This is a genomic window from Billgrantia bachuensis (genome assembly GCF_011742165.1).
Classification (GTDB): domain Bacteria; phylum Pseudomonadota; class Gammaproteobacteria; order Pseudomonadales; family Halomonadaceae; genus Halomonas; species Halomonas bachuensis.
The window spans coordinates 1-57191 of the sequence record NZ_JAAQTO010000023.1 but is presented as its reverse complement, the minus strand read 5'-3'; the positions used below and the strand labels follow the sequence as shown (position 1 = coordinate 57191).

Genomic DNA, 57191 nt, shown 5'->3' with positions numbered 1-57191 from the left:
AGGTCAGCATTCTGCCGGCTGTCATGTACTTCGCCACCGTCTACCTGTTCGTGCACATCATCGCGCTCAAGCAAGGTATGCAGGGCATGGCCAGAAGCGAGCTGCCGCAGATGCGCGACGTGATGCGCGAGGGCTGGCATTTCCTGCTGCCGCTGGCGGTGCTGGTGTGGCTGTTGGTGATGCACATGTCCCCAATGCGCGTGGGCTTCTATGCCGTGGTCACCATGGTCGCCGTGGCGGTGCTGCGCTATGCGTTCTGGTTCCTGTTCCTCGCGCCGCGCCAAGGCGAGAAGGTGACTGCCGCCAGCATTCAGCGCGTGATCCGGGCCGGCCTGGTGAAGCTGGTCGAAGGTCTCGAACTCGGCGCGCGCAACGCCGTGGCCGTCTCCATGGCCTGCGCCGTGGCCGGTATCATCGTCGGCGTGGTGGGACTGACCGGCCTGGGCCTGAAATTCTCTTCCATGATGATGGCCTTCTCGGGTGGCAATCTGCTGCTGGCCCTGGTGATGATATTGCTGGCTAGCCTGATACTGGGCATGGGGCTGCCGGTCACCGCCAGCTACATTGTCCTGATCGTGCTGGTGGGCCCGGCGCTGTCCAACGAGTTCGGCGTGCCGCTGTTGATCGCTCACCTGGTAGTGTTCTGGTACTCGCAGGATTCCAACGTCACGCCACCGATCGCCCTGGCGGGCTTCGCGGGGGCGGCGATCGCCGGCAGCAAGCCGATGGAGACGAGTTTCCAGGCGTGGAAGTTCGCCAAGGGCCTCTATCTGATTCCGCTGTTCATGGTCTACAACCCGCAGATCATTCTTGGCGGTCCCATCCTGCTGGTGCTCTGGAATGTACTTATCGCATTTGCCGCCTTGCTGGCCTTCGCCGCCAGCCTCGAAGGCTACCTGTTCACGCGGATGAACGCCGTTCTGCGCCTGGTGTTGGTCGCGGGCACGGTGGGAAGCTTCTACCCGAGCCTCTACACCGAGGTGGCTGGCTTCGTGTGCATTCTCGTGGTCCTGGCGATCAACTGGATGCGTTATCGCCGCTACGGCAGTGAGGTGACCCAGCCAATGTAGCCATCGGTACGAGAGGGCTGCCTGAGTGGCGATGTCTGCCCAACTGGTCAAGATGACGGCGCCTGCGGGCGCCGTTAGAATACCTGCCCTTCAATTTGCGCGTCGTGTCTTTGCGCCGCCTTTCCAGCGTTACTACGGGAGCCTACATGCAGTCCTCCAACCAGCAGCCGCGCGTCGGCGTGATCATGGGATCGAAGTCCGACTGGCCGGTCATGGAGCATGCCGTGGCAATGCTCGAACGCCTGGGGGTGGCCCACGAGACGCGCGTAGTCTCGGCTCATCGCACGCCGGATCTGCTGTTCGATTACGCCAAGTCCGCCGCCGGGCGCGGCCTGCAGGTGATCGTCGCCGGTGCCGGCGGTGCCGCCCACCTACCTGGTATGGTGGCGTCGCAAACGGCGCTGCCGGTACTCGGCGTGCCGGTGGAGTCCAAGGCGCTCAAGGGGCTCGACTCGCTGCTCTCCATCGTGCAGATGCCGGGCGGCATCGCCGTGGGCACGCTGGCCATCGGCAAGGCCGGAGCGACCAATGCCGGCCTGCTGGCGGCGCAGATCGTCGGTCTGCAGGACGAGAAGGTGCGCGCCGCCGTCGAGGCTTTTCGTGCCGAGCAGACCCAGACGGTGCTCGACAACCCCGACCCACGCCCCCCGACCGAATGAGCGAGAGCCGAATGAGCCAGCGAGAGGAGAAAACGACATGAACATCGGCGTGCTCGGTGCCGGCCAGCTCGGACGCATGCTGGCCCTGGCCGGCTATCCGTTGGCCAACCGCTTTACCTTCCTCGATACCACCGGCCACCCCAGTGCGGGAATCGGCGAGGTGATGATCGACACCGATCAGAAGCACCTCGAGGCGTTCCTGGCCAAGGTCGATCTGGTCACCTACGAGTTCGAGCATCTGCCCGTGGCGCTGGTGCAGGCCATCGAGGAGGTCAAGCCGGTCTATCCCTCGAGCGAGGCGATTCGTGTCTGCCAGAACCGCGCCGAGGAGAAGGCACTGTTCGATCGACTGGGCATCCCCACTCCGGCCTACCGCCTGGTGGAGCATGCCGACGAGCTAGAGGCCGCGGCCCGAGAGCTCGGTTGCCCGGTGGTGGCCAAGTCGGTCACCGAGGGTTACGACGGCAAGGGACAGGCGGTGCTGCGCGACCCCAGCGAGGCGGCCGAGGCCTGGCGCAGCATCAACCACCCCCGGCTGATCGTCGAAGCCTTCGTCGACTTCGTGCGCGAGGTGTCGATCATCGCCGTGCGTGGGCGTGAGGGCGAAGTAGTCTTCTACCCCATGGCCGAGAACCTGCACGTCGACGGCATCCTGCGCTACTCGCTGGCGCCGATGCCGGACCTCGACGACGCTGTGCAGCAGACCGCCGATGGCTACATTCGTGCGCTGCTCGACGAGCTCGACTACGTTGGCGTGCTGACTCTCGAGCTGTTCCAGACCCGTGACGGCAGGCTGCTGGCCAACGAGATGGCGCCTCGGGTACATAACTCCGGCCACTGGACCATGGACGGCGCCGTCACCAGTCAGTTCGAGAACCACCTGCGCGCCATCCAGGGCCTGCCGCTGGGCGATACCTCGGCGCGCATGCCGACCTGCATGGTCAACGTGATCGGCCAGGAGGGCGACCCGGCGGCGATACTCGCCATGGGTGACGCCCACCTGCACCGCTACGACAAGAGCGAACGGCCCGGGCGCAAGCTCGCCCATGTCAATCTGCTGGCGCCGACCCACGGCGAGCTGCTCGAGAAGGTGCATGCCTGCGCCTGGCTGTTGCCCGAGGCGCCGGAGCCGCGCTTCAGCTTCGAGGATGCATTCCGCCCGGGCAACTGAGCCGGCCGACTGCAAGACAACGCAGCGGGCCCCGCAATGGCGGGGCCCGCTTTTTTCTGCGCTGCGATTCGCTTGCGCAGGTGTTTGCGCTCAGGCGCCGATGATGCCGCCGTCCTCGCGTGTGATCACCAGCGTCGCCGAGCGGGGAAGGGCATTGCCGCCCTCCGGCCAGTGACTCACCAGCCGGCCCTCGGCGAAATCCTCGGCCGAGGTGTTGGCTCCGGGGTGCTGCACGTTGACGAACAGCGTGCGCTGGTCGGGCGTCATGGCAATGCCGGTGATCTCCTGGCCGACGGGCCCGGTGAGGAAGCGCTTGATCTCGCCGGTCTCGGGATTGGCCACCAGCATCTGGTTGTTGCCGAACGGCGCGTAGACGCCTGCGTTCACCGCCGATTCGCTGATGTCGGTCTGGATCCACACACGGCGATCGGGATCGATCCACAGCCCGTCGGGCGACGCCAGGATGGCGTCCTGGTCGAGGGGCTCGCCGTTCATGTCACGCCCGCTTTCCCGATCACCCGCCAGCAGGAAGATATCCCACTGAAAGCGTTCCGCGGCGTGTGTGCCTTCCTCCTGCCAGCGGATGATATGACCGAAGTGATTCTCGGCGCGTGGATTGGCAGCATCGCGCTGCTCCTCGCTGCGACGAGTGTTGTTGGTCAGAGTAAAGTAGACCTGGCCGGTGGCAGGATCCACCGCGCCCCACTCGGGGCGGTCCATTTTCGTCGCCCCGGCGTGGTCGGCAGCACTGCGGGTATTGACCAGGATGTCGGCCAGGTCGGCGAAGCCGTTCTCGGGTGTGAGGCCGTTCTCGCCCGGTGCCAGCGCCAGCCATTCGCCGCTGCCGTCGTCGTTGAACTTGGCCACATAGAGCGTGCCCTCGTCGAGCAGCGAGCCATCGGCAGTGGCGGCCTGGTAGGGCCGGGCCGAGACGAACTTGTAGATATACTCGAAGCGGGCGTCATCGCCGGAGTAGCAGACCACCGGCTGGCCCTCCACGGCCGGGGCAAAGATTACGCCCTCATGGGCGAAGCGGCCCAGGTGGGTGCGTTTGACCGGCGTACTTTCGGGGTCGTAAGGGTCGATCTCCGTCATGTAGCCGAAAGTGTGGGGCTCGTTGCGGTAGTCCTCACTGGGCGAGGCGCCGCGAGAGGTAGCATCGAAGCGTACGAACTCGTCGGCGCCGCCTTCGGCACGATGCCATTGATAGCGCCCCTCGCTGCGCGTCTGGATGCCGAAGCGCGCCTGGCGCCGGTCGATCTCGGCGTCCTCGTTGGCGAAATAACCCGACCAGTTCTCCTCGGCCGCCAAGTAGGTATTCCACGGCGTGACGCCGTTGGAGCAGTTGTTGAGGGTGCCGCGGGTCATGCTGCCGTCGGGGCTGTATTTGGTCACCACGTGCTCGGTGCCGGCCACGGGACCCGCCAGGCGCATCGGTGTCAGGCCGGTGATACGCCGATTGTGCTCGTCCTCGATCACCTGCCACTGGCCGGCCTCGCCTGCTTGGACGCGTACGACGGTGACACCATGGGCGTTGAGTTCCTTGCGTACCTGGTCGGCATCGCGCGTGCCGTCCTCATGCTGCGGGAAGCCCTCGGAATCGAGTGCCAGACCCTGGGCGGCAGCGTGCATGAAGCGCGGCTCGACGTACTCATGGTTGAGCACCAGCAGGCCGTCGCGGGAACTGTCTCCGAGCGGGAAGAAATGCATGCCGTCGTGGTGGCTGCCCACCTGGTGGCCTTGGTCCTCGCCGCTGGCTTCCAGGGAAGAGGCCGGCATGCTGCCGCTGATCGGCGTGCCCCAGGGAATGAAGGCCTGCACCCGGTAGCCTTCCGGCACCACCACACTGTCGGCGGTGCTGACCGGGATCGCCTGGAAGCCGATGTGAGGCGAAGCCAATGGCGCACCGGCGGCCAGGGCGCGGCCGAAGGGCAGGCTGGTGGCCATGGCGCTCGCTACCGCTACGGCCAGGCTGCCACGCAGCAGCGTGCGGCGGTTCATGCGCGCCTCCAGGATGTCACCGAAGTAGGCATTGTGGGATTCGTTGCTGGCCGGCTCGTCGCCTGCGGCGAGGATCGGATTGACGTGGCCAGGCTCGTGCGGCTGGTTCATGATCTGCCTCGTGCTGAAAGGGGGGAGCGTGGCCAGATCTTGGTGGTGTCATGTTGCATCAGCGTTAACGAATAAAGTCAGTTTCATGGCAACGCTGAAGGGTGGGGTGTGGCGTGACAGCAGCAGCGGGGCAGCCGAACTGCGTTGAGAGGCTGCCTCGCCAAGCATAGGCATATCAAGTAAATATAGAGCAGTCATAACAATAACCGACTCGGACCCCAGCATGGCCCTTGCGCTTCAGGATAAGCAACGCGAGCTAGACGCGGCACTGTCAACGGACGTTTCCCGTCGTCGCCAGTTGGCCCATGAACAGGTGCGCCTGCTCTACGAGCGGCTGTGGCAGCCGGTACTGGCCAGCGTTCTGGCGGCGTGTCTGCTGGTAGGCGCCATGTGGCCGATCATGCCGCCGAGCTACCTGATGGGCTGGCTGGGCGCTCTGGTCGCCGTGTCGGGCGGGCGCCTGTGGCTGGCCTGGTACTATCATCGTCAACCGGCAAAGCGGCGTGGTCAACGGCGTTGGTTGTATCGGTTTGCCTGGGGCACCGGTATCGCAGGGGGGTTGTGGGGAGTGGCTGGCCTGACGATGTTCACCATGGAGCATCATGGCCAACTGGCGGCGCTGGCGATCGTGCTGACGGGCATTGCCGCAGGCGGGGTCACCACGCTTTCTCCGGTGGCGTGGATGGCACCGCTGTTCGTCCTGCCCACCATGCTGCCACTGCTGGGCCAACTGTTGCTGCAGAACACCTCCCTCGCCCTGCTGCTGGCCGCCATGATCGTGCTGTTCCTGGGGCTGGTGCTCATCATCAATCGTCGCTTGCATCGCACCATTTCCGACAATATCGCCCTGCGCCTGGTCGTCTCTTCGCGCGAGCGGCAATTGCGCGTCAGCGAGGCGCGCTACCGCGCCATCTTCCGACATACGCCGCTGGGTGTGATGCATTTCGACCGCGAAGGTCGTGTGGTCGACTGCAACGAGATGTGCCTCGACATCCTCGGCACCAGCCGTCAGCGCCTGCTGGGCATGAACCTGTTGACGCAACTGCACGACGAGCGAGTGACCGGGGCGATACGCGATGCTCTGGAGAGCGGTACCGGCTACTTCGAAGGTACCTACCGTACCGTGGTCAGCGGCAAGCAGACGCCGCTGCGCGCGTTCTACAGTGCCCTGCGCAACGAGTCTGGCGAGGTGGTGGGGGGCGTGGCGGTCATCGAGGACTTCACCGAACGCAAGCTAGCCGAAGAGACCATCCATCGCCAGGCCTACTACGACCCGCTCACCGAGCTGCCCAATCGGCGCCTGCTGATCGAGACGCTGGCCTCGACCATCCGCGATCGGCGCGACGACGGGCGCGTCGGGCTGGTGATGTTCCTCGACCTGGATCGTTTCAAGATCATCAACGACACCCTGGGACATGCGGTGGGCGACGAGCTGTTACGCCAGGTCAGCAAGCGCTTGCTGCTGAGCCTCGACAAGGATGCCATGGCGGCGCGGCTCAGCGGCGACGAGTTCGTCGTGATGATGCCGGCCCTGAGCGCCGATCGCCAGGCCGAGCTGCAGAGGGCCGAACACCGCGCCGAGCGGCTGCTCTCGACCCTGCGCCGGGCCTATGATCTGGGTGGGCAGCGCATCAGCGTGACCCCGAGCATCGGCTACACCCTGTTTCCACTGGGCGACGAGGACGTGGGAGACGTGCTGCGCCACGCCGACACCGCCATGTACCAGGCCAAGCTGAAGGGGCGGGCTCAGATCTGCGGCTACGAGCCTTCCATGCAAACCCAGATGAGCTGGCGGCTGGAGATGGAACAGGCGCTGCGACTCGCTCTGGCCGAGGATCAGTTGAGCATCGCCTTCCAGCCCCAGCTCGACGAAGATGAGCATGTCATCGGCGGCGAGGCCCTGATGCGCTGGCAGCATCCCCGCCATGGTTGGGTTTCGCCCGAGGTGTTCATCGCCATCGCCGAGGAGAGCGATCTCATCGTTGAGCTCGAGACATGGATGCTGGATCGCTGCTGCGGGCTGCTTTCACGCCTGCCGGTCGAGATCCTGCCGCGACTGTCGGTCAACATCAGCGTGCGACACTTCACTCAGCCCGGTTTCGTCGAAGGGCTCACCTGGGTGACCGGTACCCATGGCATCGATCCGGCGCGGCTCGTCGTGGAACTGACCGAGAGCATCATGATCGATGGGCTGGCCGATGCCGTCGAGCGCATGCAGGCGCTCAAGCGGCTGGGAGTGCATCTGGCCCTGGACGATTTCGGCACCGGCTTTTCATCGCTCTCCTATCTCAAGTCGCTGCCGCTGGATGAACTCAAGATCGACCGCAGCTTCGTCAGTAACCTCGATACCGACGGTAATGACGCCGCCATCGTCGAGACGGTACTGGCCATGGCCCAACACCTGGGCATCGACGTGGTCGCGGAGGGAGTGGAGAGCCAGGCCCAGCAGGAGTTTCTACTGGCACGTAGCTGCCGGCTGTTTCAAGGGTTTCATTTCTACCGGCCCATGCCCGCCGCGGCGTTCGAAGCGCTGCTGACCGGTAGTCGGGTGGAGGCGGGCGGGGGCTAGGTCCGATTCAGCCCAGCCCTCCGCTGACCCACAGCCATAGCGCAATCACGGCGAAGTGGGCCGGGTACCATGCCAGCCACAGCCGGCGCGGCATGGGGGCGGGCACGCCGGGTGTCAGCCGATGCGCACCAGCGGCCAGCCACAGCACCGCGAGACAGGTGGCGACGGTGAACGACTTGGCCATGTCGGAGCTGTTCATCAGCCCGGCCACGACCAGCAGCGGCACGGCCATGGCGACGGCAGCGAGTCGCTCGGCTAGAGTGACCCCGGCCTGGTGCAAATGGTGCATCGCGAGCATGAACAGCGGAATCAGTAGCAGCCCGCGGTGGCCGTACTCGACCCAGTCGCCGAGCAGATACCAGACTGCCAGTGTGGTCGCCAGGCCCAGCCCTGCCCAGGCACTGCCCAGGTTGCCATCGCGATGGCGCGCAAGCAGTTCGCGCAGCCAGGCACCCCAGGCCAGACCCAGCGCCAGGGTGAAGCAGACGTTGAGGATGAAGGCGTCGGAGGCCCTTGGCATCAGCATGTAGGGCAGCTGCGCGGCGAGCCCGATGACCAGGATACGGCGGGCGTAGCGCAGCGGGTTGCGCGTATTGAACAGGCCGTGCCAGGCGACCATCGCGGCGAACAGCGGAAAGGCGATGCGGCCCAGCGACGACCCCGCCCAGCCGAGTTCCCAGCCGGCAGGCAGCACGTAGCGGGTCAGATGGTCGATGGTCATGGTGGCAAGCGCCAGCCACTGTCCCCAGCCGGTCCAGGTGGAAACGGGGCGCTCTGGCACTGCCGGGGCGACGGCCTCTCCGGTCATCGGAACCTCCCTGTTAATGACGACAGTGTGACCGGTGCGCTGTGAAAGGAGTTCCAGCGCCCGGCGGGATGAAACGAGGGCATACAGATGCGCAGCGGCTTCGGTTTCGATCTTCGCAGCATGGAAATCTTCGTCGAGACATTGGAGCAGGGCAGCCAGAGCGCGGCGGCCAGGCGACTGGGGCTCAAGCAGTCCTCGGTTTCGCAGAGCCTGGCCAACCTGGAGGAGAGCATGGGCGTGACCCTGTTCAAGCGTCACTCCCGCCCGCTGGAGCCGACCAGCGCAGGACGATTCTTCTACGACCGTGCCCGTCGCCTGCTCGACGACGCGCGCAACACCCGGCGCGAGCTGGTCAGCGGCGGCTTCGGCCAGCTCCATCAGGTGCGCCTGGCGCTGGTCGACTCGCTGGCCACGGCGGTGGGGCAGCCGTTGATCGAGCTGATCCGACGCCATACCCGCGACTATACCCTGACCACCGGGCTGTCGCACATGCACGGCCACTCCCTGCTGACACGGCACGTGGATATCATCGTTTCCGATGATCGCCTGGAGAACTACGATGGCCTGGAGCGTCACGCCTTGCTGCGTGAGCCCTTCGTGCTGGTGATGCCGCTCTCCTGGAACGGCCCGCTGGATAACCTGCGCTGGCTGGCGCGCCATCTTGACTTCGTGCGCTATACGCCGCAGTCGCTGATCGGCCAGGCCATCGAGCGCCACCTGCGCTTGAACCAGCTCGAGCTGCCGGCCCGGCTGCATCTCGACAATACCTTCGCCGTGCTGCGCCTGGTCAGTGCCGGTGCCGGATGGACCATCACCACCCCGCTGTGTCTCTATCAGGCCGGCCTCGACGATCTCCAGGTCGCGGTGGCGCCGTTGCCGCTGGCGCCACTCACTCGGGAACTGACGCTGGTGGCCCGGCGCGACGAACTGGGCGAGCTGCCAGCATTGCTGGCCCGTGACAGCCGACGCCTGCTCGAGCAGCACTTCCGCGCCCAACTGGAGCGGGCGCTGCCCTGGCTCTCCGCCGAGGTCGTCACCCAGACCTGAACTCTCCATCGCTGACATAGCCTCTTCACCATGCACCCTGTGGGAGCGTCGATCGGTCCAGGCGTTCCTCTCCTGAGCACTATCGATTTCATCGATACTCAACGCGTCGCCGATACCGATGCTTGTTGCGCATTTCCTGGTCCCGTCCGAAGACTGAGCGAAACCCAAGCGATCGGTGCTGGAAGATGCCAAGAATAATAACGCTCTACGTGCGTTGGGTGGATGCATTCAACCGGGTGGTGGGACGCATCGTCATGTTCCTGATCTTCGTGATGATCGGTGTCCTGCTCTACGCCTCGGTAGCGCGTACGGCCTTCAACAGCCCGCTGATCTGGAGCATTGAGGTCTCGCAGTTCATGATGGCCGCCTACTACATGCTGGGCGGCGCCTACGCCATGCAGATGGGCGCGCATGTGCGCATGGACCTGTTCTATTCGCGCTGGTCGGACCGCACCCGAGCCATCGTCGACGCCCTTACCATCGTGCTGCTGCTGGTCTTCCTCGGTGCGCTGTTTGCCGGCGGTATCTCCAGCACGGAGTACGCTCTGCGCTACGGCGAGAAGAGCTATACCTCCTGGGCGCCGCCCCTGGCGCCGATCAAGATCACCATGACCTTCGGCGTGCTCCTCATGCTGCTGCAGAGTGTCTCGACCCTGTTCAAGGACATTGCCCGGGCGCGTGGCGTGATGCTGGAAGGGGAGCGTCTCGAATGAGCTACGAGATGATCGCCCTGTTGATGTTCTCGACCATGATGCTGCTGCTGCTCACCGGGCAGCGGGTATTCGGCGTGATCGGCTTCGTCGGTGCCGCTTCGGCGCTGCTGCTGTGGGGACACGGCGGCGTGGAGATGCCGTTCAATTCCGCCATCCAACTGATGAACTGGTATCCGCTGCTGACCCTGCCGCTGTTCATCTATATGGGGTACATGCTCTCCGAGTCTGGTATTGCCAGCGAACTCTACGAGATGTTCCACGTCTGGATGGGCTCGCTCAGGGGCGGCCTGGCGGTGGGCACCATCGGCCTGATGGTGGTGGTCTCGGCGATGAACGGATTGAGCGTGGCCGGCATGGCGATAGGCGCGACCATCGCCCTGCCGGAACTGCTGCGCCGCGGTTACGACAAGATCATGGTCACCGGCGTGATCCAGGCCGGCAGCTCGCTGGGTATCCTGGTGCCGCCCAGCGTGGTGCTGGTGCTCTACGGCATGATCGCGCGCCAGCCGGTCAGCCAGCTGTGGCTGGCCGGGGCCATTCCCGGCCTGATCCTGGCCGCGCTGTTCGTGATCTACATCGTCATCCGCTGCCGTCTGCAGCCGCATCTCGGCCCGGCGCTGCCCGCCGAGGAGCGCCAGATGAGCCTGGGCGAGAAGCTCAAGCTGCTGCGTGCCGGCATCCTGCCGCTGCTGATCTTCTTCTTCATGACCGGGCTGTTCCTGATGGGCGTCACCAGCCTGGTGGAGAGTTCGGCGGTGGGGGCGGTATCGGCCACCCTGGCGGCGTTGGTCAAGCGCCGCCTGACCTGGGCGGTGATCGAGAGCACCGTGCACAAGACGCTCGGCATCAGCTGCATGTTCATGTGGATCATCCTCGCGGCGCTGTGTTTCGGTGCGGTATTCGACGGCCTCGGCGCGGTACGTGCCATCGAGAACATCTTCCTCGACCGCATCGGCATGAGCCCTTGGCAGATACTGGTGATGATGCAGCTCTCCTACATCCTGCTGGGGATGTTTCTGGACGACACTGCCATGCTGGTTATCGTCGCGCCGCTCTACGTGCCGCTGGTGATCAGCCTGGGCTTCGACCCGATCTGGTACGGCGTGCTCTACACCATCACCGTTCAGATCGCCTACATGACCCCGCCGTTCGGCTACAACCTGTTCCTGATGCGCGCCATGGCGCCGCCGGAGATCTCGCTGGGCGACATCTACCGCAGCGTCTGGCCCTTCGTCGGCATCATGCTGATCGGGTTGGCGCTGATCACGATCTTCCCGCAGCTGGCGCTGTGGCTGCCGCAGCTCTATCGCGGCTACTGACTTCCAGGAGGTGAACCACGGCACGACGATCGAATACCGCGAATCTTCCGACAACAAGCAAAACAGCAGGAGAAGACCCATGACCAATCGTCGCGATTTTCTCAAGAAGGCGGGCCTGGCCACCGCCGCCACTGTCGGGGCCACGACTCTCTCGGCGCCCTACGTGCATGCCCAGTCGCGCAGCCCGATTCGCTGGCGGCTGCAAACCTACGCCGGGCCGGCACTCGCCGAGCACGTGATCAAGCCCTCCATCGACGCCTTCAACAAGGCCGCCAACGGCGAGATGGAGATCGAGCTTTACTACGCCGACCAGCTGGTGCCCACCGGCGAGCTGTTCCGTGCCATGCAGCGCGGCACCATCGATGCCGTACAGAGCGATGACGACTCGATCAACGCACCCGTCGACGTCTCGGTGTTCGGCGGCTATTTCCCGTTTGCCTCGCGCTACAGCCTCGACGTGCCGGCGCTGTTCCATCACTACGGGCTCAAGGAGATCTGGGAGGAGGCGTACGGTGAGGTCGAGGGCGTTACCTGGCTGGGTTCGGGCGCCTGGGACCCGTGCAACTTCGTTACCCGCGAGCCGATCCGAAGCCTCGACGACCTCGAGGGCAAGCGCGTCTTCACCTTCCCCACCGCGGGGCGCTTCCTCAGCCGCTTCGGCGTGGTACCGGTGACGTTGCCGTGGGAGGACATCGAGGTCGCCATGCAGACCCGTGAGCTCGACGGCATCGCCTGGGCCGGCATCACCGAGGCCTATACCGTGGGCTGGGCCGACGTCAGCAGCTACTACCTGACCAACAACATCTCCGGTGCCTGGGCGGGATCGTACTTTGCCAATACCGAGCGTTGGAACGAGGTTCCCGAGCATTTGCAGACCCTATTCAAGCTATGCATGGACAGCTCGCATTACTACCGCCAGCACTGGTACTGGTGGGGCGAGGCGCACTACCGCACCACCGGCGGCAAGCTGGAGCTGACCTCGATACCCGAGGAGGAGTGGCAGCGGCTCGAGGACGAGGCCTTGGCCTTCTGGGACGAGATCGCCCAGGAGAGCGACCGCAGCGCCCGCGTCGTGCAGATCCTCAAGGACTATCGGCAGACCATGCAGCAGGCAGGGCCTCCCTACCGCTACGGTTGAGGGAAGGGCGGGAGTGCCGGGCCCGGCTCGGTGCTCTCGCCGGCTCTCATCGAACGGTTTCGAAGCACTGTTTTGACGAACAATGACAACGAAGGGTGTACGAGGAAGCAGCGATGAGCCGACTCCAGGCAAGAGAGATCAAGAACGCCGACGACGCCCGGCGGATCGTCGAGCAGCGTGGCCTCAGCCACGTCAAGGTCGGCATGTTCGACATCGACGGCGTGATGGTCGGCAAGTACATGCGCCGCGACAAGTTCTTCCACGCACTCGGTGAGGGTTTCGCCTTCTGCGACGTGGTGCTGGGCTGGGACAGCAAGGACGAGCTCTACGACAACGTGAAGTACACCGGCTGGCACACCGGCTACCCCGATGCCGCACTGCGGGTCATTCCCGAGAGTTGCCGCGAGCTGCCCTGCGAAGGCGACATGCTGCTGTTCCTGGCCGAGTTCACCGGCGCGGCCGAGACGATCTGCCCACGCGGGCTGCTGCGCCGCGTGCTGGCGAAGGCCGAGGGGATGGGCTTTGCCGCCTGCGGTGCACTGGAGTACGAGTTCTTCCTGTTCCAGGAGACCCCGGAGTCGGTGCGCGAGAAGGGGTTCCGCAACCTCAAGCCGCTGACCCCCGACATGATGGGCTATTCGATGCTCAGGAGTTCGGTGCATGGCGAGCTCTACCACGAACTGCTGGGCATGGCCGAGACGATGGACTTTCCCATCGAGGGGCTGCATACCGAGACCGGCCCCGGCGTGCTGGAGGCAGCGATACGCGTCGACGAGGCGCTGGCCGCCGGCGACAAGGGCGCCCTGTTCAAGACCTTCACCAAGGTATGGGCCCAGCGCCGCGGGCTGATGGCCACCTTCATGGCCAAATGGTCGCCGGACTACCCCGGCCAGAGCGGCCACATCCATCTCTCGCTCAATCACTTCGACAGCGGTGAGTCGGCCTTCTTCGACGCCGACCAACCCCACGGCATGAGCGACATCCAGCGCCACTTCGTCGCCGGGCAGCAGAAGCTGATGCCGGAGTTCCTGGCCATGTTCTCCCCCACGGTAAACAGCTATACCCGCCTGATTCCCGGTTTCTGGGCGCCCACCGATGCTACCTGGGGCGTGGAGAACCGCACCACGGCACTGCGGGTAATTCCCGGCAGTCCCAAGTCGCAGCGCGTCGAGTATCGCCTGGGCAGCGCCGACGCCAACCCCTACCTGGCGCTGGCCGCTGCCATTGGCTCCGGCCTCTACGGCATCGAGCATCAGCTCGAGCCGGATGAGGCGGTGACCGGCAACGCCTACGAATTGGTTCACCCCGAGCATCAGGCGCTGTCGCGTACGCTGTGGGAGGCCGCCCAGCGGCTCAAGGCCTCCGAGGCGGCACGCAGCCTGTTCGGTGACGCCTTCGTCGAGCACTTCGCGGCGACACGGGAGTGGGAAGAACGCCAGTTCCGGCGTCACATTACGGATTGGGAGTTGGACCGCTATTTCGAAATTATCTGATCCGCACTGGCTGCGCGATCCGCAGGGCTGTGTTGGAGCGAAAACCCGCGATGCTCATTGACTGGAGTCAACTCCGCTCGCTCCTTTCCGCTCCGCCTTGCCTGCGAACCGCTCGCTCAGTGCTCACCTTGGCTAAGCCTTCAGGCACTAACCGCCAAGATGGACAAGGTTCAAGCACTCTCTGTTTCTCTGCGAAACGGACTTGATAGCAGGAGAACGCCAAGTGGCCATACAGAAGACAATTTCTCCGGTCGACGGGTCGGTCTACGTCGAGCGGGAGCTGGCCGACCCGGCACGGGTCGAGGCGGCGCTGGATAAAGCGGTGGCGGCGCAGCGTACGTGGCGCGAGACGAGCCTCGCCGAGCGGGCACGGCTGTGCTCGAAGATGGTCGATGCCTTCGTCGCCCGCCGCGACGAGCTGGCCCGCGAGCTGACCTGGCAGATGGGGCGACCGATCGCCGTGGCCGGCGGCGAGATCGGCGGCTTCGAGGATCGCGCGCGGACCATGATCTCGTTGGCCGAGGATGCCCTGGCGCCGATTCGCCTGGTCGACAAGCCCGGCTTCACCCGCTACATCACCCGCGAACCGCTGGGCGTGTCGTTCATCGTCGCGCCGTGGAATTTCCCCTTCATGACCGCGGTGAATGCCGTGGTGCCGGCGATCATGGCGGGCAACACGGTGATCCTCAAGCACTCCGCCCAGACCCCGCTGTGCGCCGAGCGCTTCCAGCAGGCCTTCGACGAGGCCGGGTTGCCCGAGGGTGTGTTCCAGCACCTGCATCTTTCCCATGACGCTGCGGAAACCGTGATTCGCGACCCCCGCATCGCCCATATCTCCTTCACCGGATCGGTGGCGGGCGGGGCGATGGTCGAGCGCAACGCCGCCGGGCACTTCATTGCCACGGGCCTTGAGCTCGGCGGCAAGGACCCGGCTTATATCCGCGCCGATGTGAACCTCGACGAGGCGGTACCAGGAGTGATGGACGGTGCCTTCTTCAACTCGGGGCAGAGCTGCTGCGGCATCGAGCGCATCTACGTGCATGAGTCGATCTTCGACGACTTCGTCGAGCGCGCCGTGGCCTGGGTGCGCCAGCTGCGGCTGGGCAACCCCACCGATCCGGCGACAACCCTGGGGCCGCTGGTGCGCCCCGCGGCGGCGGACTTCGTGCGCGGCCAGGTCGAGGAGGCGGTCGCCGCCGGCGCCAGGGCGTGGATCGATCCCGGCGACTATCCGCACTCGGTGCCGGGCAGCGCCTACCTGGCGCCGCAGGTGCTGACCGGTGTCGACCACTCGATGCGGGTGATGACCGAGGAGAGCTTCGGCCCGGTGGTCGGCATCATGCCGGTAGCGGACGACGACGAGGCCGTGCGGTTGATGAACGACAGCGATTTCGGCCTCACCGCCGCGGTATTCACCCGCGATATCGCCACCGGCGAAGCCATCGCCCGGCGCCTCGAGGCCGGCACCGTATTCACCAACCGCTGCGACTACCTCGACCCGGAGCTGGCCTGGACCGGGGTCAAGCAGTCGGGGCGGGGCTGTTCGCTGTCACGCATCGGCTACGAGACATTGACCCGGCCCAAGTCATTCCACCTCAAACACGCCTGAGCTGGCCCAGGAGAACGCCATGAGCCACGACATGAACCACTACACCATGGGCTGGAACTATCCCTCGAACATCCTCACCGGGGCCGGGCGCATTCGCGACCTGCCCGAGGCATGCCGGGCGCTTGGCATGGGCGCGCCGCTGCTGATCACCGACCCTGGGCTTGCGGCACTGCCGATGGTGCAGGCATGCGTGCAGGCGTGCCAGGAAGCCGGCCTGCGCATCGCCGTGTTCAGCCAGGTCAAGGGCAACCCCACCGGGCGCAACGTGCTCGACGGCATGGCCGCTTTCCGCAACGGCAGCCACGACGGCGTTATCGCCTTCGGCGGCGGCTCGGGGCTCGACGCCGCCAAGGCGGTGGCGCTGATGGCCAACCAGCGCGAGGGGCTGTCGCTGTGGTCGCTGGAGGACATCGGCGACAACTGGAAGAATGCCGACGCCCAGGCCATCGCCCCCATCGTCGCCGTGCCCACCACCGCGGGAACCGGCTCGGAGGTGGGGCGCGCCTCGGTAATCACCGACGAGGCGGAGCACGTCAAGCGCATCATCTTCCACCCCGGCATGGTGCCTGCAACGGTGATCCTCGACCCCGAGCTCACCGTGGGGCTGCCGCCGGCGATTACCGCCGCCACCGGCATGGATGCGCTGTCGCACTGCATGGAGGCGTGGTGCTCGTCGCTCTACCACCCCATGGCCGAGGGTATCGCCGTGGAGGGCATGCGTCGCATCGACCTCTACCTGCAGCGCGCCTACAGCAATGGTGGCGACCTCGAGGCACGCATGAACATGCTGGTGGCATCGAGCATGGGGGCCACCGCCTTCCAGCGCGGCCTGGGCGCCATGCACGCCCTGGCGCATCCGCTAGGGGCGCTCTACGACGCCCACCATGGAACCTTGAACGCGGTGCTGATGCCCTACGTGCTGCGTGCCAACGAGCGCGCCATCGGCGAGCCGATGGTACGCCTGGGACGCTATCTCAACCTGGATCAGCCGGGTACGGCGGCGGTGATCGAATGGGTGCTGGGCCTGCGCGAGCGGCTCGGCATTCCACACAGCCTGGCCGAACTCGGCATCGATACGCGCCAGGCCGACAAGGTCGGGCGCATGGCGGTGGCGGATCCGTCGTCGGGCACCAACCCGGTCGCCTTCGACGCCGACGAGTACCGTGGTATTTTCGTGGCCGCCGTGGAGGGCCGTCTCTAGGCTTCGTCGGAAGTCTTCGGACGAAGCCAAGGGGTTATGCTGGCGATGCCGTGGCTGGCAGGCCGGAGTCCAGGGAAGGTTCAATGAAAGGAGATTCACCGATGCGCATCGGGCTATTGCAGTGCGATGACGTGGCGCCGGAACTGCGCGAGGCCCACGGCAACTATCCGGAAATGTTCGCCGCCCTGTTCCGGCGGGTCGACCCCACGCTGGAGTTCCAGGTCTGGCGTTGCCTGGACGGCGAGATACCCGACGACATCGAAGCCGTTGACGCCTGGATGACCACCGGCTCGAAGTACGGCGTCAACGACGGGCTGCCCTGGGTCGACGCGCTGTGTGCCTTCGTGCGTGAACTATGGGAGGCCGGCAAGCCGCTGGTGGGTATCTGCTTCGGTCATCAGCTGATGGCCAAGGCGTTGGGAGGTGAAGTCGTCAAGAGTGATCGGGGTTGGGGCGTAGGCATGTCGTTCAACCGCATCCAGACACGCGCCGAGTGGATGGAGCCTTGGCAGCCGGGCCTCGACCTGTTGGTCAGCCACCAGGACCAGATCGAGGCGCTGCCGCCCGAGGCCACCGTTGTCGGCGGCAGTGATTTCTGCCCCCACTACCTGATGCAGATCGGCGAGCACTTCCTCGGCGTGCAGGGCCACCCAGAATTCACCAAGGAATACTCGCGCGACCTCATGGCCCTGCGCCGCGAGCTGGTCGGCGACGAGCGCGTGCGAGAAGGGCAGAGCTCGCTCTCCACCGAAGTCGACGACACGCTGATGGCGCGCTGGATTCTGAATTTCCTGCAGAGGGCGATAAAAATGCACGCCTGAGCGTTGCCGGACGAGGCCCCGCTGCCGGGCAGCTCTGGGTCCATCAGGGTGTGACCTCAAAGTCCTGCTGCTGCAGGTGCCAGCGCAGGCCAGGCCTACGATGTCGGCACCGACGACCATGACCTCGGCATGCTGCGGCGATTCCATGGGGGCTCCTTATTGAGCCGTTTCCTCATCGAAGGGCTTACGCCTTAGATCATGCTGCTGCTTGTCAACGCCTGACCGCCTGTCCTGGCGCAGCAACCTCAGGCCGTTGGCCACCACCAGCAGGCTGGCGCCCATGTCGGCGAACACGGCCATCCACAGGGTGGCGTGGCCGCTGAAGGCCAGCGCCATGAAGACCACCTTGAAACCCAGAGCAATGGCGATGTTCTGCATCAAGATGCTGCGTGTGCGACGCGACAGGCGCAGGAAGTCGGCCAGCCGGCGTGGGTCGTCGTCCATCAGCGCCACGTCGGCGGTCTCGATGGCGGCATCACTGCCCAAAGCCCCCATGGCGAAGCCGATGTCGGCGCGGGCCAGTGCCGGGGCGTCGTTGATGCCGTCGCCCACCATGCCCACCGAACCTTGCTGAGTGCGGGCCTCGATCATGGCCAGTTTGTCTTCCGGCAGCAGCGAGCCGTGGGCCTCGTCGATGCCGGCCTTGGCGGCCACCGCGGATACGCTCGCGGGGTTGTCGCCGCTCAGCATCAGCGTGGTCACGCCCAGGCGATGCAGCGCTTCGACCGCCTCGCGGCTCTCTTCTCGCAGCGGGTCGCCGACGGCAAACAGCGCCAACGGGCGGGTTTCCTCGCCCAGGATCACCAAGGTCTCGCCGCGGGCCTCGTGCTCGGCCAGGTGGGCTTCGAGCGTGCCGCCTACCGTCGCGAACTGCTGCATCAACCGGCGATTTCCGAGCCAGACAGTATGTTCGTCCAGCCTTGCAACGACGCCTCGGCCGGGCAGTTCCTGCACGCCGTTCACTTCCAGCGGAACGATGCCATCTGCCTCGGCGGCACGCGCCAGGGCCGCTGACACCGGGTGCGAGGAACGGCCGGCGAGCCCTGCTGCCAGGCCGCGCAGCCTGACCTGGGTGGGTTCGTCCTGCGTTGGATCGAGCGGGTGCCAGTCACGCTGGGAGGGGCGACCCTGGGTCAGGGTGCCGGTCTTGTCGAAGGCCAGCGTAACTAGCCGATAGCCCTGCTCGAGCACATTGCCGCCCTTGATCAGGATGCCCGAGCGTGCGGCGGCCGCCAAGCCACTGACGATGGTCACCGGGGTGGAGATCACCAGCGCGCAGGGGCAGGCGATCACAAGCAGGACCAGCGCGCGGTAGACACCCTCGAACCAGCCGATGCCGAACAGCCACGGCCAGGTGAGCGCCACCAGCAGGGCGATGGCGAACACCGCCGGGGTATAGACGGCGGCGAAGCGGTCGATGAAGCTCTGGGTAGGGGCGCGGCTGGCCTGGGCCTGCTCGACGGTATGAATGATGCGGGCCAGTGTGGTGTCGCTGGCTGCTCGGGTGGTTCGATAGAGGAACTCGCTACCCTGGTTGACGCTGCCGGCGAACACGGCCTCGCCCGGTGCCTTGTCCACCGGCAGGCTCTCGCCGGTGATGGGCGATTCGTCCAGCGCCGGGTGGCCTTCGGCGACGCTGCCGTCCAGCGCCAGGCGCTCGCCGGGACGCACGCGAACCAGGCTGTCGACGGCGACCTCACCGGCCGGGAAGGAACGGAAGCTGCCATCCGGCTGCTGCACGCTGGCGCTCTCCGGTGCCAGGTCGAGCAGTTCGCGAATGGCGTTGCGAGCCCGGCCCAGCGAGCGCGCCTCGATTCGCTCGGCCAGGGTGAACAGCACCAGCACCATGGCCGCCTCGGCCCACTGGCCGATCAGCAGCGCGCCGGTCACCGCCACGCTCATCAGCGCGTTGATGTTGAGGGTGCGGTGGCGCAGGGCGATAAAGCCCTTCTTCCAGGTGGGCAGGCCGACCAGGGCGATGGCCGCCAGCGCCAGCGCGGCGGCTAGCCAGGGCTCGGCCAGCTCCAGCCAGTGGCTGGCCTCGGCCGCCAGGGCTAAAGTGGCGGCTACGCCGATCTTCCACCATGGCTCCTCGTCGCTCGCAGCCGGCGCCGTGCGCTGGGCCGGGTCATCGCGCTCGGCGGTCATGCCGGTGGCGGCAATGCGGCGCCGAATGGCCTCCTCGCCCACATTCCGATGATGCACGGTGAGTTTGCGGCCGATCAGGTCGAAATCGAGCCGCTCGATGCCCGGCATGTCCTCCAGCGCCCGGCGCAGCAAGCCCTCCTCGGTGGGGCAGCACATCGCCTCGATGCGCAGGCGCAGCGAATCGACGCCTGGCTGAGGGGCCTTCGGCCGCGTCGGGGGCGGGGACGTATCGACGCTGCAGGCGCCGCCGGAGCAGCAGGATCGTTCGGCCATGGTAGAACTCCGTGTCATTGGTCTACCATGATGGAACACCCTGTAGCCACTACAGGGTCAAGCGACTTGTGAGGTGCTCATGAAGATCGGTGAACTAGCCACTCGCACGGGCTGCCCGGTGGAAACCATCCGTTACTACGAACGCGAAGGGCTCTTGCCCGAGCCGGCCCGCAGCAGCGCCAACTACCGGCTGTATGCCGAGCCCCACGCCGAGCGGCTGCGCTTCATCCGCCACTGCCGCACGCTGGACATGACGCTGGGCGAGATCCGCACCTTGCTCGACTACCACGACCACCCGCGCCAGCCGTGCAATGCCGTCAATGGCCTGATCGACGACCACTTGGCCCACGTGGAGGCCCGCATCGAGCAATTGCAGGCTCTGCGCCAGGCGCTGGCCACGCTGCGCTCGCGCTGCAACGGCGAGGCCGACTCCAGCCACTGCGGCATCCTGCAGGAGCTGGCTCAGCCTGCATCGCGTGACCTCCCGGTCGAGGCTTTCGAACCCAGCCATGTACCGGGACCACATGGTCATTGATACATTGACGAGTCAGTTCAGGCCGACCAGGGTGCGTGAAGATGCGAAGAATCGGAGAGAAATGCAGAATGAGGAACGGCAACCCTTCCCCGGGCATGCCGGGGAAGGGCGAGGCGTAGCTTACTCTTCGAAATAACGCTGGTAGATTTCGTCGTAGGTGCCATCTTCCTTCAGCGTGGCCAAGGCCTCGTTGAAGCGCTCGGCCAGTGCCTCGTCGCGCGGACGGAAGGCAATGCCGAAGCCGTCGCCGAAGTACTCCTTGGGCTCGGTGATCATTTCACCCACGACCTTGTAGGCCCGCTCGTCACTTTCGAGCAGGGTGGACTTGCCCACCGGAAAGTCGAGGAACACGATGTCCAGGCGCTCGGCTTCCATGTCCAGCACCATGTCGTCGGCGGTGGAGTAGCGGCTGATGTCGGCCACGTCGCCGTAGTGGTCGGTGACATAGTTGTCCTGCAGTGTGCCGCGCTGCACACCGATGGTCATGCCATCGAGGGCTTCGGTGCTGGGCTCGCCGATGTCGGCTTCCTCCGGGGCGAACCAGGCGGAAGGGGGCGTGATGTAGGGATCGGAGAACAGCACGGTGGCGCGGCGCTCGTCGTTGATGGTCATCGACGACATGATGGCATCGTACTTGCGCGACAGCAGGCCGGGGATGATGCCGTCCCACTCCTGCTCGATCCATTCGCAGGTCACGCCGATCTCTTCGCACAGGGCGTTGCCCAGTTCGATATCGAAACCGGTCAGTTCGCCTTCGGGTGTGCGGTACTCCATCGGCTCGTAGGGTACATCGACGCCGAAGCGGACGTGATCGTAGTCACGGGCCTGGGCGGTTCCGGCGGCGATGGCGACGCCCAGCAGGGATACAGTCAGCAGTTTTTTCATCATTCGGTTCCTTGTTTTCGTTCGTGCACCGATCAGGTGACGTCGCGCCTGAATTTAGCGCAGCCACGCCGGGGCCGAAAGTCCCCGAGCGCGGTTTTTCCAACGCCTGTTTGACGTTGATCAGTTCCCGCTCAGCGGCTTCAGGTGTGCCAGAAGCCGCTTCTCGAGATAGCGGAAGAGATAAAGAATCATGAAGGTCAGGCAGAGATAGATCAGCGCGGCAAAGATGAACGCCTCGAAGGGTGCGTAGTAGCGCGCATAAACGAAGCGAGCCGCCCCGGTAATGTCCATCAGAGTGACCACGCTGGCAATGGCGCTGGCGTGCAGCATGAAGATCACCTCGTTGCCGTAGGCCGGCAGGGCGCGGCGGAAGGCGCTGGGCAGGATGATGCGTCGCATCGTCAGCCCCGGCGACATGCCGTAGGCACGCGCCGCCTCGATCTCGCCGCGTGAGGTGGCCTTGATCGCGCCGTGGAAGATCTCGGTGGTGTAGGCGGCGGTATTGAGCGTGAAGGCGATCAGCGCCGGATAGAAGGCTTCCTTCAAAACGGGCCACAGGAAGCTCTCCTGGATGCCGTCCACGAACACCACGCCGTAGTAGATGATATAGAGCTGGACCAGCAGCGGCGTGCCGCGAAACACGTAGGTGTAGAAGTAGACCGGCAGCTTGATCCAGCGATGCTTCGAGCCGCGCAGGATCGCCAGCGGTACCGCCAGAATCAGCCCGATCAGCAACGACACGAATACCAGTTGTGCAGTGGTGACCAGTCCGGTCCAGTAGTAACCGAGGGTCTGCGGGGTAAAGATGACGTTGCCTTCCAGCAGGGTGGCGAGCCATTGGTTCAACTGTTCCATCTCATTGCTCCCCGAAGCCGACGTTGTAGCGCTTCTGCAGGCGGGCGAAGATCCACTCCGACACGCTGGCGATCAGCAGGTAGATGGCTGCCACGGGAATCAAGAAGGTAAACGGCTCGTGGGTGGCGCGGGAGGCCTCGGCGGCGACGCGCACCATGTCGGTGAGACCGATCACCGAGACCAGGGCGGTGGTCTTGAGCAGCACCATCCAGTTGTTGGACAGCCCCGGCAGCGCGTGACGCATCATCAGCGGGAAACGGATGCGCCGGAATACCAGCCACGAACCCATGCCGTAGGCCTTGGCCGCTTCTACCTGACCTTCATCCACCGCCATGAAGGCGCCGCGGAAGGTCTCGCCCATGTAGGCGCCGAAGATGAAGCCGATGGTGATCACGCCGGCAACGAAGGCGTTGAGATCGATGTACCAGTCCACGCCGAACTGGTCATAGAGCTTGTCGGTGATCAGATTCAGCCCCATCTGGCCGCCGAAGAACAACAGCATCATCAGCACCAGGTCGGGTACCCCGCGAATCAGCGTGGTGTAGAGCGTGGCCGTACGATGCAGCAACCAGCTGCGCGACATCTTGGCGCTGGCGGTCAGAAGGCCGAGCAGGACGGCCAGCGTCAGCGACAGCACCGCCAGTTGCAGGGTGACGCCAGCGCCTTCGAGCAGGCGGGGGCCGTAACCGTGAAGATCGAGCATGGTGTCTCCCTCAGTACTTCGGCGCCAGGAACTGCTGAAGCCGCGGCGAGGTGGGGTTGACCAGTACATCCTGGGGCGGCCCGGCCTCCTCTATTACGCCCTGATGCAGATAGATGACCTGGCTGGAGACGTCCCGGGCGAAGCCCATTTCATGGGTCACCACGACCATGGTGCGGCCCTCTTCGGCCAGGTCACGCATGACCTTCAGCACATCGCCGACCAGCTCCGGATCGAGCGCCGAGGTGGGCTCGTCGAACAGCATGACTTCGGGGTCCATGGCCAGCGCCCGGGCAATGGCGCCGCGCTGCTGCTGGCCGCCCGACATCTGCGCCGGGTAGGCGTCGGCGCGTGCGGTCAGGCCGACTCGCTCTAGCAGTGCACGGGCATGCTCGACGGCTTCCTTCTTCGACTTGCCGAGCACGTGAATCGGCGCCTCGATGATGTTCTCCAACAGCGTCATGTGTGCCCAAAGGTTGAAGCTCTGGAACACCATCGACAGCTTGGCGCGCATGCTGACCACCTGCTTCCAGTCCGCCGGCTCGCGGCCGTGTCGGGTCTGCTTGAAGCGGATCTCCTCGCCGTGAACGATCAGGTCGCCCTCGTCGGGCTGCTCGAGCAGGTTCATGCAGCGCAGGAATGTGCTCTTACCGGAGCCGGAGGCTCCGATCAGGGTGATGACGTCGCCCTTGTGAGCCTTTAGTGAAAGGCCCTTTAGGACTTCGGTATCCCCGAAGCGCTTCTTGATGTTGCGTACTTCGAGGGGAATCGGGGTATCGGCCATGGGTCGGGCTCCAGATCGGGACGAGTCGCCAGGGCGACGGCCGGTTAAGCGGGCAGGCGCGAAAAAGGGGCGATTCTAACAGGCCTTGACGCTTTGGTCAGAGCGAACTGAGGCTCGTGCCATGGGACGATGGTCGATGAGGCGGAAGGGAAACATCATGAAAAAGGCTCCTGATTATTATTTTAAAGCGAGATTTTTTTGCTGTAACCAAAGACTTATCTGGGCTTTTCTGTTGCAGGCTTCAATCAGGCGGTGCTGTGGGCCGGGCCAGCAGCGCGGCGCGCGCGCCGAGTTCGACAGCGGCGTTGGGGAATACAACGCTGAGCGGTTGGCCTTCGACGATGAAAGGGCCGGCTTCGGCGTCTTCGGCGAGCCGTGCGCCGGGCTCGAATTCGGTGAAGTTCGGCGTGTCGTCGGCGAAGCACAGGCGGAAGTCGTGCGAACGCCGCATCAGCTCATGAGCGACACGAAAGAATACCATCTGCTCGGGAGCCGCCCCGGCGGGCTCGCGACCTTCGAGCAGTGCCTCCAGCAGGCGTGCCATGGGCGCCAGTTCAGCGAGGTCGTTGTGGCCGAAGGGCAGGGCGCGTCCCAGCTCCAGGGTGAAAGCCTGCGTTTGATGATAATGCTTGGAGTAGTGGGAGAAGGTCCAGCTGTGCTGATGCTGGTGCAGCACCGCCTGGATACCCGCCGCCGCCAGCCAGCGCCACTGTTCGTGATGTGTCGCGGCATCGGCGTAGGGTTCGACCACGAAGCGCGGATAGCGGCTGTCTCGGATCGCCGTGTGCAGGTCGTAGTGAAGGCGCTCGCGCTCGGGGTAGCGGGCGAAGAAGGTATCCACGGCGTGCATCAGCAGGCGGGCGCGATCCGGCTCCATGCCGGTTTCGACGAGATCGCGGCGGAACAGGCGGTTGAGATTGGTGTTCACGTAGCGCTCGGCACGCCGGATCGCCTCGAGGTTGCCCAGGATCACCAGTACCGGTGCGCCCAGCGTCAGCAGCCCCGCTTCGAGGCGTGCCAAACACTCGCCGAGCAGCTCGATGGGAGCGGTCTCGTTGCCGTGGATGCCCACCGAGAGCACGCTGGCATGCGCATCGTAACGGCGTACGGCAGGGCTCAGCTCGAGAATGCCTGCTGCGTGCAGGGTGTAGGTGCCGCCGGGAAGCTTGCCGCTACGTGACTTGGGCGTGGCGTCTTCCAGGCTGAGTTCGATCCATTCCGACAGCATGGGGTGTCCGGGTCGGTTGTGAGTACGATGGTGAGTCCATGGCCACCATCCTGCGCACGGGCTCATATCGCAAGATCGTGCGTCGGGCTGGTGAAAGCCCGGGTGCGATATTGAAACTGGGCGAGCCGACCTTTGGTCAATGGGGGCGGGGCCGGGCGGAGGCTAAGCTGGCTCCTTTCCTACCGTGGCGAGGATCCATCATGCCCAACTATCGAGTCGAGACGGCATTAGACGATTACACCGGCCGGCTCAATGCGCACTACGATGCCGCTGATGCAAGCGGGGGCCAGACTCTGCTGACGAGGTTGCAAGAGGCGTTCAGGGCAGCGGGGTGCGACCCATGTCGACTGAGCCTCGACGACGTGGCGGGAATCGATCAGTTGCATCTCGGCGGGCGCAGCGCCAGCCGTGCCTTGGCGGCACAGGGCGAGCTGAGAGGCGATGAGCGCGTTCTCGATGTCGGCTGCGGTACCGGTGGCACCAGTCGGCTGCTGGCCGCCGAGTATGGCTGTGACGTGGTCGGGATCGACATCACTCCCGCCTTCATCGAAGCGGCGCGCTGGCTCAGCGCGGCCACCGGGCTGACCGAGCGTACGCGCTTTGCGTGCGCCGATGCCGCCAAGGTGCCGCTGCCGGCGGGCAGCGTCGAGGTGGTGTGGTGCCAGCATGCGTTGATGAACATGCCGCACGTGCCGCGGGTGTTGGCCGAGTGGCAACGCCTGCTGACGCCAGGAGGCCGCGTGCTGCTGCACGAACTGGTAGCCGGCGACAACCCCGGGCCATTGGCGTTGCCGGTACCCTGGGCGCGTACCCAGGCCACCAGCCACCTGCGAAGCCGGGAGCAGCTAGAGCGCGCCATGGCGCTGGCCGGGTTCGAACCGCTCGGGGTGGAGGACGTCACCGATGCGGCCCTGGCCTGGCGGCAGGAGCACAGCCGGAGAGAGAGCGGCCCTGACGAAGCGATGCGGGAGGCCGCCTCGCTGCCGGGGCCGGGGTTGATCTTCGGCAGCGAGTTTGCCCGCATGGGGTGCAATCTGCGCGACAATCTGATGGCAGATAAGGTGCGGGTACTTGCCGGCAGTTGGCAGCGCGGGCAGCGATAAATTCGAATCGGTTCGACGAAATGCTTCGCTTTTTTTCACCCCGTTCCTTTCTATGCTGTAGACACTCGCCGGCCAAACCGGCGTTTGAATGGCAATCAAGAAAGGAGGCGCAAGATGACCAAGGTACTCGTGCTCTACCACTCCATGCATGGCCATATCGACACCATGGCCAAGGCCGTGGCCGAAGGCGTACGGCAGGTGGAGGGAGCAGAAGTCGAAGTCAAGCGCGTACCCGAGACCATGGATCCGGAGGCCTTTGCCAAGGCCGGCGGCAAGACCTTCGATACCCCCGAGGCCAAACCCCAGGAATTGGCCGACTACGATGCGATAATCTTCGGTACGCCGACCCGCTTCGGCAACATGACCGGGCAGATGCGCACCTTCCTCGACCAGACCGGCAGCCTGTGGGCCAAGGGAGCGCTGCGCGGCAAGGTCGGCAGCGTGTTCACCTCGACCGGCACCGGCGGCGGCAACGAGACTACCATCCTGACCTCGTGGACCACGCTGGCGCATCACGGCATGCTGATCCTGCCGATCGGCTATGGCCTCGAATCCCAGTTCGATATATCGAGTGTGCAGGGTGGCTCGCCCTATGGGGCCTCGACCCTTGCCGGGCCCGACGGCTCGCGCCAGCCGACCGAACATGAACTGGAGCTGGCCAGGATGCAGGGCAGGAGCGTGGCCGAGGTGGCTCGGAAGCTGGCTGCCTGAAGCAGGCGAGACTGGTGCAGTCCATACCCCTGCAATAAGAAGGAAGGCGCGGCAGAGCCGCGCCTTCCTGGCATGACCGTTCGAGTCATGCGCCAGACCTGCCAGCCAGTGCTTAGTTGCTCTGCATGGCCTCGCGCAGGGTCTGGTTGCCGTCGATTTCCTCGTACTGGTCGCTACCATAGTCGCCGGATTCACCGCTGTCGCCAGATTGAACAACCAGCTCGTTCTCGTTGCGGATCTCCAGTTCGTCGACCGGATAGCCCATCTCGTCCTCACCGAAACCGAGGAAGCCGCCTTCGGAAATGACAACGAATGCCTCGTTGCTCTCGGTGTCGCGAACGACGCGCTCGACGTCACCGATTTCCTTTTCATCCTCTTGGCTATAGACGGTCTTACCTTGGAGCTCGCTGACCTCCATGCTCATCAGGTCATTTTCCTGTGAGGCTTGTTCGGAGTTCTGCTGCTCCTGGGACTGCTGGTCCTGCTGCTGCTGTTCCTCGTCGGAGTCTTTCAGCTTGGCCTCGGCGTCTTCAGCCTCCTGAACCTCCACGTTGGGCTCGCCCTCCTTCTCGACCGTGACCTCGGGCTCGGCCTGATCCACGCTGACGTTGGGGTCCTGCTGCTCGATGGTGACCTCCGGCGGATTCTGTTCGACGGTCACATCGGGCGGCTCCTGCTGAACTTGAACCTCGGCCGGCTCCTGATCGACGTTTACGTCGGCAGGTTCTTCCTCGACATTAATCTCTGCAGAACCACTACCAGACTGAGTCTGGCTGCTCTGATCCTGCATCTGCTGCTGTTCATTCAGCGGCTGGGTCTCCTCATCCTGGGTCTCCTGTGCCAGAAGCCCATGACTCAGACCGGCGCTCAGCGCACCTACCGCAATGGCAATTGCTGTCCTTTTCATGCCGTTCCTCCTTACTCCATTGGCTTGCCTTGTGTGCTTGCAATGATCAGGCTAGACGACGAATCGGCTGAGCTGTCGCTCTCTTACGAGAATGCAACGAAATCCAACCTTTTTTTACATTGGAGCTTCTGGTTGCCTTTGGGCGTGTCAGCGACACGGCGTGGCTCCAGCACGCCATGCCGCCAGAACCAGGCCTGCCGTCAGGTCTCGATCCGCCGCGCGATTGCCTCTCCCAGCGTCTTGGTAGAGCCCTGGCCGCCCACGTCGGGCGTGAGCACGGCCGGGTCGGCCTCTGTCAGCACCGCTTCGAAGGCGTCGACGATCGCCTTGGCGGCGTCGGCGTGGCCCAAGTGCTCGAGCATCATGGCGCCGGACCAGATCTGGCCGATGGGGTTGGCGATGCTCTTGCCGGCGATGTCCGGGGCGCTGCCGTGAACCGGTTCGAACAGGCTGGGGAACGTGCCCTCAGGGTTGATGTTGGCCGAAGGGGCAACACCGATGGTGCCCGTACAGGCCGGACCCAGGTCGGAGAGAATGTCGCCGAACAGGTTGCTTGCCACCACTACGTCGAACCAGTCGGGGTGCATGACGAAGTTGGCGGTGAGGATGTCGATGTGGAACTTGTCGACGCTGACCTCGGGGTAGTGGCCCGTCATGGCCACGACCCGCTCGTCCCACCACGGCATGGTAATGGCAATGCCATTGGACTTGGTGGCCGAGGTGAGCTTCTTTCGCGGCCGGCTCTGGGCCAGGTCGAAGGCGAACTTCAGCACTCGGTCGGTGCCGTAGCGAGTCATCACCGTTTCCTGGATGACCACCTCGCGCTCGGTGCCCTCGAACATCTTGCCGCCGACACTCGAGTACTCGCCCTCGGTGTTCTCGCGCACCACGTAGAAGTCGATGTCGCCGGGCTTGCGATCAGCCAGCGGGCTCTTGATGCCGGGCAGCAGCTTGCACGGCCGCAAATTGATGTACTGGTCGAACTGACGGCGGAACTGCAGCAGCGAACCCCACAGGGAGATGTGGTCCGGCACCTTCTCCGGCCAGCCCACGGCGCCGTAGAAGATGGCATCGAAATCCTTGAGCTGCTCGAACCAGTCGTCGGGCATCATCTTGCCGTGCTTTTCGTAATAGTCGCAGCAGGCGAAGTCGAAGTGGGTCAGCTCCAGGTCGATATCGAAGCGCTTGGCGGCGGCTTCTAGAGCGCGCAGGCCTTCCGGCATCACTTCGTTGCCGATGCCGTCGCCGGGAATGACAGCGATACGATGGGTCATGGTCGGTTCCTCGAGTGGTTGAGGTCAGGTGTCGAGCTGCCACCAGTCTAGCCCTTGGCTTTATCGAGATAATCGGGCTGAATGGAAAGGTATTGTTGAACGAGAGTGGAGAGTGGCATGGCTCAGCTCGACGATCTTGGCTTCTTCCAACAGTTGGCCCGTGCCGGGAGCCTGACGGCCACGGCGCGTGAGCTGGGCCTGTCGCTGTCGGCGGTGAGCAAGCGCCTCAAGCAGCTCGAGGCGCGCCTGGGCGTGGAGTTGGCCAGCCGTACCACGCGACGGCTGTCGTTGACTGCCGAGGGCGAGCGCTACCTGGCGCGGGGCGCGGCCATTCTCGAGGAACTTGCCGAGCTGGAGGAGGCGCTGGGCGAGCAGCAGGCGGCGCTATCGGGTCCGCTCAGGGTAAATGCCACCTTCGGCTTCGGCCGGCGCCACGTGGCGCCGCTGCTCTCGGCGTTCTGTGCCCGACATCCCGGCGTCGAGGCCGTGCTCGAGCTTTCCAATTACCCGCTGAGCCTTGGTGAGCAGGGCTTCGATGTCGGTGTACGCGTGGGGGAACCGCCTGATTCGCGTCTGGTGGCCCGGCGCATCCTCGCCAACCGTCGGGTGCTGTGCGCCTCGCCCGATTACGTGGCGAACATGGCGCCGCTCACTGAGCCGGCCGATCTGGCCGCTCACGCCTGCCTGATGCTGCGCGAGAACGAGAGCGACTACGCCGTGTGGCGCCTGTGTCGGCGTGACGGCAGGGAGGCCGAACAGGCGATGAAAGTGGCCGGCCCGCTGACCAGCAACGACGGCGAGGCGATCGTGCAGTGGGCGCTCGACGGCCATGGTATCGTGCTGCGCTCCTGGTGGGACATCCACCGGCAACTGGAATGCGGGAAACTGGTCGAATTGCTGCCCGAGTGGCAGGGCGTGCGTGCCGATTTCCATGCCGTCTACCAGCAGCGGCGCCACGTACCGGCACGCATCCGCGCTTTCGTTGCCTATCTTGAGCAGGAGATGCCTCGGCGGGTACCTGCGCCGGGTCGTACGGAACTGGCCAATCGGCCCCCAGATGGAGGAGACCGTCTCCCTTGAACGTTCTCATGTTCACCAATACCTATGCGCCCATCGTGGGCGGGGTCAGTGAATCCGTGCAGCGTCTCAAGACGCAGTTGCAGTTGGCGGGGCATGACGTCCTGGTGGTGGCGCCACGTCTCGAAGGGCAGCCGCACAGGGAAGACAATGTCGTGCGGGTGGCGGCGGTGCAGCATTTCAACGGCAGCGACTTTTCGCTACCGGTGCCGATTCCTGGCCAACTGATCGAGGCGGTCGAGGCGTTCGACCCCGATGTGGTGCATTCCCACCACCCCTTCCTGCTGGGCGATACTGCGGCTCGAGTGGCCGATACCTACGGCCTGCCGTTGGTCTTTACCCACCATACCCTCTACGAGCACTACACCCATTACGTGCCGGGGGACTCACCGATGATGCAGCGCTTCGCCAAGGCGCTGGCCACGCAGTACTCGCACATGTGCGACGAGGTGATCGCACCCAGCGAAAGCATTCGCCAGCTGCTGCTCGAGCGCGGTGCCAATACTTCGATCTCGGTGGTGCCCAGCGGCGTCGATGTCGCACGCTTCGCTTCGGGAAACGCGGAGGCCTGGCGCAAACGGCTCGGCATCCCGCTCGACGCCTATGTGGTCGGTCACCTGGGGCGGCTGGCTCGGGAGAAGAACCTGCTGTTTTTGACAGAGGCGGTAACAAGCGCTCTGAGGCAACTGCCCCAGGCGCATTTCCTGGTGGTCGGTAGTGGCGATGCCCGCGCGGCCATGTACGACCTTGCCAGGCAGCAGGACGTAGCGGACCGGGTACATTTCACTGGCAACCTACAGGGGCCGGCACTGGTCGACGCCTACCACGCCATGGACATCTTTGCTTTCGCTTCGCACAGCGAGACGCAGGGTATGGTCATTGCCGAAGCGATGGCCACCGGGCTGCCCGTGGTCGCCGTCGATGCGCCCGGCATCCGCGAGATGGTCGGCGACGAACGCAACGGCCGCCTGCTGGCCCGGGACGACGCCGAGATCATGTCGCAGGCACTGGTGGCGCTGAGCGATGCCGAGCGGCGCCGGACCATGTCAGTCGCGGCACGCAGGACAGCGGAGCAGGTGGACGAAGCGCGCTGCGCCGAGCGCTGCCTGGCTGTCTATCGCCGTGCCATCGCCGCGGGCGGTCCCTACACGCATGCCGACGAGGGAGGTTGGGAGCGGGTACGGGCTCGGCTCGGTGCCGAGTGGCGAATGCTGCGTCACCGTGGCCGGCTGCTCAAGCACCTCGTGCAGGGGGAGTGGGACCAGGAGCGCCCGAGCTGGTGGCCGGGGCGTCGCGAAGGGGAGTCGGAATTGCCGCCCAAGTGAGCTATCAGCTGCGGTGCTTGCGGCGCTTGCGGCGCCAGTCGGCCCAACGCTTGAGGCCGTAGAGCAGGGCGATTCCGGCGGCGATACCACCCGCGGACCAGGCCAGCTCTTGGCGATTCTCGGCGGTCAACAACGAGCCGAGCTGACTGCCGAGCAGGATGATGGCCGCAAGTCCCGGTGTCAGCCCGATGACCGTTCCCAGCATGTAGTCGCGAAAGCGTATGTGAAAGGCACCGGCCATCATATTGGTCAGCGTGAAGGGCGCAAGCGGCAGCAGGCTGACCAGCGTCATGGTGCGAATGCCGCGTCCGGCCAGGTAGCGCGACAGGCCTTGAAGGCGAGTGCCGCCATGGCGCATCAGGGCGTCACGCCCCAGCCGTCGTCCCAGCCAATAGGTCACGACGGAGCCGGCCAGGGTCCCGGCGAAGGAATAGATGAAGCCCCATACGGGACCGAACAGCAGGCCAGCGAGAACCACCAGCACGCTCATCGGGAACAGGGTCAGTGAAGCGACAAGATAGGCCCCGACCACTATCGCGCCCGCCCAGGGCGAGTCGCGCCATGACAGCGAGCCCTGCATCAGCGCGTACAACGTAGTGGCATCGAGCAGGTCGCGCGCAGCCAGCCATTGCCACAGCAGGCCGAGGGAAGCCAGCAAGGCGAGGGCGATCAGCAACAGGGCGATCTTGCGCGACATAGATGGATTCCGCAGCCTCGAAAAGCTTCATCATAGAACAAAGCGCTCGCTGACCGATGGCCCTTGGGCGCATTTCCAACTGCTGCGTTTAGAGGTCTTGTCGCCCGGGCAGGCGCTGTAGTGGCTGCTGGCCGAAATAACGTGTGAGCAGCGCGTAGAGATCCGGATAGGCGGCATCGAGCGCGTCGGGGGCGGTGAAGAAGTACTCGCAGCAAACGGCGAAGCATTCGCCGGGGTGGGTGGCGGCGTAGTCGTCGATGGGGGGCGTGTCGCCGCGTTCCAGGTGCGCCTGCAGGTCGTCCCACACCGCGGTGAATACGCGATGCCACTCCTTGGGATCGATATCGCGCGGCAGTGGCGGAAAACCGTCGACATCGAGTGAGTTGCCCATGTCGAGCTTGTGGGCGAGCTCGTGTATCACCACGTTGAAGCCGCTGAAATCGCCGCTCTCCATCAGGTCGGGAAAGGCCACCACCACCGGGCCCTGGTGCGAGGTCTCGCCGGCACGTTCGTCCTCGTAGGCGTGCACCACGCCGAACTCATCCATCTCCTCCACTTGACGATGAAAGGCATCCGGCAGGATCAGGATCTCGTGGAAGCCCGAGAAGGCTTCATCGTGGTCGTCATCGGACCAGCCCAGCGTCAGCAGGCAGGCCTGGGCGGCCAGGGCCAGTTGGGCGGGTTGGTCGAAGGGCGTGCTCTGGATCAGCTCCGGGTGCAGGCTCATGCGCTTGGCATGCAGGAAGCGCCAGGCGCGCCGCCCCAATCGCTGCGCATCCTGATCGTCGAGAGAGGCCAGCAGCGGCAGCCTCGAGCGTGCCTCGGCCCAGGCCGATTCGGGAAAGGGATGGCGGGCCTCGAAGCGCTCGGCCCGCCAGCGGCGCAGGCGGTCAAGCATGCTTCAACTCTCTTCCTGCCGGGCGCCGGACTTCCACGACCAGTCGCGCCAGCGCAGGTCGAACAGATCCTTGCGACGATCCTTGAGGTTGGTCACCGAGCCCTCGGCGCGCACCACGGTGAGGCGGGTGAGGTCGAGGTCGGAGAAGATCACCATCTCGGTGTTGGGCGTGGTCTCGGAGAGCACCGCATCGTGGGGGAAGGCGAAATCCGAAGGCGAGAACACCGCCGACTGGGCGTACTGGATGTCAAGGTTGCGAATCGACGGCACGTTACCCACGCTGCCGCACAACACCACGTAGCATTCGTTCTCGATGGCCCGCGCCTGGGCGCAGTGGCGCACCCGCAGGTAACCGTTCTTGGTATCGGTCCAGAACGGCACGAAGAGAATGTCCATGTCCTGATCGGCCAGCAGCCGGCCGAGCTCGGGGAACTCCACGTCGTAGCAGATCAGGATGCCGACACGCCCTGCGTCGGTGTCGAACACGCGCAACTCGTCGCCACCTTCGATCACCCATTCGCGACGCTCCTGGGGCGTGATGTGCAGCTTCGACTGGTGCTCCACGTCGCCGTCGCGGTGGCACAGGTAGCTGACGTTGTAGAGTCGGTCGTCCTCGCCCATCTCGATCATCGAGCCGGCGATGATGTTGATGTTGTAGGACACCGCCATGCGTGACAGCTCGTTCTTGAACTGCTCGGTAAAGCCCGCCAGGTAGCGGATGGCGGCGATCTGGTCCTGCTGGGTGGCGCGGTCCTGCAGCCCCATCAGCGGTGCGTTGAACAGCTCCGGGAAGACGGCGAAATCGCTCTGGTAGCTGGAGATGGCGTCGACGAAGTACTCAACCTGCTGCAGTACCGACTCCACCGAGGCGCATTCGCGCATCTGCCACTGCACGGCGCCGATGCGTACCTGGGTGGGGCGGTTCTCCAGCACCCGCTCGGCGGGTTCATAGAGAATATTGTTCCACTCCAGCAGGGTGGCATAGCCCTGGGATTTCTCGTCCTCCGGCAGGTATTTGCGCAGCAGCCGTTTGACCTGGAAGTCGTTGGCCAACTGGAACGAGAGGATCGGGTCGTGGACCTCCTTGCGCGCCACCCGCTCGATGTACTCGGTGGGGCTGAGATCCGGGTATTCGTGATAGTTGGGGATGCGTCCGCCGGCGAGTATCGCCCGCAGGTTGAGCGAGCGGCACAGTTCCTTGCGCGCCTCGTAGAGACGCCGGCCCAGGCGGTAGCCGCGATAGTCGGGGTGGATCAGCACGTCCAGCCCGTACATGGCGTCGCCTTCGGGGTCGTTGAGGATAATCTCGCGATTACCCACCAGGTCGTCGTACTTGTGCGGATTGGAGAATTCGTCGTAGTCGACCCGCACGGTCAGCGCCACGCCTACCAGCCGCTCGTCGTCCTCGATGGCGATCTGGCCGTCGGGGAACTCCTGGATCAGCCGATCGATGGTGTGCTGCGGCCAGGCGCCGCCGATGTCGTCATAGACGGCATCCATCAGCTTCTTGAGCTGCGGGTAATCGTCCTGCGTCAGGTTGCGGAGGTTGAGGTGCAGGTCGTCAAGGGACATTGCGCTCGGTTCCTGATCAGGGTGGAAGGCGCATTCTAACACGGCGTATGCGCCTGCCCGACCGTAGCCGGACAGTGGCCGTGTGTCACCGCTCTGTCACCGAAACGCTTCACCATGGCCGCAAAACGACGCATAAGCGGCTACGCTGAGTTCGGGAGAGTCGATGACAGCCATGCCACGCCTTCACGGGCAACGCGGACGCAGCATGAACCCAGACAACAATCATCAGGCCCAGAATCCGCCCAGCCAGCCAACCATCTCGCAGCCCGGCTCGAGGGAGCGCCAGCGCATTCGGCTCGAGGCCGTGAGCAAGCGCTGGGGCGATACCACCGCCGTCGATGGCATCGGCTTCGACGTGGCGCCGGGCGAGTTCGTCATCCTGCTCGGCCCCTCGGGCTGCGGCAAGTCGACCACGCTGCGCATGATTGCCGGCCTCGAGCAGGCCAGCGCCGGGCGCATTCATATCGGCGAGCGCGACGTCACTCACCTGCCGCCGGGCGACCGGGGGCTGAGCATGGTGTTCCAGTCCTACGCGCTGTTCCCTCACTTGAGCGTGGCCGACAATATCGTCTTCGGGTTGCGCAGCCGCAAGGTACCCAAGGCCGAGCGCCAAGAACGGCTGGCGCGGGTTGCCGAGCTGGTCGATCTCGGAGCCTATCTCGAACGCAAGCCTGCCCAGCTGTCGGGTGGCCAGCGCCAGCGGGTTGCCCTGGCCCGGTCGATCATTTCCGAACACCCCATCTGCCTGATGGACGAACCGCTGTCCAACCTCGATGCCCGCCTGCGCGGCGAGATGCGACGCGAAATCAAGGCGCTGCAGCGGCGTCTCGGCATGACGGTGATCTATGTCACCCACGATCAGGTCGAGGCGATGAGCATGGGCGACCGAGTGATCCTGATGCAGGACGGGCGCATCGTACAGGATGGCACCCCCGACGAACTCTATGACCGCCCGGCAACGGCCTTTGCCGCCGGCTTCATCGGCAGCCCGGCGATGAATCTGGTGCCGCTTGCCGCCGCCGCCGACGGCGCGGTCATTGCAGGCGAGCCGCACTGCAGCGTGGCGGCTCACGAGGCCAAGGGCCACTGGTTCGGCGTTCGTCCCGAGGACATCCGCCTGCTGCCGGCCGACGCCCCTGGCGTGCCCGCCACGGTGATCGATGCCGAGTACCTGGGAGCCGACAGCATCGTGCGGCTGCAGGTCGGCAGCCAGCAGCTGCGCGCGCGCCCCGAAGGCAAGCCGGAGATGGCCACCGGCACTGCCTGTCGGCTGCAGTGGCGGCGCGAGGCGGCCCACTTCTTCGCCGCGGACGATGGCCGGCGACTGGCGATCGCAGGGCACGATCTCTCCGCGCCGCCTGGCCGGCATCGCTTCGAGCCGCACTCTCCTGGCTTAACGGGTGCGGCGGTTTCCACAGTGCAAGACAACGAGGCTCAGGCCTCGTCCAACCACGCAGGGAACGACTCTCCAGGAGTGAACCGATGAACGCACGCTTTTCGCTCGCAAAAGACAGCCTCGCAAAGCGCAGCCGAATGGGGGCCGCGGCCGTGGCCGGCCTGCTGGCCGCCGGCTCCCTGAACGCCCAGGCCCAGGCCCAGACCGAGCTGACCATGTACTACCCGGTAGCGGTGGGCGGTGCCCTGACCGATGTGATCGATGGCCTGGTGGCCGAGTTCGAGAATGAACACCCGGACATCGCGGTGAATGCCATCTACGCCGGCAACTATGACGACACCCGGGTGCGGGCAATGTCGGCCATCGAGGCGAACGAGGCGCCCCAGCTCTCGGTGCTGTTCTCCATCGATCTGTTCGATCTGCTTGAGCAGGACGTCATCCTCGCCTTCGACGAGGTGGTCGAGACCGACGAGGAGCGCGAATGGCTCGACAGCTTCTACCCGGGACTGATGGAGAACGGCCAGATCGACGGCCAGACCTACGGCATCCCCTTCCAGCGTTCGACTATCGTGCTCTACTGGAACAAGGACGCCTTCGAAGCCGCCGGGCTCGACCCCGAAACTCCCCCCGAAACCTGGCAGGAGATGGCCGAGATGGCCGCTGCAGTGCGCGAGGCCAGCGGCGGCGAGCAGTGGGGCGTGATGGTACCCTCCACTGGCTATCCCTACTGGATGTTCCAGGCTTTCGCCTTTCAGAACGGCCACCGGCTGATGAACGAGGAGGGCACCGAGGTCTACTTCGACGACCCCGCCGCCATCGAGGCGCTGGAGTACTGGGTGGCGCTTGCTGACGAGCACGAGGCCATGCCCGACGGCACCATCGAATGGGGCACCCTGCGCCAGAACTTCCTCGAAGAGTCTACCGCCATGATGTGGCACAGCACCGGTAACCTCACCGCGGTACGCAACGAGGCCTCCTTCGACTTCGGCGTGGCCATGCTGCCGATGAAGGAACAGCGCGGCAGCCCCACCGGTGGCGGCAACTTCTACTTGTTCAAGGGCAGCAGCGAGGAGGAGCAGCACGCCGCGATGACCTTCATCCGCTGGATGACCGATCCCGAGCGTGCCGCGGCCTGGTCGATCGAGACCGGCTACATGGGGGTGAGTCCGGCGGCCTACGAGACCGAGGCGCTGCGCAACTACGTCGAAGAGTTCCCGCCGGCCGCGGTGGCCCGCGACCAGCTCGAGCACGCCACCGCGGAACTGGCCACCTATCAGGGTGGGCGCGTGCGCCGGGCGCTGGACAACGCCGTGCAGGCGGCGCTGACCGGGCAGATGTCGCCCGAGGAGGCGCTCAAGCAGGCCCAGGCCGAAGCTGACGCGGCGCTGCGCCGCTACGCACGTTCCCGTTGAGGGCAGGCTGAAGCAGACGCAGAAGAGGACGCCGGAAGCAAAGGACAATGAGGAGGCGCTGTGAATCCCTCCTTGGACGCTACATTTGCCATCCAGGGCGGGACCTCCTCATTGACCTATCCCCGGCGCCACGCGGCGCAGGAGGCAAGCCATGCTGATCCGACACGCTGACCGACGCATGCAGATCTATGGCGCGCTATTGCTGCTGCCGGCGGCGGTACTGCTCGGCACCTTCGCCTACCTGCCTACCGTGGCCACGCTGATCAATAGCTTCTTCCTGCCCGGTTTCCGCGGCGCACCGCCGGAGTTCGTCGGGCTGGAGAACTACGCCATGCTGGTCGAGGACGCCACCTTCTGGAAGGTGGCGCGCAACAACCTGATCTATGCGCTGGGCACGATCCCCACCTCCATCGCCCTGGCGCTGGGCATGGCGCTGTTCGTCAATGCCCGCCTGCCGGGGCGCGGCTTCGTGCGCATGGCCTACTTCACGCCGACCATCCTGCCGATGATCGCCGCGGCCAACATCTGGATGTTCTTCTACGCCCCGCAGATCGGCCTGTTCAACAAGCTGCTCGGCGCGCTGGGGCTCTCCGGCGTCAACTGGCTGGGCGACCCCAGCATGGCGCTGACTTCGGTGATCGTGATGACCGTGTGGAAGGAGGCCGGCTTCTTCATGATCTTCTACCTGGCGGCGCTGCAGAGCATCCCGCCGGAACTCGAGGAGGCCTCGGATCTCGAGGGCACCAGTCGCTGGAGCTTCTTCTGGCGTGTGACCTTCCCGCTGCTGATGCCGACCACACTGTTCGTGCTGATCAATGCGCTGATCAATGCCGTGCGCGTGGTCGACCATCTGTTCATCCTGACCAAGGGCGGGCCCAACAACGCCACCAACCTGCTGCTCTACTACGTCTACGAGAATGCCTTCTCGTTCTTCGACCGCACCTACGCCGCCACCATTACGGTGGTGATCCTGCTGGTGCTGGCCGTGGTGGCGACGCTCAAGTTCACCGTGCTCGACCACCGGACGCACTATCAATGAAGGGCCGCGAGACAATGAACCAGACCGCGATAACAGCGAGCTCTCGCAAGCTACTCAACTTGGGGGTGCCGAGCCTCGAGACCACGGCCGCCTGGCTGCTGGCCATCGTCTGGATCTTCCCGTTGCTCTACGCGATCTGGGCAGCCTTTCATCCATCGGCCTTCATGGTGCGCTTCGACCTGCTCGCCCCGCTGACGCTGGAAAACTTCGCCAACGCCTGGGCCCAGGCGCCGTTTGCGCGCTATTACGTCAACACCTTCCTGCTGGTCACCGGGGTGGTATTGGCGCAGTTCGTGGTCTGCACCCTGGCCGGCTTCGCCTTCGCGCGTTTCCCCATCCCCGGCAAGGACATCCTGTTCATGCTGGTGCTGATCCAGTTGTTCGTCTTTCCCGAGGTGCTGATCGTCGAGAACTACCGTATCGCCAGCGGCCTGGGGCTGGTCGACACCATCACCGGCATCGGGCTGCCGTACGTCGCCAGCGCCTTCGGCATCTTCCTGTTGCGACAGACCTTCAAGACCATCCCCCGCGAGCTGGAGGAAGCCGCTCGGGTGGAGGGCTGCGGCTGGATGGCGATCCTGCTCAAGGTCTACGTGCCCTTGGCCAAGCCCACCTACCTGGCCTACGGGCTGGTCTCGATCAGCCACCACTGGAACAACTTCCTGTGGCCGCTGGTGGTGACCAACTCGGTGGAGAGCCGCCCGCTCACCGTGGGGCTGGGAATCTTCTCGGCGCCGGAAACCGGCGTCAACTGGGCCACCGTCAGCGCCGCTACCCTGCTCAGTATCGCGCCGCTGCTGGTCGCCTTCCTGCTCTTCCAGCGCCAGTTCGTGCAGTCGTTCCTCAGGGCGGGGATTCGCTGATAAAAGTCGATTGACTACCCTTGGGGGGAATGCATGACCCAAGGAGAGATGTCATGGCTCATGGACAGACGGCGGAGCAGGGCAAGCAGGCCCAGCTATATCGCATGGTCATGGAAGAGCATCTGTGCCCCTTCGGCCTGAAGAGCAAGGATCTGCTGGAGCGCAAGGGCTTCGATGTCGAAGATCATCACCTGACCACGCGGGATGAGACGGAAGCCTTCATGAGCGAACAGGGGGTGGATACGACGCCCCAGACCTTCATCGATGGCCGACGTATCGGCGGCTATGACGAGCTGCGCGAGTATTTCGGACTGGATTCGCCGGACGAGGACGAGACCACCTACCAGCCGGTGATCGCGCTGTTTGCCACGGCGCTGCTGATGGGGCTTGCCGTGAGCTGGACCGCGACCGGCTCGCTGATAAGCGCGAGGATGCCGGAGTATTTCGTGGCCATCGCCATGGCCCTGCTGGGGTTGCAGAAGCTCAAGGACGTGGAGAGCTTCAGCACCATGTTTCTCAACTACGATCAGCTGGCCCAGCGCCAGGTGCGCTATGGCTATGTCTATCCCTATGCCGAGACGCTGGCGGGGATCCTGATGCTGGCTGGTGCCCTGGTCTGGCTGGCCGCGCCCGTGGCGCTGTTCATCGGTACGGTGGGCGCCGTCTCGGTGTTCAAGGCAGTTTACATCGACAAGCGCGAACTCAAGTGCGCCTGCGTCGGCGGTGACAGCAAGGTACCGCTAGGCTTTGTCTCGTTGACCGAGAACCTGATCATGGTCGGCATGGGCATCTGGATGCCGCTGCGCATGTACGTGCTATAGCGCTGTGCCTGGTGTCGGCTCTTCCTGGCCGGCTGGGTCGTATCAGGCCTCGGCGTTTCATGCGGGTAGCGGCCCATCCTGTAGCGGTGCCAGCACGCTGCGGTTACGCCCCGCACGCTTGGCCTGGAAGAGCGCCGCGTCGGCGATCGAGAGCAGTGTGGCGGGTTCCATCGATTCGTGAGGTCGCAGGGCAGCCGCGCCGACGCTTACGGTGATCACCCCAGGGCCTGCCTGGGGAATGGCGAGTGCCTCGATGCCCTGCCGGATACGCTGGGCGGCGCGCATCGTCGAAGACACCGAGGCGTTCGGCAACAGCACGACGAACTCCTCGCCACCATAGCGCACGACCAGATCGACCTCATTCCGGATATGGTTCTGCATCTCCTGGGCGACCTGGCGCAGGCAGGCGTCTCCCTTCAGGTGGCCGTAATGGTCGTTGTAATCCTTGAAGTGGTCGATATCGATGACCAGCATGCCAAGCACGGTGTTCCCGGCGAGTGCCTCGTCCCAGCGCAGCTCCAGCATGGTATCGAAGTGGCGTCGGTTGGCGACGCCGGTCAGAGGGTCGGTGATGGAGATCTTGGTCAGGGCCTGGTTGTCATGAAGCGCGGCGTTGGCTCTGAGCTGCTCGCGTAGCAGCAGCAGGTAGGATTGGCGCTCGCTGGCTTCGAGACGGAAATTGGCCAGTAAGGTGAAGACGGCACTCGAGGCAAAGAGAACCAACGTATTGATTTTTACTGCACTGTCAGTGTAGCTGTAGGGCACCACGAAAGCCGTCATGATAACCCCGCAAAGCAGCGATGAGGCGAGGGCGAAGCCGAAGCGCAGCGAAAAGAGAATGTTGCCCACTACCAGAATCAGGCCGAACGAGAAGGTATCGAGAAACGAATAGGATGACCTGGATAGGTAAAAGATCAGGCTGGAGCACAGCATTCCCAAGACAAGGGTAGCGGCCATCGTCGCTTCACGCATGGCCGGTGACAGACGGCGGCGTACACAGTAGAGCGCCACGATAGCTGCGGGAGTCATCAGGCCGAAGCGGATCCAGGCAGCGGTTTGCATCGACTCTGGACGAATGACGTAGTCGTTCAATATATAGAGATCGTAGATCACTAGCGCCACGATGCCGGCGATCAGTAGATGACGCCTGCGTCGAGCGGAGGTATCGGCCTCGAAGCGGTCTTCTACCACGGCACTGAAGCGCAGGCGATACCAGGGTCTGAACAGGTCCGCTTCAACGGCTTGCAGTAGGGTTTCTTTCACAGCCGGTACCCCCTCACGTCATCGGCACCATTTTTGGGTTGGTGCTCTGAAGGGTTTATCGGCCTATGCAGTTTTAACTTTATTTTTCTCCCGTCTTTTTCCCTCATCGTGGCGGGGCGACATTTGGGTTCGATCGAGCACTGTGCCGTTCAGGATCTTACGTTGCGCGGGGCCTTGCTGATGAGGGGATGGGTCAACGTCTGGGCCATGATCACCCCAGCCAGTACCAGCACGCCACCGACCAGGTGGAACGCCGCGATTTGCTCGCCGAGAAGGGCCATGGCGATCAGAGCGCTGAACAGCGGCATCAGGTTGATGAAGATGCTGGCCTGGCTGGCGCCGATCTGGCGGATGGCACGCATCCACAGGAAGGTCGTCACGATCGAGGCGGGGATACCGGCGTAGAGGATCAGCCACACGTTCTGGCCGTCGATCGGGGTCATCGGCCCCATCAGGTAGGGGGGCAGCAGGAACAGTACGGCGAACACCACCTGGGCATAGAGCACCACCCAGGGCGGCAGGCCCAGCGGCCAGCGCTTGAGCATCACTCCATAGAGCGCGTAGCAGGTGGCAGCCACCACCATCAGCAGGTCGCCAAGGGCCACCTGAAGATCCAGCAGCGTGAGCGGGTCGCCCCGGCCCAACAGCACCAGCACCCCGAACAGCGCGAGTAGACCGCCCAGCGTGCCGCCGCGGCTGGGCGCCTCACGCAGGATCAGGGCGCTGAGCAGTACCGTCAACAATGGCACCATGGCCGCCAGAATGCCCATGTTGGTGGCCGTGGTGGTCTCGGCGGCCACGTAGGCAAGCCCTTGCCAGAGCCCCATGCCGAGCAGTCCCAGTACGGCCAGCTTGGGCCATTCGCGGCGTAGCGCTTGGCGGTGGCGCCAGGCGGCCGGCAACACGAAAGGGGTCAGCACGGCTAACGCCAGCACCCAGCGCAAGAATGCGATGCTGCTGGGAGCGATCGTTCCCACGGTGAGCTGGTTGATGGTCATGTTGCCCGACCAGATCAGCACGGCTCCCAAGGGGGGCAGGAAGTAGAGCAGCGGCATGGCGACCTCATGAGCATGAAGAAGCCCCGCTGGCGCCGGGGCTTGCAAGGGCTCCATGATATCGAGCCGCTGCCGCGCTGAAAACGATAAGGAGACTAACGGACGTCGCGAAGAGCGATTTGCGACCGCGAGGCTTGCCGACGCGTGATTACGCCTATGCTGATAGGCGATCGAATGATCCTGTCTGACAGACACGATGTAAGTGCCGAGGTGACGCCATGGAAGTACGACACTGCGGATGGATACTGTGTGCCGCTCTGGTGCTGGCCGGCTGTGATAACGAGGAGCCGGATGCGGCGCCGAATGACGAGCCGGCACTGCAGGACGCCGTTGCGTATGTGGGCCGCTGGGCCGCCGAGCCGGCCTGGTGTGCGCGGGGCGGCGAAGAGCGGGCAATCACGATTTCCCCGTCGCGCTTCGAGGGGTACGAAAATGTCTGCGAGCTGGAAGCGACGCAGGAGTCCGAAAATGTCTGGACGGGTCAGCTCGAGTGCTCGAGCGAAGGAACGGAGACCAGCGAGCGGATTCGCATGGAGCTCGAGGATCATGAGGCGATGACGCTGACCTGGCTTGATCGCGACGATGCCCAGGTGTCGCTGATGCGCTGTCCCCTGGATGAATGACGGCGAATCGGGGTGTCGGCAGCTCGGTCAGCGCAGCTGGCTGTCCTTGCTGCCACGCCGGTTGTAGCCGCTGTAGGCCGTGCGCTGCCTGTCGCGCTCACTCTGGCAGGCGATGCACAGGCGTACGCCGGGCATGACGTCGCGACGCGCCTGGGGAATCGGTTCACCGCACTCCTCGCAGTGCGTCAGGCTCTCGCCCCGAGGCAACTCGCTGCGCGCCCGCTGCAATGCATCCTCGACGGTGCTGTCGATCTGCTCTTGTACCGCTCCGTCTCGTGACCAGCCGCCTGCCATGTTGGCCTCCTTCGGCGCTTCGCGTGCCGACTCTCTAGCCTCTCAGTTTGAAGTATCCGGTAGAACCTTGCCAGCCGGCGGGACCTTGTAAACCGGCTGGGCCTTATAAAAAGACGAGCCCCACCATAGTGGGGCTCGCCGGGTCAGGCGATGCCGCGAACGGCCGGCTAAGGTGCGGGTTCGGCCTGTGGAATGTTATCTCCCTCCGTTGGGCGGTTGGGGATGGTTTCCAGATAGCCCTGCTCGCTGGCGTGGGCCAGGAAACGTAGATGCCGCTGGTACTCGTTGAGAACGTCATGCACGACCTGCAGGCGCGTATAGCCGTTGAGGTCTTGTCCCAGGCCGCCCTCGGCGAGATGCACGTCGAGCCGCAGGTAATAGTCGTCATCCGCGGGCAGGAAGCTCGGCGGCTGCAGTCGCGTTGGCTGGATGCCGTAGATAAAGCTGGGGGCGCCGTCGAAATCGACCTGCAGGGTCGGGAAGAGCAACCGGGTGCCCTCCACCTGCCGTTCGCTGACGCTGGCCTGCTGTCCGCGCCGGGTCAATTCTTCCGCCAACTCGGTCAGCGCCGGACGAATAGCGTGGCGCAGGGTGGCCTCGGCGCCATTCTGCGTGGTGCCGTCCAGGGTGCGGTCGAGGCGCTCGCGCCAATCGCTGCTGGCCACACCACTGGCGGTCACCTGGTGGCGGGCATCGGCCTTGCCGGTCTCGACCTTCAATGAGCGGTACATGCCGATCATGGTCAGGAAGATGATCGCCGAGAACGGCAGGGCGGTGATCACCACAGCGCTCTGCAGGGTGCGCAGCCCGCCGGCCATCAGCAGCGCCAGGGTGATCAGGCCGATGATGGCCGACCAGAAGATGCGCAGCCGAGCGGGGGCGTCATGATTCACGTCGCGCAGCACATAGGTGAAGTTGGACAGTACCAAGGCGCCCGAATCGGCTGAAGTGACGAAGAAGACGATGCTCAGCACCAGCACGACGGTAGCGGTGACACCGACCAGGGGCAGCTGCTCGAGGAAGGTGTAGATGGTGGCCGGTGGCTGGTTCACGGCTTGTTCGCCGAGTACCACCAGGCCCTGATCGACCATGTCGATACCGCTGTTGCCGAAGACCGACATCATCACCATCACGAAGATCAGCGGGATGAACAGGGCGCCGGCGACGAATTCGCGGATGGTACGGCCACGGGAGATACGGGCCAGGAACAGGCCGACGAAGGGTGCCCAGGCGATCCACCAGCCCCAGAAGAACACCGTCCAGCCGTTGAACCAGCCCTGCGCCTCGGGCGCGTAGGCATAGGTGTCGAAGCTCTTTCCGGTCAGCGCGACCAGGTAGTCGCCGGTGTTCATGACGAACATATTGAGCAGCCCGAGGGTGTCGCCCTGGAGCAACACGAACAGCACGAGGCCGGCGATGAGCAACAGGTTGAGTTCCGACAGCCGGCGGATGCCGCGCTTGACGCCGCTCACCACCGACAGGGTGGCCAGGGTTACCACCAGCAGGATCAGCATAACCTGGGCGGGGAGCCCTTCGGGTATGCCGAACAGGTAGGTCAGGCCGTAGTTCATCTGCATCACGCCGATGCCCAGCGCGGTCGCAATACCGAACACGGTAGCCAGCACGGCGGTGATATCCACGGCATTCCCGATGGGGCCGTAGATGCGCTTGCCCAGCAGCGGATAGAGCGTGGAGCGAATCGCTAGCGGCAGCCGGTGGCGATAGCTGAAATAGGCCAGAGCCATGCCCATCAGCACGTAGAGCCCCCAGCCCGAGATGCCCCAGTGCATGAAAGTCTGCACGATGGCGCGACGCTGGGCTTCGGCGGTGCCACCTTCACCGAGCGGCGGATTGAGATAGTGGGTCAGCGGTTCGGAGACCACGAAGAACAGGATTGCGCCGCCAAGCCCGGCGGCAAACAGCATGGCCGACCACGACAGCAGCGAGAATTCCGGGCGCGAATGATCCGGGCCCAGGCGAATCTTGCCGAATCGCGAGAAGCCGATCATGACCACGAAGACCAGGTAGGCGACAACCGCCAGCATGTAGTACCAGCCGAAGGTATTGCCGATCCAGTCCAGCCCGGCATTGAAGAATGCCGTGGCGTGTTCGGTGAAGGCGATGGCATAGATCAGGAAGATCACGATGCCGGCCACCGAGCCGTGGAAGACGGCCGGGTTGAGTCGATTGCTCGACTCGTTGGCGGGGTGTGGGAGTGTCATGGGGGAGAGCCTCTCAAGTTATTATTGCCCTTGGCTTGTTGTGGTTCGGGTCGTTGTCGTTGTCGTTATCGACGAGACCGGCTCGTTGCAGGCGAGCCATTACGTCGGGTTTGGTCCAGGCCAGGTACAGCTTCCCGCCTCGTGCATGGCAAAGGCGTGCCTGGCGCTGGAGGAGGTGGATGCCGCTCAGGTCGATGAAATTGATGCCTGCCGCCAGGATCACCAGGTTCGGGCGATCACAGCGCTCGAGTCGTCGGGCGACCGACTCGCAGGCACCGAAGAACAACGATCCGTCGATCCTGACGACGTCGCAGCTCGGCTCCTCCACGGCCTGCTGGATCGTTGTGGGGGCTTGGCACAGCATGCTTTCCACCACCGGTGGGCGGGTGGTGCGACGCAGGTAGAGCGCCAACGAGGCCAGCACGCCGAAGTAGATAGCGAATTCCAGCGCCAACAGCAGGGTGCTGAAGAAGGTGACCAGCAGCACGGCCATTTCCGAGCGGCTGGTGGTCAGTGCCTCGCGAATACTGCGCCAGTCGATCAGCCTGGCGGCGACCAGCAACAGCAGGCCCGCCATGGCCGGCATCGGCACGTGATGTAGCAGTGGTGCCGCCAATAGCATGATCGGCACCAGAAACAGTGCCGATAGAACCGCTGCCAACGGTGAGCAGGCCCCGGCGCTGGCGTTGAGTCCCGAACGGGTGAATGATCCCGACGAGACATAGCTGGAGAAGAAGGCACCGCCGATATTGGATAACCCCTGGCCGATGAACTCCTGATTGCTGTTCAAACGCTCGCCGGTACGTGCGGCAAAAGCCCTCGCGATTGCCGCGGCTTCAACCAACCCCAGCAGCCCCAGGGCAATGGCCCCTGGCGTCAGCAGGCGCAGCGACTCGAACGAGAGAACCGGCGTCGAGAGCGGTGGCAGGCCGGCCGGGACCTCGACGATGCGCAGGATGTCGACCCGCTGCGGATCGAGCCAGGCGGCCAACAACGAGGCAGCCAGTAGCGCCAGCAACATACCTGGCCAGCGCGGCAGCCAGCGTCGAAATGCCAGGCAGGCGGTGAGCGTGAAGCCGGCGATGAGTACCGCATCGGGACGAATGTCGCCGAGCCGTTCGAGCAGTCTTGGCCAGAGAGCGAGAAAGCCGCTGCTTTCCAGCGCGCTCAGCCCCAGCGCGTAGGGCAGCTGACTGGCGGCAATGATCAGCGCGGCACCGGCGGTAAAGCCCGTGACCACCGAATGCGAGACGAGATCGACCAATACGCCCAGGCGTGCCAACCCGAGCAAGAGCTGGAAGACACCCGCGAGGAAAGTCAGCGTCAGCGCCAGAGCGATGAACTCACTGCTGCCCGCTTCGGCAAAAGGCCGAAGAGTGGCGAACAGTGCGATCGACAGCGCCGCGGTCGGTCCACTGATCATGTACCGAGAAGAACCGAACAGTGCCGCCAGTATGGCCGGGACGATAGCAGTGTAGAGCCCATACTCCGGGGGCAACCCGGCCAGCAAGGCATAGGCCACCCCCTGAGGTACGACCAACACGGCGCCGGTCAAGCCGGCGATGGCGTCGGCACGCAGCGAACGCAAGGTCTGCTGCGGCAGCCAGCCGAGAAGCGGCAACCAGCGTTGCAGCCTGGCCGGCTGCCGGTGGATGTCGGTCGGCGAGATCGTCATGGTTATTCGACGGGGGCCATGGGGAAGCGTGAGCGCCGCTCGAGATCGTCCAGGTCGATGTTGTTGCGCATGTACTGGGTACTGGCATCGAACATTGGCTGGTGATCCCAGGGCGTGATCTTGCCCTGCTTGAGTGCCCGCGAAACGAGTTTGCGGCGTCGCTGGCTGGCGATTACCTCGTCGTGCATCCTCTGGTAGTCCCAGCGGCTGGCGACTTCGTCGCGGAACTGCTTGCACAGATCCAGGTGCGCGGGATCCTCGGCCAGGTTGTTGAGTTCGAGGGGGTCGGCCTCGAGGTCGAACAGCTGGTCGGGGTCCGGCGCGGTGTGGACGAACTTGTAGCGCCCGCGGCGGATCATCAGCAGCGGTGCGATGGCACCTTCACCGAGGTATTCGCCGATCACCTCGTCATGCCCGCCATTGCCGGTCAGATGCGGCAGCAAGCTGCGACCGTCGATGGGTACGGCGTATTCCGGTGCGGCGCCGTCATTGGCGAGTTCGGCAAAGGTCGGCAGCAGGTCCATGGTCGACACCGACTCACGCACCCGGCCCGGGGTAAAACGCTCGGGAGCATGGACGATCATCGGTACGCGGGCCGAGTCCTCGAACCAGCTCATCTTGTACCAGAGGCCGCGCTCGCCGAGCATGTCGCCGTGATCGCCGGAGAACACGATAATGGTGTCTTCGTCGAGGCCGGTCTCTTTCAATGTCTTCAGCACCGCGCCGATCTGGTCGTCGACATAGCTGAGCGCGCCGTAGTAGGCATGGCGCGCGTTGCGGATCTGCTCGTCATCGATGGTGTTCTCGTCGAGTTGATAGACATGGCGCAGGCGTTTGGAGTGCGGATCCATCAGTTCGCGCGAGTAGGGTACGCGCGGCATGTCGATGGCGTCGTGGTCGTAGCGGTCCCAGTATTCCTGCGGAATGGTATAGGGGTCGTGCGGATGGGTCAGCGATACGGTCAGGCAGAACGGACGCTGCTCTCCGTTGCGCACGTAGTCGTACAGGAAACGCTTGGCGCGGAAGGTGACTTCGTCGTCGAAATCGAGCTGGTTGGAGCGCACGCAGGGGCCGGCCTGAATCACCGAAGACATGTTGTGGTAGTAGCTCGGCCGGGTCTCGAAGTTCTCCCAGTCGACGAACCAGCCATAGTCGGCCGGGTAGATGTCGGTGGTCAGACGCTCCTCGAAGCCGTGCAACTGGTCCGGGCCGCAGAAGTGCATCTTGCCCGACAGCGCGGTGGCGTAGCCGGCATCGCGCAAGTAGTGGGCGAAGGTCGGAATGTCGGCGGCGAACTCGGCGGCATTGTCATAACCGCCGATGCGTGAAGGCAACTGGCCGGCCATCAACGTAAAGCGCGACGGTGCGCATAGCGGGCTGTTGCAGTAGGCCGAGTCGAAGACCACGCCCTCGGCGGCCAGGCGCGACAGGTTGGGTGTCTTGACCAGCGGGTGGCCATAGATGGGCAGCGCCGACGCCGTCATCTGATCGGCCATCAGGAACAGGATATTGGGTTGCTTGCGGGTCATGGGGCCTCTCTTGCTTGTCGCTGCGCACTGGAATGTCTTGCTCGAGCCACACCGGGGCTGGCTCTTGCGACAGTCTCCCTGCTAATCTCAGGGCCTGTAAACTCGCTAAATTTTTATGGGAGGCATTAGCTGAACTAATGTCGTGGATAGCAAAATCAGTGTCGCCCAACGGCCTGCGAGTCTTCGAGGCAGCGGCCCGGCACCTGAGCTTCACCGCCGCGGCGCGTGAGCTGCGCTCGACCCAGTCCGCCGTCAGCCAGCAGGTGCGTGCCCTGGAAGAGCAGCTCGGCCTGACGCTGTTCGAACGCATCTATCGGGGTGTGAAGTTGACCGAGGCGGGACATGCGCTGTTCGTCAGCGTGCAGGAGGGCTTCGGCACCATCGATCGCACCATCGAACGACTACAGCACAAGCATCGTCATCCGCACGTGAACATCCTGACCGACTTCTCGTTCGCGGCTTATTGGCTGATGCCGCGGCTGCCGCACTTCCGGGAACGCCATCCGCATATCGACGTGCGCATCGTCACCAACCAGGGCGTACTCGACTGGCGGGCCCAGGAGGTCGACGTGGCGATCGTTTTCTGCGATGAGCGTATTCTTGCCAGCGGCGTCCCGTTGCTGTTCTGTGAAGATGTCTTCCCTGTGTGCAGCCCGGGTTTTCTGCAACAGCACGGGCCGATCTCGGATCTAGAGGCACTCAGCAAGGCGCCGCTGTTGACGCTGACCGCAGAGCAGGGGCTGCGCTGGCTGGACTGGCCGAGCTACTTCGAGCAGTTGGGTGGTATGACCCACCTCGAATCGTCGGAGCTGACGTTCAACAATTACACCCTGCTGATCCAGGCGGCGATTGCCGGTCAGGGCATCGGCATGGGTTGGCAAGGCCTGGTTGATGACATGCTGGAGAAGGGGATGTTGGTCGGCCTGCAAGACCTGCGACTGCGTTCGCCACGGGGCTATGGCCTGGTCGATGCACGGCCGGACTTTCCCGGCGAGGCAAAACGGGCGCTGCAGGAGTGGGTGTTGGAATGCGCGGCTCAGGCGCAGGAGGCTTGAGAAGCAAACCTCATGAAGAGATGCCGGGCGTGAAGCCACGCCCGGCAGGGACACTATGAGTCTGTCGGATTGACCGATCGTACTCCTAGACGCCGAGAATTTCCTTGGCCTGGTTCAAGGCCTCTACCGATTGGTCGTGGTCGCCATCGTTGTGGTATTGCTCACCTTGCTCGCGCAGGTCGCGTACCTGGGCGAGTTCGTCCTCGCTGAGTTGGGAAACCTTTTCTTGGTCCTCCAGCGCTTGGTCGATATCCGACATCAGCGATGGGCACATATGCGCCCAGGCGGATACGGAAAAGGCCATCAGCACTAGTGCGGCAAATAGCTTTTTGATCATCGTGGATTCCTCCCATGGGGCGCAGCCCTGAACTCCTCCCCGGACTGGCCGTGGATGCCTCTGTCAGGTGCCTTGCCATTGCCTGAATGGCCGTGAACGGATAGTGGCGCGCAGGGCAATGGTCCGGCGCTGTCAGTATAGATGGCCGTAGCGTTTCATACAGAGACGCCGTGTTTCTCGTCGAAGTGGGCCAACGGGATGCCAGTGGAACGGATGGTCTAGCTCATATAGGCTGGAGAAAATAGCTAAGCCATTATTTATATTAGAAAAGGGGAGGCGAATGAATAACCCGAGTGACCCGGAGCCGCATCATGCGGCTAGCGATATGCATACGGACTACACCGTGGGCCAGGACAATATCGAAGGGCGGCTGGGACCCATCGGTTTCGATATTCACAATCGGGTCTTCGCCGTATCGGCACTCGCATCGGTCGTTTTCATCCTGCTTACCCTGCTGTTTCCGGAAAGGGCGGGAAGCCTCTTCCAGGCCATCGTCGACTTCGCCACCGGGACGCTCGACTGGTACTTCATGCTCCTGGTGGACTTCTTCATCCTGTTCTGTCTGGCTCTGGTCGTTCTGCCGCATGGTTCGGTCAGGCTGGGTGGTCCCGATGCCCGGCCGGAGCATGGCTACCTGTCCTGGTTTGCGCTGCTGTTCACCGCCGGCATCGGCATCGGGCTGCTGTTCTTCAGCGTGCTGGAGCCGGTCTACCACGCCAATGTTTCCCTGCCGTTGGGCATCCCTTCCCCTTTCGGGAGCGATGGTGAACTGAACCCGGAGGCCATCGCCGATGCCAGTGCGCTAGGGCTTGCCGGTACCTTTCTCCACTGGGGCCTGCATGGCTGGGCCGTCTATGTGGTCATGGCGTTGGCGCTGGCCCTGTTCACCTACAATAAGGGCCTGCCCTTTTCCATTCGTTCGGCATTCTTCCCGATCCTTGGCGAGCGGGTCTGGGGCTGGTGGGGACATGTGATCGACATCCTGGCGGTGTTTTCCACCCTGTTCGGTTTGGCGACCGCGCTCGGGCTCGGGGCACAGCAGGCCAATGCAGGGATGAATTTCGTCTTCGGCATCGACATCAGCACTACCTTCCAGGTCATCGTCATTCTGCTGGTTACGGCGGTGGCGCTGGTATCGGTCTGGCGCGGGCTCGAGGGCGGCGTGAAGAAGCTTTCAGAGTTCAACATGATCATGGCCGTGCTGTTCTTCTTCTTCGTGCTGTTCGCCGGCCCGACCCTGGTGGGCCTGAATGGGTTCTGGACGGGCCTTGCGACCTATGTGACGGAGTTCGCGCCGCTGTCGGCCCCCCTCGGCCGCGACGACGATGCCTATCGTCAGGCATGGACGATATTCTATTGGGCCTGGTGGGTCAGTTGGGCGCCGTTCGTCGGTATGTTCATTGCCCGGGTATCGCGGGGGCGCACGGTTCGGGAGTTCGTCCTCTGTGTGCTGTTGATTCCCAGTCTGTTCATCTTCATCTGGATGGGCGTCTTCGGCAGCATTGCTCTCGAACAACTCTATGCCGATCCCGGCAGCAGCCTGGTTAAGGAGTACGTGATCGACAATTACAGCCCCGAGCTGGCGCTGTTCGGCATGTTGAACGAACTACCGCTGACTGGCCTGATGTCGACTATTGGTATCGTGTTGGCGTTGATCTTCTTCGTCACCTCGTCGGATTCCGGCTCCCTGGTGATCGATACCATCACTGCCGGCGGCAAGATCGATGCGCCACGGCCACAGCGGATGTTCTGGGCCACGGTGGAGGGGTTGGTCGCCATCGTGCTGCTGATAGGCGGCGGACTGACGGCGCTGCAGGCGGGGGTGACGGCGACGGCTATTCCGTTCTCCATCGTGATGCTGTTGATGTGCTACTCCATCATCGTGGCGTTGAATGGCGAGCTGCGCCGCAAGCTTCCCTGAATCACGTGCCGGCAGGGCGAGAAGCAGCACGCCCCGCTGTCAGGTCAGCGGGGCGTTTGTTTGGCAGGGGGCGGGAAGTTCAGCCGATGGCGACGATGCCGGCCCTGGCGACCTGTACGTCCTGGTCGGGCTTGACGCCCGAGACACCGACGGTACCCGCGACCTCACCATCGACCAGTACCGGCACGCCGCCGGTGAGCAGGCCCGAGAGCGGGGCGGAAAGGAATGCATTGCGGCCGCCGTTGATCATCTCCTCGAAGACCTGGGTCTCCTTGCGGCCCAAGGCAGCACTACGCGCTTTCTGCGTGGCGACGTCAGGCGTCATCGGCGCCGCCCCGTCGAGGCGGCGCAGGCCGAGAAGGTGGCCGCCGTCGTCGGCCACGGCGATGGTCACCGCCCAGCCGTTGGCCTCCGCTTCTTTCTGGGCGGCGTCGAGAATGGCGTTGACGTCGGTCAGGGTGAGTACGGGCTTGGTTTTCATGGGAATCTCCTTGGTTCGGCTAATGTTGCTGGTGATGAGCTTCCCGTCGACAAGCCTTCGCGAGGGCGCTGTGAACCCTTCCCTGGGCGCTACTTTTGCCATCCATGGCAAAAGACCCTCGCTCCGCCTTGTCCCCGGCGCTCATCTGATGCGCTGCTGATACTCTCTAAGCGCTGCCCGCCGAGCCGGGCAGGGCAGCATCGACGATTTCGATCCAGTGCCTGACCGGGGTGCGCCCCGCGCCGTTGAGGTGGGTCTGGCAGCCGATGTTGGCGGTCACGATGGTCTCCGGGTTGCCGGCCTCAAGGGCGTTGAGCTTGTTGTCGCGCAACTGGGTGGCCAGCTCCGGCTGGGTGATCGAGTAGGTGCCCGCCGAGCCGCAGCAGAGGTGGGCATCCTGGACCGGGGTCAGGGTGAAGCCGAGCTTGACCAGCACGCCTTCTACCGCGCCGCCGAGCTTCTGCGCGTGCTGCAGCGTGCAAGGGCAGTGGAAGGCCAGCCGGCGGCCGGCGTCGACCTCGAGCCCTTTCAGGTCTTCGTCGCGCAGCACTTCGACGAGATCCTTTGTCAGTTCGCTGACCCGCCTGGCCTTATCGGCGTAGGCCGGGTCGTCGGCGAGGATCTCGGCGTACTCCTTGACGAAGGCGCCGCAGCCGCTGGCCGTTTGCACGATGGCTTCGGCACCCGCCTCGATGTACGGCCACCAGGCATCGATGTTGGCTCGAGCCCGGGCGCGGCCGTCGTCCTGGGCGTTGAGATGGAAGTCGACGGCGCCGCAGCAGCCGGCTTCGCTGACCGGCGTGAGGCCGATGCCCAGGCGGTCGAATACCCGCGCCGTGGCGGCATTGGTATTGGGCGAGAGCCCCGGCTGCACGCAGCCTTCGAGAATCAGCATCTGCCGCGCATGGCGCTTGTGGTCGGGGCGCGTGCCGGCATCCACCGGCTTGGGCGGCAGCTTGTCCTTGAACTTGCCCGGAACCAGCGGGCGAAAGGTCTGGCCCAGCTTGAGCAGCGCCTGGAAGCGTTTGGGATCGGTCAGGGCCTTGCGCAGCGCATAGCGCTGGGCGCGGTCGGCGGTGCTGCGCGGCACGCGGCGCTCGATCTCGGCGCGGCCGATGTCGAGCAGCTTGTGGTACTCCACGCCCGACGGGCAGGTGGTCTCGCAGTTGCGGCAGGTCAGGCAGCGGTCCAGGTGTAGCCGGGTCTGCTCGGTGACGTTCTCGCTGTCGTCGGGGTTCTCGAGCATCTGCTTCATCAGGTAGATGCGTCCGCGCGGCCCGTCGCGTTCGTCGCCCAGCAACTGGTAGGTGGGGCAGGTGGCGTTGCAGAAGCCGCAGTGCACGCAGCTACGCAGGACGCGATCGGCCTCCTGAATGTGCGGCTGCTTGAGGGCTTCCTCGGTGAAGTGCGTCTGCATGTCTCGATCCTGTACGTCTCAGAACGCCGCGTAGAGCCGGCCGGGGTTGAAGATTCCCTTGGGGTCGAGCTGTGCCTTGAGGTTGCGGTGATATTTCATCAGCACCTCGGGCAGCGGCGTGAAGGGCTCGATGGCGGCCGGGCGGGGGCCGTAGCAGGTGGCGTGGCCACCGGCGGCCTGGCACGCCTGACGCACGGCCTCGGCGTCCAGTTCGGTGCGCAGCCAGCGCTGGGCACCGGCCCAGTCGTGAATCATCAGACTCTCGTCGATGCCGGGCAGGTCCAGTGCCGGCGCGCGGTGTGGCAGCGAGAGTCGCCACAATGGCGCCTGGCCGGCACGGAAGAACGGCAGATGCTGGTCGCGCAGGGCGGACCAGAAGGCATTGTCGAGCTCGTCGCCGCCGATGCGCGCGCGGGTGGCGGCCACCGAGCTTGGGCCACCTTCCAGGCGCAGATGCAGGGCACCGTCGAGCCAGGCGGCGGCGCTGATCGGCAGCGGCTCGCGCCCCCAATCGGCCAGGCGCAGTCGGGCCTCGTCGAGCGGAAGCTCCAGGTGCAGGCTCTGCACGGCGCCTGGGGCCGGCAGCACCTTGAACGAGACCTCGGTGATCAGCCCCAGGGTGCCTTGGGCGCCTACCATCAGCCGCGACAGGTCGTAGCCGGCGACGTTCTTCATCACCTCGCCGCCGAAGCGTTGCTCGATGCCTTCATGGTTGATCACTCGCGTGCCGAGCACGAAGTCGCGTACCGCGCCGGCCCAGGGCCGCCGCGGGCCGGAGAGGCCGCTGGCGACCATGCCGCCTACGGTGCTTGCCTCGCCGTAGCGCGGCGGCTCGAAGGGCAGTATCTGGCCGTGCTCGGCCAGGGCCGCCTCGAGCGCGGCCAGCGGCGTGCCGGTGCGCACCGAAACCACCAGTTCCACCGGATCGTAGAAGCTGATGCCGCAGTGCTCGCGGGTCGAAAGCTCGTCACCCTTGACTTCGCGGCCATAGAAGAAGCGAGTGTCGCCGCCGACGATGCGCAGCGGTGTGCCGTCGATGCTGGCCTGGCGGATGCGCTCGGCAAGGGCTTCGCCGGCATCGTGGTCCTGGGGAGTCGTTGCTGTTGCCATGATCACTCCGTCAGCCCTGCAGTGCGCCAGGGGCGGTGTCGGCAGCGGCGCTCTTGATGGTACGGAACTCCGAGCAGCGCGCCGGGGTCGGGATGTTCTTGCCCGGGTTGAGCAGGTCGTGTGGGTCGAAGGCGGCCTTGGCGGCGCGGAAGGTGGCCAGCTCGTCGGGGCGGAACTGGGCGCACATCTGATTGATCTTCTCCCGGCCGACGCCGTGCTCGCCGGTGATGGTGCCGCCCACCCGGACGCACAGTTCCAGGATCTCGCCGCCCAGCGCCTCGGCCACGGCCAGCTCGCCTTCGCGGTTGGCATCGAACAGGATCAGCGGGTGCATGTTGCCGTCGCCGGCGTGGAAGACGTTGGCTACCTTCAGCCCGTAGCGCTCGGAGAGTTCGCTGATCCCCTTGAGCACACGCGCCAGCTCGCGGCGGGGAATGGTGCCATCCATGCAGTAGTAGTCGGGCGACATGCGCCCCACTGCGGGGAAGGCATTCTTGCGCCCGGCCCAGAATTTGGCGCGCTCGTCGTCGTCGCGGGCCTGCTGGATGCCCGTGGCGCCGGCCTTCTCGAGCACGTGGCGTACGGTCTCGCAATCGTCGTCGACGTCGGCCTCGACGCCGTCGAGCTCGCACAGCAGGATCGCCTCGGCTTCCACCGGGTAGCCGGCGCCGATGAAGTCCTCGGCGGCGATGATGGCGAGCTTGTCCATCATCTCAAGGCCGCCGGGGATGATACCGGCCTCGATGATGGCGCCGACCGCGTTGCCGGCCTTTTCCACGTCGTCGAAGCTGGCCATCAGCACCTTGGCGACTTCGGGCTTGGGCAGCAGCTTGACGGTGATTTCGGTGACTACGCCGAGCATGCCCTCGGAGCCGTTGAACAGTGCCAGCAGGTCGAAGCCGGGGGCGTCGAGCGCGTCGCTGCCCAGCGTCATGCGTTCGCCCTCGATGGTGAGGACTTCCACCTTGATCACGTTGTGTACGGTCAGGCCGTACTTGAGACAATGCACGCCGCCGGCATTCTCGGCCACGTTGCCGCCGATCGAGCAGGCGATCTGCGAGGAGGGATCCGGTGCGTAGTAGAGCCCGCAGGGCGAGGCCGCCTCGGAGATGGCCAGGTTGCGCACACCGGGCTCGACCCTGGCGATGCGCGCCTCGGCGTCGATCTCGAGGATGCGCGAGAAGCGCGACATCACCAGCAGCACGCCGTGCGTGAGCGGCAGTGCGCCGGCGGAGAGCCCGGTGCCGGCACCGCGGGTCACCACCGGCACACCGAGGCGATGGCACTCCTTGAGCAGCCGTTCTACCTGCGCCATCGAGTCAGGCAGCGCTACCAGTAGCGGCAAGGTACGGTAGACGGAGAGCCCGTCGCACTCGAAGGGGCGCATGTCCTCCTCGCGATGCAGCAGGGTCATGCCTGGAATGGCCTGGAGAAGGGCGTCGCGGATGGCTGCCTGGTCCAACTCGGGGGTCGGGCCGTCGAGCCGTTCATCGTAGAGGATGTTCATCAAGCGCCTCACTGCAAGTCTTGGCGGCAGGGTTGTCCTTGTGCAGGAGCCCAATTTGCGCCCAGCCGGCCGTCCTGTCCAGTCTGCGGTCCACTGGTATTACCAGTTGTTTATGGCTACCTTGGAAATAATTTTCATGTTACACCATGGCGCAATCACCCGGCGGATACAAGCCGCTGCATCGCGCCCGGAGAAGCCTATGCCTGAGCCTGAACAACTGCTGCCCACACGTACGCCCGATGCGGTGGCAGCCCGCCTGGAGCGGCTGATTCTCGATGGTGTGTTTCGCCCCGGGCAGCTGTTGCCTTCGGAGCGACGCCTGTGCGAACGCCTCGGGGTCTCGCGTACCTCGCTTCGCGAAGGGCTGCGAGTGCTGCGCAGCAAGGGCATCATCGTCACCCGGCAGGGGCGTGGGTCGGTGGTGGCGGCGCTGGTGCCGGGGCGCGACGACAGCCCGCTGATGCACCTG

50 protein-coding genes (1 of these 50 running past the window's edge) are annotated in these 57191 nt (G+C 64.6%); 26 read left to right on the top strand and 24 right to left on the bottom strand.

Annotation, left to right across the window (positions count from 1 at the left end; genetic code table 11):
* The 3 genes from HBJ55_RS09175 to HBJ55_RS09165 form a co-directional block, all read left to right on the top strand.
* Positions 1-1070, top strand: the 3' portion of a protein-coding gene (locus HBJ55_RS09175) for a TRAP transporter permease (protein WP_167113297.1). It extends 949 nt beyond the left edge of the window; the window shows 1070 of its 2019 coding nt (coding positions 950-2019); its start codon lies off the left edge, out of view; the stop codon is at positions 1068-1070.
* Between the two features lie 146 nt (positions 1071-1216).
* Positions 1217-1729: a 5-(carboxyamino)imidazole ribonucleotide mutase gene (gene purE, locus HBJ55_RS09170; RefSeq protein WP_167113295.1), complete on the top strand. Its 513-nt coding sequence runs from the start codon at positions 1217-1219 to the stop codon at positions 1727-1729.
* 37 nt (positions 1730-1766) lie between these two features.
* Positions 1767-2900 carry a 5-(carboxyamino)imidazole ribonucleotide synthase gene (locus HBJ55_RS09165; RefSeq protein ID WP_167113293.1) on the top strand — a complete coding sequence of 378 codons (1134 nt, stop codon included), beginning with the start codon at positions 1767-1769 and terminating at the stop codon, positions 2898-2900.
* Between the two features lie 90 nt (positions 2901-2990).
* Here the strand turns inward: HBJ55_RS09165 and HBJ55_RS09160 are convergent, their stop codons facing one another.
* Positions 2991-5012: a PhoX family protein gene (locus HBJ55_RS09160; protein ID WP_167113291.1), complete on the bottom strand. Its 2022-nt coding sequence runs from the start codon at positions 5010-5012 to the stop codon at positions 2991-2993.
* A gap of 223 nt (positions 5013-5235) precedes the next feature.
* Between HBJ55_RS09160 and HBJ55_RS09155 the strand changes: the two genes are divergently transcribed.
* A complete protein-coding gene (locus tag HBJ55_RS09155; RefSeq protein WP_167113288.1) occupies positions 5236-7581 on the top strand; it encodes a putative bifunctional diguanylate cyclase/phosphodiesterase in 2346 nt (781 codons plus the stop codon).
* Between the two features lie 7 nt (positions 7582-7588).
* Here HBJ55_RS09155 and HBJ55_RS09150 read toward each other — a convergent pair whose 3' ends face one another.
* A complete protein-coding gene (locus HBJ55_RS09150) occupies positions 7589-8389 on the bottom strand; it encodes a TraX family protein (protein WP_167113286.1) in 801 nt (266 codons plus the stop codon).
* A gap of 87 nt (positions 8390-8476) precedes the next feature.
* Between HBJ55_RS09150 and HBJ55_RS09145 the strand changes: the two genes are divergently transcribed.
* The 8 genes from HBJ55_RS09145 (at position 8477) to HBJ55_RS09110 (ending at position 17730) form a co-directional block, all read left to right on the top strand.
* Positions 8477-9436, top strand: coding sequence for a LysR family transcriptional regulator (locus HBJ55_RS09145; protein WP_167113284.1), 960 nt, complete (start codon positions 8477-8479; stop codon positions 9434-9436).
* A gap of 185 nt (positions 9437-9621) precedes the next feature.
* Complete coding sequence (locus HBJ55_RS09140; protein ID WP_167113282.1) at positions 9622-10149, top strand: TRAP transporter small permease subunit; 528 nt, start codon at positions 9622-9624, stop codon at positions 10147-10149.
* On the top strand, positions 10146-11468 hold the full coding sequence (locus tag HBJ55_RS09135; RefSeq protein ID WP_167113280.1) for a TRAP transporter large permease: 1323 nt from the start codon (positions 10146-10148) through the stop codon (positions 11466-11468). The genes HBJ55_RS09140 and HBJ55_RS09135 overlap by 4 nt, the downstream gene beginning before the upstream one ends.
* 79 nt (positions 11469-11547) lie before the next feature.
* Positions 11548-12606: a TRAP transporter substrate-binding protein gene (locus HBJ55_RS09130; RefSeq protein WP_167113278.1), complete on the top strand. Its 1059-nt coding sequence runs from the start codon at positions 11548-11550 to the stop codon at positions 12604-12606.
* Between the two features lie 113 nt (positions 12607-12719).
* Positions 12720-14099, top strand: a complete 1380-nt coding sequence (locus HBJ55_RS09125) for a glutamine synthetase family protein (RefSeq protein WP_167113276.1) — start codon at positions 12720-12722, stop codon at positions 14097-14099.
* 223 nt (positions 14100-14322) lie between these two features.
* Entirely contained in the window at positions 14323-15708 is a 1386-nt protein-coding gene (locus tag HBJ55_RS09120; protein WP_167113274.1) for an aldehyde dehydrogenase family protein, read from the top strand.
* A 19-nt stretch (positions 15709-15727) separates the two neighbouring features.
* Positions 15728-16909: an iron-containing alcohol dehydrogenase gene (locus HBJ55_RS09115; protein WP_206022425.1), complete on the top strand. Its 1182-nt coding sequence runs from the start codon at positions 15728-15730 to the stop codon at positions 16907-16909.
* An 83-nt stretch (positions 16910-16992) separates the two neighbouring features.
* Positions 16993-17730 carry a glutamine amidotransferase-related protein gene (locus HBJ55_RS09110; protein ID WP_338071986.1) on the top strand — a complete coding sequence of 246 codons (738 nt, stop codon included), beginning with the start codon at positions 16993-16995 and terminating at the stop codon, positions 17728-17730.
* A 156-nt stretch (positions 17731-17886) separates the two neighbouring features.
* Here the strand turns inward: HBJ55_RS09110 and HBJ55_RS09105 are convergent, their stop codons facing one another.
* The gene (locus tag HBJ55_RS09105; protein WP_167113272.1) at positions 17887-20151 is read right to left on the bottom strand and encodes a heavy metal translocating P-type ATPase; all 2265 of its coding nucleotides are present in this window, start codon (positions 20149-20151) and stop codon (positions 17887-17889) included.
* A 79-nt stretch (positions 20152-20230) separates the two neighbouring features.
* Between HBJ55_RS09105 and cadR the strand changes: the two genes are divergently transcribed.
* Positions 20231-20686: a Cd(II)/Pb(II)-responsive transcriptional regulator gene (gene cadR, locus HBJ55_RS09100; protein ID WP_167113269.1), complete on the top strand. Its 456-nt coding sequence runs from the start codon at positions 20231-20233 to the stop codon at positions 20684-20686.
* 120 nt (positions 20687-20806) lie between these two features.
* Here cadR and HBJ55_RS09095 read toward each other — a convergent pair whose 3' ends face one another.
* From HBJ55_RS09095 to HBJ55_RS09075, 5 genes are all read right to left on the bottom strand, one after another.
* Entirely contained in the window at positions 20807-21571 is a 765-nt protein-coding gene (locus HBJ55_RS09095) for a transporter substrate-binding domain-containing protein (protein WP_167113267.1), read from the bottom strand.
* Between the two features lie 120 nt (positions 21572-21691).
* Positions 21692-22426: an ABC transporter permease gene (locus tag HBJ55_RS09090; RefSeq protein ID WP_167113265.1), complete on the bottom strand. Its 735-nt coding sequence runs from the start codon at positions 22424-22426 to the stop codon at positions 21692-21694.
* A 1-nt stretch (position 22427) separates the two neighbouring features.
* The gene (locus tag HBJ55_RS09085) at positions 22428-23129 is read right to left on the bottom strand and encodes an ABC transporter permease (protein ID WP_167113263.1); all 702 of its coding nucleotides are present in this window, start codon (positions 23127-23129) and stop codon (positions 22428-22430) included.
* Positions 23130-23139: 10 nt separating this feature from the next.
* On the bottom strand, positions 23140-23910 hold the full coding sequence (locus HBJ55_RS09080; protein ID WP_167113261.1) for an ABC transporter ATP-binding protein: 771 nt from the start codon (positions 23908-23910) through the stop codon (positions 23140-23142).
* Between the two features lie 241 nt (positions 23911-24151).
* Positions 24152-25138 carry a succinylglutamate desuccinylase gene (locus HBJ55_RS09075; protein ID WP_167113259.1) on the bottom strand — a complete coding sequence of 329 codons (987 nt, stop codon included), beginning with the start codon at positions 25136-25138 and terminating at the stop codon, positions 24152-24154.
* Between the two features lie 200 nt (positions 25139-25338).
* Between HBJ55_RS09075 and HBJ55_RS09070 the strand changes: the two genes are divergently transcribed.
* Positions 25339-26241 carry a class I SAM-dependent methyltransferase gene (locus tag HBJ55_RS09070; RefSeq protein ID WP_167113257.1) on the top strand — a complete coding sequence of 301 codons (903 nt, stop codon included), beginning with the start codon at positions 25339-25341 and terminating at the stop codon, positions 26239-26241.
* A gap of 114 nt (positions 26242-26355) precedes the next feature.
* Positions 26356-26952: an NAD(P)H:quinone oxidoreductase gene (wrbA, locus tag HBJ55_RS09065; RefSeq protein ID WP_167113255.1), complete on the top strand. Its 597-nt coding sequence runs from the start codon at positions 26356-26358 to the stop codon at positions 26950-26952.
* Positions 26953-27064: 112 nt separating this feature from the next.
* On the opposite strand, the gene HBJ55_RS09060 is transcribed toward wrbA, so the two are convergent.
* A complete protein-coding gene (locus tag HBJ55_RS09060; protein WP_167113253.1) occupies positions 27065-27859 on the bottom strand; it encodes a PRC-barrel domain-containing protein in 795 nt (264 codons plus the stop codon).
* A 200-nt stretch (positions 27860-28059) separates the two neighbouring features.
* Positions 28060-29133, bottom strand: a complete 1074-nt coding sequence (locus HBJ55_RS09055) for a tartrate dehydrogenase (protein WP_167113251.1) — start codon at positions 29131-29133, stop codon at positions 28060-28062.
* 117 nt (positions 29134-29250) lie between these two features.
* On the opposite strand from HBJ55_RS09055, the gene HBJ55_RS09050 reads away from it, so the two are divergent.
* A complete protein-coding gene (locus HBJ55_RS09050; protein WP_167113249.1) occupies positions 29251-30213 on the top strand; it encodes a LysR family transcriptional regulator in 963 nt (320 codons plus the stop codon).
* On the top strand, positions 30210-31535 hold the full coding sequence (locus HBJ55_RS09045) for a glycosyltransferase (protein WP_167113247.1): 1326 nt from the start codon (positions 30210-30212) through the stop codon (positions 31533-31535). The genes HBJ55_RS09050 and HBJ55_RS09045 overlap by 4 nt, the downstream gene beginning before the upstream one ends.
* A gap of 4 nt (positions 31536-31539) precedes the next feature.
* Here the strand turns inward: HBJ55_RS09045 and HBJ55_RS09040 are convergent, their stop codons facing one another.
* The 3 genes from HBJ55_RS09040 to HBJ55_RS09030 all read right to left on the bottom strand — a co-directional run bounded on the left by HBJ55_RS09040 (position 31540) and on the right by HBJ55_RS09030 (position 34702).
* Positions 31540-32232 carry a TVP38/TMEM64 family protein gene (locus tag HBJ55_RS09040; protein WP_167113245.1) on the bottom strand — a complete coding sequence of 231 codons (693 nt, stop codon included), beginning with the start codon at positions 32230-32232 and terminating at the stop codon, positions 31540-31542.
* Positions 32233-32320: 88 nt separating this feature from the next.
* Positions 32321-33130 carry a M90 family metallopeptidase gene (locus tag HBJ55_RS09035; RefSeq protein ID WP_167113242.1) on the bottom strand — a complete coding sequence of 270 codons (810 nt, stop codon included), beginning with the start codon at positions 33128-33130 and terminating at the stop codon, positions 32321-32323.
* 3 nt (positions 33131-33133) lie between these two features.
* Positions 33134-34702 (bottom strand): bifunctional GNAT family N-acetyltransferase/carbon-nitrogen hydrolase family protein, encoded by a 1569-nt coding sequence (locus tag HBJ55_RS09030; RefSeq protein ID WP_167113240.1) that lies wholly within the window; start codon positions 34700-34702, stop codon positions 33134-33136.
* Between the two features lie 163 nt (positions 34703-34865).
* Here HBJ55_RS09030 and HBJ55_RS09025 point away from each other — a divergent pair, with 163 nt between their 5' ends.
* The 5 genes from HBJ55_RS09025 (at position 34866) to HBJ55_RS09005 (ending at position 40233) form a co-directional block, all read left to right on the top strand.
* On the top strand, positions 34866-36188 hold the full coding sequence (locus tag HBJ55_RS09025; RefSeq protein WP_240936045.1) for an ABC transporter ATP-binding protein: 1323 nt from the start codon (positions 34866-34868) through the stop codon (positions 36186-36188).
* Positions 36185-37510: an ABC transporter substrate-binding protein gene (locus HBJ55_RS09020; protein WP_240936044.1), complete on the top strand. Its 1326-nt coding sequence runs from the start codon at positions 36185-36187 to the stop codon at positions 37508-37510. Before HBJ55_RS09025 ends, HBJ55_RS09020 begins: the two co-directional genes overlap by 4 nt.
* Positions 37511-37661: 151 nt before the next feature.
* Positions 37662-38549 carry a carbohydrate ABC transporter permease gene (locus HBJ55_RS09015; protein WP_167113238.1) on the top strand — a complete coding sequence of 296 codons (888 nt, stop codon included), beginning with the start codon at positions 37662-37664 and terminating at the stop codon, positions 38547-38549.
* Between the two features lie 14 nt (positions 38550-38563).
* The gene (locus tag HBJ55_RS09010; RefSeq protein WP_167113236.1) at positions 38564-39412 is read left to right on the top strand and encodes a carbohydrate ABC transporter permease; all 849 of its coding nucleotides are present in this window, start codon (positions 38564-38566) and stop codon (positions 39410-39412) included.
* 53 nt (positions 39413-39465) lie between these two features.
* On the top strand, positions 39466-40233 hold the full coding sequence (locus tag HBJ55_RS09005) for a MauE/DoxX family redox-associated membrane protein (RefSeq protein WP_167113234.1): 768 nt from the start codon (positions 39466-39468) through the stop codon (positions 40231-40233).
* A gap of 57 nt (positions 40234-40290) precedes the next feature.
* Here HBJ55_RS09005 and HBJ55_RS09000 read toward each other — a convergent pair whose 3' ends face one another.
* A complete protein-coding gene (locus tag HBJ55_RS09000) occupies positions 40291-41496 on the bottom strand; it encodes a diguanylate cyclase (protein WP_167113232.1) in 1206 nt (401 codons plus the stop codon).
* A 149-nt stretch (positions 41497-41645) separates the two neighbouring features.
* Entirely contained in the window at positions 41646-42551 is a 906-nt protein-coding gene (locus HBJ55_RS08995) for a DMT family transporter (RefSeq protein ID WP_167113230.1), read from the bottom strand.
* Positions 42552-42769: 218 nt separating this feature from the next.
* On the opposite strand from HBJ55_RS08995, the gene HBJ55_RS08990 reads away from it, so the two are divergent.
* A complete protein-coding gene (locus HBJ55_RS08990) occupies positions 42770-43174 on the top strand; it encodes a hypothetical protein (RefSeq protein ID WP_167113229.1) in 405 nt (134 codons plus the stop codon).
* A gap of 27 nt (positions 43175-43201) precedes the next feature.
* Here HBJ55_RS08990 and HBJ55_RS08985 read toward each other — a convergent pair whose 3' ends face one another.
* The 4 genes from HBJ55_RS08985 to betC all read right to left on the bottom strand — a co-directional run bounded on the left by HBJ55_RS08985 (position 43202) and on the right by betC (position 48894).
* Positions 43202-43468, bottom strand: coding sequence for a DksA/TraR family C4-type zinc finger protein (locus HBJ55_RS08985; protein ID WP_167113227.1), 267 nt, complete (start codon positions 43466-43468; stop codon positions 43202-43204).
* Positions 43469-43635: 167 nt separating this feature from the next.
* Positions 43636-45690, bottom strand: coding sequence for a choline BCCT transporter BetT (betT, locus tag HBJ55_RS08980; protein ID WP_167113225.1), 2055 nt, complete (start codon positions 45688-45690; stop codon positions 43636-43638).
* Between the two features lie 13 nt (positions 45691-45703).
* Positions 45704-47365 carry a SulP family inorganic anion transporter gene (locus tag HBJ55_RS08975; RefSeq protein WP_167113223.1) on the bottom strand — a complete coding sequence of 554 codons (1662 nt, stop codon included), beginning with the start codon at positions 47363-47365 and terminating at the stop codon, positions 45704-45706.
* A 2-nt stretch (positions 47366-47367) separates the two neighbouring features.
* Positions 47368-48894, bottom strand: coding sequence for a choline-sulfatase (gene betC, locus HBJ55_RS08970; RefSeq protein ID WP_167113221.1), 1527 nt, complete (start codon positions 48892-48894; stop codon positions 47368-47370).
* 158 nt (positions 48895-49052) lie between these two features.
* Here betC and HBJ55_RS08965 point away from each other — a divergent pair, with 158 nt between their 5' ends.
* Positions 49053-49949, top strand: coding sequence for a choline sulfate utilization transcriptional regulator (locus HBJ55_RS08965; RefSeq protein ID WP_338071985.1), 897 nt, complete (start codon positions 49053-49055; stop codon positions 49947-49949).
* Between the two features lie 85 nt (positions 49950-50034).
* Here HBJ55_RS08965 and HBJ55_RS08960 read toward each other — a convergent pair whose 3' ends face one another.
* Positions 50035-50286 (bottom strand): PA2433 domain-containing protein, encoded by a 252-nt coding sequence (locus HBJ55_RS08960; RefSeq protein ID WP_167113217.1) that lies wholly within the window; start codon positions 50284-50286, stop codon positions 50035-50037.
* Positions 50287-50566: 280 nt separating this feature from the next.
* Here HBJ55_RS08960 and HBJ55_RS08955 point away from each other — a divergent pair, with 280 nt between their 5' ends.
* A complete protein-coding gene (locus tag HBJ55_RS08955; RefSeq protein ID WP_167113215.1) occupies positions 50567-52207 on the top strand; it encodes a BCCT family transporter in 1641 nt (546 codons plus the stop codon).
* 79 nt (positions 52208-52286) lie between these two features.
* Here HBJ55_RS08955 and HBJ55_RS08950 read toward each other — a convergent pair whose 3' ends face one another.
* The 4 genes from HBJ55_RS08950 to glcD all read right to left on the bottom strand — a co-directional run bounded on the left by HBJ55_RS08950 (position 52287) and on the right by glcD (position 56722).
* Complete coding sequence (locus HBJ55_RS08950; protein ID WP_167113213.1) at positions 52287-52688, bottom strand: GlcG/HbpS family heme-binding protein; 402 nt, start codon at positions 52686-52688, stop codon at positions 52287-52289.
* 166 nt (positions 52689-52854) lie between these two features.
* Positions 52855-54105, bottom strand: coding sequence for a glycolate oxidase subunit GlcF (gene glcF, locus HBJ55_RS08945; protein ID WP_167113211.1), 1251 nt, complete (start codon positions 54103-54105; stop codon positions 52855-52857).
* Between the two features lie 18 nt (positions 54106-54123).
* Entirely contained in the window at positions 54124-55215 is a 1092-nt protein-coding gene (gene glcE, locus HBJ55_RS08940; RefSeq protein WP_167113209.1) for a glycolate oxidase subunit GlcE, read from the bottom strand.
* 10 nt (positions 55216-55225) lie between these two features.
* A complete protein-coding gene (gene glcD, locus HBJ55_RS08935) occupies positions 55226-56722 on the bottom strand; it encodes a glycolate oxidase subunit GlcD (protein ID WP_167113207.1) in 1497 nt (498 codons plus the stop codon).
* Between the two features lie 199 nt (positions 56723-56921).
* Here glcD and HBJ55_RS08930 point away from each other — a divergent pair.
* Positions 56922-57191, top strand: a 270-nt coding sequence (locus tag HBJ55_RS08930; RefSeq protein WP_167113205.1) for a GntR family transcriptional regulator, incomplete at its 3' end; no start/stop codon positions are given.

Coding starts and splice junctions, on each gene's coding strand:
- HBJ55_RS09125 (WP_167113276.1), top strand. CDS start 12,720: ATGAGCCGACTCCAGGCAAGAGAGATCAAGAACGCCGACGACGCCCGG.
- glcF (WP_167113211.1), bottom strand. CDS start 54,105: ATGCAGACGCACTTCACCGAGGAAGCCCTCAAGCAGCCGCACATTCAG.
- HBJ55_RS09010 (WP_167113236.1), top strand. CDS start 38,564: ATGAACCAGACCGCGATAACAGCGAGCTCTCGCAAGCTACTCAACTTG.
- HBJ55_RS09050 (WP_167113249.1), top strand. CDS start 29,251: ATGGCTCAGCTCGACGATCTTGGCTTCTTCCAACAGTTGGCCCGTGCC.
- HBJ55_RS09060 (WP_167113253.1), bottom strand. CDS start 27,859: ATGAAAAGGACAGCAATTGCCATTGCGGTAGGTGCGCTGAGCGCCGGT.
- HBJ55_RS08960 (WP_167113217.1), bottom strand. CDS start 50,286: ATGATCAAAAAGCTATTTGCCGCACTAGTGCTGATGGCCTTTTCCGTA.
- HBJ55_RS08990 (WP_167113229.1), top strand. CDS start 42,770: ATGGAAGTACGACACTGCGGATGGATACTGTGTGCCGCTCTGGTGCTG.
- HBJ55_RS09075 (WP_167113259.1), bottom strand. CDS start 25,138: ATGCTGTCGGAATGGATCGAACTCAGCCTGGAAGACGCCACGCCCAAG.
- HBJ55_RS09105 (WP_167113272.1), bottom strand. CDS start 20,151: ATGGCCGAACGATCCTGCTGCTCCGGCGGCGCCTGCAGCGTCGATACG.
- HBJ55_RS09135 (WP_167113280.1), top strand. CDS start 10,146: ATGAGCTACGAGATGATCGCCCTGTTGATGTTCTCGACCATGATGCTG.
- HBJ55_RS09150 (WP_167113286.1), bottom strand. CDS start 8,389: ATGACCGGAGAGGCCGTCGCCCCGGCAGTGCCAGAGCGCCCCGTTTCC.
- HBJ55_RS09165 (WP_167113293.1), top strand. CDS start 1,767: ATGAACATCGGCGTGCTCGGTGCCGGCCAGCTCGGACGCATGCTGGCC.
- HBJ55_RS09160 (WP_167113291.1), bottom strand. CDS start 5,012: ATGAACCAGCCGCACGAGCCTGGCCACGTCAATCCGATCCTCGCCGCA.
- betT (WP_167113225.1), bottom strand. CDS start 45,690: ATGACACTCCCACACCCCGCCAACGAGTCGAGCAATCGACTCAACCCG.
- HBJ55_RS09070 (WP_167113257.1), top strand. CDS start 25,339: ATGCCCAACTATCGAGTCGAGACGGCATTAGACGATTACACCGGCCGG.
- HBJ55_RS09020 (WP_240936044.1), top strand. CDS start 36,185: ATGAACGCACGCTTTTCGCTCGCAAAAGACAGCCTCGCAAAGCGCAGC.
- HBJ55_RS09035 (WP_167113242.1), bottom strand. CDS start 33,130: ATGCTTGACCGCCTGCGCCGCTGGCGGGCCGAGCGCTTCGAGGCCCGC.
- wrbA (WP_167113255.1), top strand. CDS start 26,356: ATGACCAAGGTACTCGTGCTCTACCACTCCATGCATGGCCATATCGAC.
- HBJ55_RS09025 (WP_240936045.1), top strand. CDS start 34,866: ATGACAGCCATGCCACGCCTTCACGGGCAACGCGGACGCAGCATGAAC.
- HBJ55_RS08985 (WP_167113227.1), bottom strand. CDS start 43,468: ATGGCAGGCGGCTGGTCACGAGACGGAGCGGTACAAGAGCAGATCGAC.
- HBJ55_RS09015 (WP_167113238.1), top strand. CDS start 37,662: ATGCTGATCCGACACGCTGACCGACGCATGCAGATCTATGGCGCGCTA.
- HBJ55_RS09030 (WP_167113240.1), bottom strand. CDS start 34,702: ATGTCCCTTGACGACCTGCACCTCAACCTCCGCAACCTGACGCAGGAC.
- HBJ55_RS08955 (WP_167113215.1), top strand. CDS start 50,567: ATGAATAACCCGAGTGACCCGGAGCCGCATCATGCGGCTAGCGATATG.
- HBJ55_RS09095 (WP_167113267.1), bottom strand. CDS start 21,571: ATGAAAAAACTGCTGACTGTATCCCTGCTGGGCGTCGCCATCGCCGCC.
- HBJ55_RS09140 (WP_167113282.1), top strand. CDS start 9,622: ATGCCAAGAATAATAACGCTCTACGTGCGTTGGGTGGATGCATTCAAC.
- HBJ55_RS09110 (WP_338071986.1), top strand. CDS start 16,993: ATGAAAGGAGATTCACCGATGCGCATCGGGCTATTGCAGTGCGATGAC.
- HBJ55_RS09130 (WP_167113278.1), top strand. CDS start 11,548: ATGACCAATCGTCGCGATTTTCTCAAGAAGGCGGGCCTGGCCACCGCC.
- HBJ55_RS09090 (WP_167113265.1), bottom strand. CDS start 22,426: ATGGAACAGTTGAACCAATGGCTCGCCACCCTGCTGGAAGGCAACGTC.
- HBJ55_RS09080 (WP_167113261.1), bottom strand. CDS start 23,910: ATGGCCGATACCCCGATTCCCCTCGAAGTACGCAACATCAAGAAGCGC.
- HBJ55_RS08975 (WP_167113223.1), bottom strand. CDS start 47,365: ATGACGATCTCGCCGACCGACATCCACCGGCAGCCGGCCAGGCTGCAA.
- cadR (WP_167113269.1), top strand. CDS start 20,231: ATGAAGATCGGTGAACTAGCCACTCGCACGGGCTGCCCGGTGGAAACC.
- HBJ55_RS08950 (WP_167113213.1), bottom strand. CDS start 52,688: ATGAAAACCAAGCCCGTACTCACCCTGACCGACGTCAACGCCATTCTC.
- betC (WP_167113221.1), bottom strand. CDS start 48,894: ATGACCCGCAAGCAACCCAATATCCTGTTCCTGATGGCCGATCAGATG.
- HBJ55_RS09040 (WP_167113245.1), bottom strand. CDS start 32,232: ATGTCGCGCAAGATCGCCCTGTTGCTGATCGCCCTCGCCTTGCTGGCT.
- HBJ55_RS09145 (WP_167113284.1), top strand. CDS start 8,477: ATGCGCAGCGGCTTCGGTTTCGATCTTCGCAGCATGGAAATCTTCGTC.
- HBJ55_RS08995 (WP_167113230.1), bottom strand. CDS start 42,551: ATGCCGCTGCTCTACTTCCTGCCCCCCTTGGGAGCCGTGCTGATCTGG.
- HBJ55_RS09085 (WP_167113263.1), bottom strand. CDS start 23,129: ATGCTCGATCTTCACGGTTACGGCCCCCGCCTGCTCGAAGGCGCTGGC.
- purE (WP_167113295.1), top strand. CDS start 1,217: ATGCAGTCCTCCAACCAGCAGCCGCGCGTCGGCGTGATCATGGGATCG.
- HBJ55_RS09155 (WP_167113288.1), top strand. CDS start 5,236: ATGGCCCTTGCGCTTCAGGATAAGCAACGCGAGCTAGACGCGGCACTG.
- HBJ55_RS09115 (WP_206022425.1), top strand. CDS start 15,728: ATGAGCCACGACATGAACCACTACACCATGGGCTGGAACTATCCCTCG.
- glcD (WP_167113207.1), bottom strand. CDS start 56,722: ATGAACATCCTCTACGATGAACGGCTCGACGGCCCGACCCCCGAGTTG.
- HBJ55_RS09005 (WP_167113234.1), top strand. CDS start 39,466: ATGGCTCATGGACAGACGGCGGAGCAGGGCAAGCAGGCCCAGCTATAT.
- HBJ55_RS09055 (WP_167113251.1), bottom strand. CDS start 29,133: ATGACCCATCGTATCGCTGTCATTCCCGGCGACGGCATCGGCAACGAA.
- glcE (WP_167113209.1), bottom strand. CDS start 55,215: ATGGCAACAGCAACGACTCCCCAGGACCACGATGCCGGCGAAGCCCTT.